The sequence below is a fragment of the Arthrobacter sp. MAHUQ-56 genome (genome assembly GCF_019710585.1).
GTDB lineage: Bacteria > Actinomycetota > Actinomycetes > Actinomycetales > Micrococcaceae > Arthrobacter.
In genome coordinates this window covers 1-57,671 of sequence record NZ_JAIFZQ010000025.1, presented here as the reverse complement: position 1 = coordinate 57,671, position 57,671 = coordinate 1, and the positions used below count along the sequence as shown (strand labels likewise).

The window sequence follows — 57,671 nt, the reverse complement described above, 5'->3', positions numbered from 1 at the left end:
GCCGGCGTGGGAACGCTGGGAACCCAGGTGCTGGTCTACGGCTTCCAGTCCAACTACTTCACCACCAATGCCCGGGCCGCCGGCGTCGCCTGGTGCGCCAGCGTGGGCCGCCTCGGCGGCGTGCTGGGTCCGATCATCGGCGGCTGGCTGGCAGCCGCCGGCATCGGCGGGGCCACAGCCTTCTACCTCTACGGGGCGGTGGCCCTGCTCGGCGCCGCCGTGACCATCCTGGTGCCGCGCCAGCACCGTCTGGAGAAGGCGGCGGACGCCGGCCTGGAACAACCCGATTACGTCGGAAAAGTATCTTAGTGCAGCCCTTTAGGGTTACTCTATGAATCAATGAGGCCGCGCTGCGCCTCATCCCTATCGGTTGGAGAGGCGGCATCGCAATGGAGATCCGGCAGCTGAACTACTTCATTGCGGTGGCGGAAGAGCGCCATTTCGGCAGGGCAGCCAAGCGCCTGCACATGGCGCAGCCGCCCCTCTCGCAGCAGATCCGCCAGCTGGAGGACCAGCTCGGCGTCCAGCTTCTCAACCGCACCACCCGCCGGGTGGATCTGACGGCGGCGGGGCAGCTCCTGCTGGACCGCGGCCGCCAGATCGTCAACGACGTCGAAACGCTCCGGGCAGATGTCTACCAGGTGGGCAAGGGCGCCACCGGCGTCCTCCGGGTGGGGTTCTCGGGGTCCGCGACCTACGGCGTCATGCCCCGGATTGCGCGCCTCAGCAAACAGCTCCTGCCGGGCTTGTCGCTGGCGCTGAACGGGGAAATGCTGACGCCATCCATGGAAGCGGGCCTTCGGAACGGGACCCTGGACGCGGCACTGCTGCGTCCCCCCGTTGCGTCCGAGGAGATCGACTACCGCGTCGTCACCCAGGAACCGCTCGTCGTCGCGCTTCCCTCCTTCAGTGCCCTTGCGGTGGACCGGCCCGTGGCCATGCACGAACTGCAGGACCAGGACTTCATCGCCTACTCGCCTGAGTCCGTGCTGAACCGTATTACCTCGGACCTCTGCCGCCAGGCGGGCTTCCAGCCGCGGATCACGCAGGTGGTGGGCGAGACCTCCACGATGCTGGCGTTCGTGGCCGCGGGCGGCGGCATCGCCGTCATGCCGTCCAGCGTGCGCGCTTTCCAGCTTGAAGGGGTCGCGTACCGGGAGATCGACAATGTTCCTCCGGTGGAACTCGCCGTCGCCTGGCTGCGCGGCCACCGCTCGGCCCTCCTCCAAAACTTCCTGGACATCGTGGCCACGGCAACGTCTGACGCGTCGGCTCCTGGCGCTACTCATACTCCTGTTGATGAAAGGCTTCTCCCATCATGAAGATCGCAGCCATCGAGGCGATCCCGTACTCGATCCCGTACCGCCACCCGCTCCATTTCGCTTCCGGGTCCGTTCACGAGGCCGACCATGTCCTGGTACGCGTCCATACCGATGACGGCCTGGCAGGCACTGCAGACACTCCACCCCGCCCCTACACCTACGGCGAAACGCAGAAGTCCATCGTCGCGGTGGTTGAGGACGTCTTCGCCCCGCAACTGGTAGGCACTGACATCTTTGACCGGGAGAAGATCCAGGCGGTCGTGGCCCGGACGGTACACAACCAGACTGCCAAGGGCGCGGTGGACATCGCCGTGTGGGACGTCATCGGCAAAACCCTGGGGCAGCCCGTCACCAAACTGCTGGGTGGCTACACAGACTCCCTGCGGGTATCCCACATGCTCGGATTCAAGCCCGCCCAGGAACTCCTTGAACTGGCCCTGGAGTTCCGGGAGACCTACGGCATCAACACCTTCAAGCTCAAGACCGGTCGCCGTCCGCTGCATCTCGACATCGAGGCCGCCAGGGTGCTGCGGCAGGGCCTGGGCGAAGACGCCGAGCTGTACATGGACGCCAACCGCGGCTGGACAGCCAACGAGGCCGCCGAGGTGCTGCGGCGCACCGCCGATCTTGGCCTGCAGTTCCTCGAAGAGCCCGACGACGCCCGTGAGGTCCTGGGCCGCCGCCGCCTGGTCACCAACTCCCCCATCCCCATTGCCGCGGACGAATCCGCCGCCAACCTCGGCGAGGCCGCCCGGGAAATCCTCACCGGCGGGGCGAACCTCCTGGCCGTCAAGACCGCCCGGTCCGGCTTCACCGAAGGCGCCAAGATCGTGGGGATGGCCGAGGGCATGGGCATCGATGTCTACATCGGCAACCAGATCGATACCCAGGTGGGCACCGTGGCCTCCGTGGTGTTCGGCGCAGCCTTCGCCCACACGGCCAAACGGGCTGCAGAGCTGTCCAACTTCCTGGACATGTCCGATGACCTGCTCGCCCAGCCGCTGGCCATCACGGGCGGCCGGATCCACGTCCCTGAAGGTCCCGGCGTGGGCACGGACGTGGACGACGACAAGCTCGCCCGCTACCGCACCAACTGACAACATCCCTTCCACCGAGAGGCCATCGATGAAGTACCTGGTTCACATGGACGTCAAACTGCCCGCCGGCATGCCTGCCGAAGAAGCCGCCGGAATCAAGGCCCGGGAGAAGGCCTACTCCCAGGAGCTGCAGCGTGCCGGCAAATGGCCCGAGATCTGGCGCGTGGTGGGCGAATACGCCAACTACTCCATTTTCGATGTCGAGTCGAATGACGAACTGCACGGGATCCTGCAGGACCTTCCGCTGTTCCCGTACATGGACATCACGGTGGTTCCGCTGGCCAAGCACCCTTCTGACGTCAAGTAGGCAGCAGTCCCTGCGGCGTTCCGGGTCACTCCTTGGCCCGGAACGCAGCAGCGAGTTCGCTGCGGGACCGGATTCCCATCTTCCGGTATAGCCGCGTTAGGTGGTACTGGACGGTCTTTTCGGCCAGGAACAGTGCCCGGGCGGCTTCCTTGTTCGTGGCGCCCGCAGCCACCAGTTCGGCGACAGCCTGTTCCTGCGCGGTGAGCTGGAGATGGTGGCTGCCCACCGAGGAGAGCACCGGATCGGCCGGGTCCGGCAGGTTCCCCACGTCCAGGCCCGTTGCCTTCAGCTCGCGGTCACACCGTTCCACGTACGTGGCCGCGCCGAGGGTGTCATACAGGTCGCGGGCCGCGCGCAGCACCGATGAGGCCACGCGCCGCTTGCCCGCCCGGCGCATGCTTTGCCCGAACGCGAAACTTATCCGTGCCCGCAGATAGGGGCGGTTGAGTCCCCGGAGGTGTCCCAGCGCCGCCTCGAAGTGTTCCCGTGCCGTGTCCGGATCCCCCTGCGCGGCCAACAGCCGGCCCTTCGCCCACGCCATGCGGGCCAGGTCGGAAGGGACTTCGCGTTCGCGGTGCACTCCTTCGAAAGCGGTGAGGAACGATTCGGCCTCATCGAGCTTGTCGGTCATGACCAGCGCATTGACGTAGGTGTCCTGCCACGGCCAGAAGGACACCCGCTGATCAGTCCAGGGATCCAGGTCCGCAAGGGGCTGCAGGGCGGCCAGCGCACTTTCGTAGTCCGCCCGGGCCTCGTGGAAACGGGCGCGGGCCAGGCTGGCCGGGACCTGCATGGCCCGGTAGGTGCCCGGCTGCACCGCGGCCTGGGAGACGTAGTACCGCGCACGGTCCCAGTCGCCCCGCATGGACCACAGCTCGGCCGCCGTCCAATACAGCAGCGGCCGGATCAGCGGCATCCGCGAGGTCTCCAGCCGCACGCTTGCCCGCGCGATAGTTGCGGCGGCGGCATCCCAGTTGCCCAGCACAAGGTGGGTGCGGGCCAGCCAGGCTTCGGCCCACAGGGAGATCCGCAGAGATCCGCCGCGGTACTCCGTAGGGGCCGCCGACTCAAAATTCACCAGCGCCGACTCCGCATTATCCAAGCGGAGGGCCAACCAACCGGCACCCATCTGCACCCGCTGCTTCTGGGCATTCTCGGCCGCCTGGGCGGAGGCCCGCTGGTAGGAGGCCTCGGCGTCCGCTATCCGTCCCTGGGCATAGAGGCCCAACCCGTAGATGGCCTCCGACTCGATGTGGGCCGGGGTTCCGGGCTCCGTGAGCGCCATGGCCCGCTCAGCCCAGCCGGTAATCATCGGGCCGTCCCAGCAGGCCACCCCGTGCAGCACGAACCGCTGCGCCACCTGTGCCGCCGCGGCGGGTTCGTGCTGTGGATTGCTGGTGCGCCAGGCCATCTCCAGCTGGCTTTGGGCGCTGTCATGTTGGCCGGACACGGTGGACAGGTACCCCAGGACCGAGGAGCGCAGGGGCGACGGCGGCAGGGCATCCACGGCCCCGGCCCACGCCTGCGCCTGCGCCACATTGCCGGAGCCAACCAGGGCGTCGACGGCCCTGAGGAGCCGGAGGTTGCGGTCGCGGATGTCGGGGGACAGCCCAGAGGCGGAGAACAGCGCAGTGGAGGCATCCTGCCACGCCCCAACCGTGGCCTGCCGCCGCGCGAACTCTTCCAACTCGGCGGCCAGGGTTTCGTCTGCGGCCGGGGTGGCGGCTACACGGTGGCCCAACTGTTCGCCCTCGGACTGGACGGCTTCGGCGGCTACCCGGTGCAGGGCAATGCGCCGGCTGGGGACGATCTGTTCGTAGACAGCCTCTGCCGCGCCGGGTTCCAGAAACACGACGGCGGAGCGGGACTGGTCCACGGACAGTCCCAGCAGCCCGGCCCGGTGCCCCTCGTCGAGTGCCGGCATGAGGGATTCCAGGCCAGCCACCCGGGCCACCTCGGCCAGGCCCGCGCCGGGGCCAAGCACCGATGCGGCCTCCGCAGCGGCCACCAAGGCAGGGGACGCGGCAGCCAGGACGCTGCGCACCCTGGCGCGCACCCTGGAGGTGGGCGGCAGGGAAGGGAACCACGACTGCCAGGTCTCCGGGGGAAGCTCACGAAGCAGCTCCACGATGGACTGCGCAATCCCGCCGGTGTGCGCCACCAGGCCGTGGGCCGCCGTCGCGCTGAGGTCCAGGCCGAACAGGCTCCGCGCCACGTCCTGGACCTGCTGAGGCGAGAGGGGCTCCAACGAAATGCGGGCCACCTGGTGGCCGGTGAGGAAGTCGAGCACCCCGGCGGGGACACGTGGGGCGTCCATGGGGTTGAGGGTCAGCAGGAACAGGACCCGTTTGTCGTGCAGCCTGCGCATGACGAAAGTGAGGATGCGCAGGCTTTCCACGTCGAGTTTGTGGACGTCGTCGACGGCCACCACCACGCTGCCGTGCGTCTGCAGTCCTTCGAGATGGGTGCTGAGGGTTGCGGCGTAGTTGATCACCTGGGCGGGTGTCAGGGAGGCGACCGGCCCCGCCTCCCTGGCCGGGCCGCCGTCGTAATCCTTCGCTGTGCGCAGCGGCAGGGTCCGCATGAGCTGGGAATAGCCCGCGAGGGCGAACTGTGCCTCCCAGTCGTCCCCCATGGCGGACAGCACGCGGACGCCGCGGGCTGACGTCCGGCAGTGGTCCAGGAAGAGCTCCAGGAGGGCGGTCTTGCCGGACCCGGAGGGCCCGGTGAGGACCACCGTTTCCACCGTGCCCTTGCGAACGGTCCGGAGGGTTTCCAGCAGCTGCTCGAAGACGCCGGCGCGGCCCGCCAGCGGGAAATCCTCAGCCGTGTCGCCCTGGGTGGAGCCCGCCGTCATGGCTGCAATCCTACCGGAGCGGCCTGGGCGCCCCCCATGGCGTGCATCCATCAGATGCACTAGCCCAGGTCGCCGCCGGCCACCGGAAGGATGCTCCCGGTCAGGTAGGACGCCTCGTCCGACGCCAGGAACACGATGGGCGCCGCCTGCTCATCCAGGGTGCCGTAGCGCTTCATGAACGAGGAGTCCACCGTCTGGTCGACAATGGCCTGATACCAGTCCTTCTCGATGGCGGATTCGGCTTCCGGCCCGCGCTTGACCTTGCGCGGCGGGGCCTCGGTGCCACCCGGGGCGGTGGCCACCACGCGGATGCCGTTCCCGGCAACCTCCATGGCCAGCGACTGGGTCAGCGCATTGACGCCGCCTTTCGCCGCTGCGTAGGGCACCCGGTGCATCCCCCGGGTGGCCACAGACGAGACGTTCACGATCGTGCCGGAGCCCTGCTCCATCATGACCGGCAGTACTGCCCGGCAGGTCCAGAGCGTGGGAAAGAGCGAGCGGCGGATTTCCTTCTCGATCTTGTCCTCGTCGTACTCATGGTAGGGGCGGGCCCAGATGGTGCCGCCCACGTTGTTGACCAGCACGTCCACGCGCCCGTGGGCCGTGAGCGCTGCCTTGACGGCCTGGGTGGCGCCGGCGAAGGTCTCCAGGTCCGCGGTGACGGACGTGGCCGCCCCGCCCGAACCCGACGCCTTGGCGGCCTCGTCGATACCGCGGGCAACATCGTGGACCAGGTCCGCGCGGTCCACCAGGACCACTGCGCCGCCTTCGGCGCCGATGCGCTGGGCCACCTTCTGCCCGATCCCCTGGGCAGCACCGGTAACGACGGCGACCTTGCCGCCAAACCTGCCGGGGGTCACGTATTGTCCGGCGTACGGTACAGCCATCAGAGGGCAGCCTTGGCGTCGATGGCACCTGCCATAGTTTCCTTTGCATCGTGGGCGTGCGCTGTGATGACGGCGCGAAGGTGGTCCTTGTCGCCGCGTTCGAAGGCGTTCACTATCTCAAGGTGGTCCTGGGTGACCCTGTCAAAGATCGGCGTGCCGGCTTCGAAGGCCGCGGCCATCTGGGCGTGGACGTCCAGTCGGCGGTAGGACTCCAGGAGCATCGGGTTGTCACAGACCATGAAGAGGTACTCGTGGAATTCCTCGTTGGTGCGCGCGAACTCGTCGGGGTCAGTGATATTCCCGTCCTGCACCGAGCCGGTGGTGGCTTCGGCCAGGCGGCGGAACTGGCGCAGCTGCTCCTCGCTGAGCCTTCCCAGCAGCAGTTCGCTGACGGCAAGCTCCAGTCCCATGCGGGCATCCAGCTGGGCGAAGCTGTCCTCCTTGCGGAAATCCAGCCGGCCGGTCTCCAGCGAGGACACCGCTTCCCCGCGGGTCATGGTGTCGCCGTCGGCCTGGATCTTTTCCACCGGAGCCGGGGCACCCGTTTCGGCGTCGCCTCCGGTGGTTTCCTTCGGTGCGAAGCGCTCGAAGTAGAAATTGGCGGGCTGGATGCCCTCGGTATCCAGCCACTTGGAGACGGCGTTGACCATGGGCGGCGGGCCGCAGAGATAGATGTCCACGTCTCCGTCGTTGAGGTGCTTCGGTTCGATGATCTGGGTGACGTAGCCGGTGTGTGGGGCGGAGGTGCCGGGCTCGGAGGCGATGTAGTCCCAGGTGAAGCCGGGCAGCTTCGCCTCGTACGCCCGGAGCCAGTCAAGGCCCACGATGTCCGCTTCCCGGGTGAGCCCATAGATCAGGTGGACCGGGCCGGCGGGCGGCTTTTCGGAGAGCTTCTCCAGGATCGACAGGAGTGGGGCCAGCCCGGTGCCGCCTGCCAGGAGCAGCAGGGGCCGCTTGGGCTCGCGGAGGAAGAATGATCCGTAGGGGCCGGTGAATTCGATGGAGTCGCCCACGGCGGCGCGGTCGCGCAAGTATTCGGACATGGCGCCCTGCGGGGTGACACGCACCATGAAAGACGCGTCCTGGACCTCGGGGCCGCTGCTGAAGGAGTAGGACCGCTCGGCGTCGGTGCCGGGGACCTTGAGGTTGACGTACTGTCCGGGGAGGAAGGCCAGCCCATCCCGGTTGTCCACCTCCAGGGTGAAGGACACGGTGGTGTCGGTGTGCCGGTTGAGTTCCTTGATGGTGGAGGTGAAGCTGGCCGCTGCCGTCTTCGCTGACTCCGACGTGGCCGGGATCTGGATGGCCAGGTCGGACTCCGGAACGGCCTGGCACGTCAGCAGGTAGCCCTTGTCCAGCTCCTCCTCCGTCATGGCGTCGTCGATGAAGTCACCGGGGTCGAAGGAACCGGAATCGCAGAACGCCTTACACGTGCCGCAGGCGCCGTCGCGGCAGTCCGACGGGATGTTGATGCGCGCCTTGTAGGCGGCGTCCATGACGGTCTCATAGTCACCGACCTTGATGACTTTGGTGACGCCGTCTTCGAAGCTGAGGGCTACGTTATGGCCCATGGGGATCCTCCTGGCTGGGTGGGCGCGTCGTCGCGTCCCGGGATAAGTTCTGGCGTGCCCGCGGGCACGGGAGTGGAACCTGCCGTGCGGCGCCCGAAACCCCGGGCACCGGTCCGGGCAGGTCAGATCATGTAGACGTCCACCACGTGGTGGATGTAGTCGTTCTTCAGGACCACCTTCTTCTTCAGGATCACCGGCTGCGCGCCGGAAAGGTCCACCGTGTAGTAGCTGGTGCCGAAGTAGGTGTCGGTCGTGTTGTAGCGGAAGTACAGGGTGAACCAGTTGAACCGCACGTCCACCTTGCCGCCGTCGTTCGCCAACACCTCGACGTCGGTGATGTTGTGGCCCGTGCGTGGCTCGGGGAGGGAGGTTGCCGAAGACCTGTCGGTCTTGATCCGGAACACCCGGTCCTCGATGCCGCCGCGGTTGTCGTAGTAGATCAGGGATATTTCGTTCTGGGGATCCTGCGTCAGCTGGTCGTCCACGTCCCAGGCCGGCATCCAGAATTCGGAGTCCGGGTGGTAGCACTCAAGCCATTCATCGAACTGGCGGTCGTCCAGGAGGCGGGCTTCCCGGTAGAGGAACGCCCTCACGGTTTCGAGGGTGGCAATCTCGTCGGCGGACTTCAGGACCGGGGCGGTGTGGGTCAGGTTGGTCATGGGTATGCGCTCTCTGTGGTTCGGGTGGGCTTTGTCAGGCGGTAACGGGAACGGCGTCCAGCGCGGACCGCTCCTCTTCCTCCGCCAGGGCCCGGTCCATGACTTCCTTCCAGTACCCGTGCTGGATGGGGTAGAGCCCTTCATCTTCCGTGCGCACGCCGGAGGCGATCACCCGGGTCATGCCCAGGGCCTGGGCCTGCTCGTCCGGGCCGGTGATCTCGTGGGCGGAGCCGCGGGTCATGTCGTTCCACGGGGCGCTGGTGGCCCAGTAGGTCTTGTTGCAGGAGCGGAATTCCTCCAGGTCGTCCGGCGTGGCCATGCCGGTGGCGTTGAAGAAGTCCTCGTACTGGCGGATCCGCTTGGACCGGTTCTCCTGCGATTCGCCCTTGGGCGCGATGCAGTAGATGGTCACCTCGGTCTGGTCAGCGGAAATCGGCCGGAAGTGGCGAATCTGCGAGGAGAACTGGTCCATGATGTAGACGTTCGGGTACAGGCACAGGTTGCGCGAGATGTTGATCATGAAGTTGGCCATCTCCTCGCCGTACTTGGCCACGAGCTCGTCGCGGCGGTCCCACAGGGGGCGGTCCTGGGGGTTGGTCCACTCCTGCCACAGCAGCAGGTGCCCGTGGTCGTAGGAGTAGAAGCCGCCCTTGACCTTGCCCCACTTGCCGGCGTCCATGGCCTTGGTCGTGTTGGCGGAGTCCCCGGCGCTGCGGCGGGCCGTGGTGGCAGCGTAGTTCCAGTGCACGGCGGTGACGTGGTAGCCGTCGGCGCCGTTCTCGGCCTGGACCTTCCAGTTGCCGTCATAGGTGTACGTAGAGGAACCGCGCAGCACTTCAAGGCCTTCGGGTGACTGGTCGACGATCGAGTCAATGACCTTGGTGGCATCACCCAGGTGCTCCTCAAGAGGGAGCACCTCAGCCTTCAGCGAACCGAACAGGAAGCCGCGGTAGGACTCGAAACGGGCCACCTTGGTGAGGTCGTGCGAGCCCTCCTTGTTGAAGGTCTCGGGGTAGCCGGCGTTGCGGGAGTCCTTGACCTTCAGCAGCTCGCCGGAGTTCTTGAAGGTCCAGCCGTGGAACGGGCAGGTGAAGGTGGTGCGGTTGTCCGTCTTGCGGCGGCACAGCATGGCGCCGCGGTGCGAACAGGCGTTGACGAGGCAGTTCAGCTTCCCGTCCTTGTCCCGGGTGATCATCACGGGGGTGCGTCCGATGTACGTGGTGAAGTAATCGCCCACGTGGGGAATCTGCGACTCGTGGGCGAGGTACACCCAGTTGCCCTCGAAGATGTGCTTCATCTCAAGCTCGAAGATCTCCTGGTCGGTGAAGATCTCGCGCTTGGCCCGGATAATGCCGTTTTCACGGTCGTCGATCACGGCGTCGGCAAGGACCTCGCGGGCATGGATCAGGTTCTCGGTCATGGCGTGCTCCCTCATTGGAGATTGCTGGACGGATGGTCGGGAGGTCCAGCCGGGGACGAAAACTCCCAACAGCGGACGTTGTCAAGCAATTCTTCACGCTCGTGATTGGTCTCACATCAGGTAAATACCTAGGTTCCACCAAGGGTGTCTTTATGTACAGATAAAGACAAAAAATACGCCTAGTTGATATTTGTAGCGTCCTTATCATCGTGTCTACGATTGAGACCGAAATCACGCGGTGCGGCGCCGGCAGAACACCAGCCCCCGCAGCCCGCGTCGGGTGCAGGAGCCCTTCCTGTCCCCATTCAATGAGGAAGGTGGACATCGTCATGACCCAAGCCCCAACGGACAGCCGCACGGAAAACGAGGGCACCGCCGTCGAAGCAGGCACCAAGGCAACCGAGCGGTTCGCAGCGTCCGGCAAGCTCGCCAGGGTGGATGTGCCCAAGGAACGAGTCAGCCTGCTGGCCGGCGCGCTGATCAAAGCCGCCAACGACATCGTCGTCGAACACCAGGTCACCTACGAGGAGTACAACGCACTCAAGGCCTGGCTCATCAAGGTGGGCACGGACGGGGAATGGCCGCTGTTCCTCGACGTGTGGCTTGAGCACACCGTGGAGGACGTCAACTCCCAGGACCGCCCCGGCACCGTAGGCACCATCGAGGGCCCGTACTACGTTCCCGGCTCCCCGGAGCTTCAGACCCCCGCCACGGTTGAAATGCGCGACGGCGAAGAGGGCACCCCGCTGCGCTTCAGCGGCCAGTTCACCGACACGGAGGGCAACCCCATCCAGGGCGCCCAGGTGGAGATCTGGCACGCCGACGCCGCAGGCTTCTACTCCCAATACGCCCCCGGCCTGCCCGAGTGGCTTTTCCGCGCCACCGTCAAAGCGTCCGATGACGGACGGTTTGAGATCAACACCATGCGGCCGGCGCCCTACCAGATCCCCACGGACGGCGCGTGCGGGCAGCTGATCAGCGCCGCGGGATGGCACGCCTGGCGTCCGGCGCACATCCACATCAAGGTGTCCGCGCCGGGCTACGAGCCGGTCACCCAGCAGCTGTACTTTCCCGGCGACCCCCACAACGCGGACGACATCGCTTCGGCGGTCAAGCCTGAACTGATGCTTGACCCCCGCCCCCGTACCGATGGAAAGGGCGAGGAAGTAGTTTATGACTACGTCCTCGCCAAGCAGGGCCAGAAGAAGTAGCACGCAAACTGGGAGACACCCCGCACGGAGGCGCCCCGGAGCTGATGCTTCGGAGCGCCTCCGGTTTCCCGTCCAGCCAGGAGCCCCGATGAGCCATCCCCGCCGCCACCCGACCGCCCCACTCGGCGGGGCAGCCGAGCCGACGCCGGAACCCTTGCTGGAACGCCCCGGCGTCCGCCCCGCCGGCCCGCGCCGGATTCTTCGCGACCTGGGACTGCCCTATGTCTCCAACGGGGCGATTGGACTCATCTTCGCGGCATCAGGACCCATCGCCGTCACCCTGGCCGTGGGGACGGCCGGCGGCCTGACCCAGGACCAGCTGTCGTCCTGGGTTTTTGGCATTCTTTTCTCGGGCGGCGCGGCGACCCTCCTGATGTCGCTCATTTACCGGCAGCCCCTGGGCTTCGCCTGGTCCATTCCCGGCACGGTGCTCCTGGGACCTTCCCTTCAGCACCTGGCTTTCGCGGAAGTTGTAGGGGCGTTCTTTACGTCCGGGGTACTGATCCTCGCCCTGGGTGCTACCGGGGTGGTGCGCAGGGCCATGTCGCTGGTGCCCATGCCGATTGTGATGGCCATGGTTGCTGCGGTGTTCCTGAAGTTCGGCACCGACATCGTCGCCGCCACCCAGGACAACCCGGCCGTAGCTGTACCGATGGTGGCCGCATTCCTGGTCCTCACCGCGGTCCCTGCAGCTGGAAGGTTCCTGCCGCCGGTCCTGGGCACCCTGGTGGCAGGCTGCGTTGCCGTGGCGGCCAGCGGCCAGTTCAACCTTTCGCACGGCGGAGCACTCATGGCCACCCCGGTTTTCACGATTCCCGAGTTCACCTGGGCCGCCCAGCTCGAGCTGGTGGTTCCCCTGGCCCTGACCGTACTGTTTGTTCAAAACGGCCAGGGCATTGCTGTCCTTCGTGCTGCCGGCCATCAGCCGCCGGTCAATGCCTTCGCCATTGCTTCCGGCGCGTTTTCGGTGCTGAACGCCGGATTCGGCGCCGTTTCGGCGTGCGTTACCGGCCCCACCAACGCCCTTTTGACATCGTCAGGGAGCCGGCAGCGCCAATACACGGCTGCCGTAGCGTACGGCCTCCTGGCCCTGGTGTTCGCAGCGTTTGCCCCCACGTTGACCCGGCTGATGCTGGCCGCGCCGAAGGAGTTTGTGCTGGCACTGGGCGGTATCGCGATGCTGCGGGCCCTCCAGCAAGCCTTCGTCACCGCCTTCGCAACCAACTTCACCCTGGGCTCGCTGGTGACCTTCGTGGTGACCATCTCCGGCATGAACCTCTTCAACATCCATGCGGCCTTCTGGGGCCTGGTCATCGGTTACGCCGTGTCCCGCCTGCTGGAGCCCACACACCACACCGGGCTGTAAGGCCGCCGGGCGTGTGCGCAATTACGTCCCCCCGGCGGGGATTCTTCTGCGTCAGCGCGGGTCCGGCTCAACCGCCCACGCCAGCCGGTGCAGGAACGTGGCGGTCCTGCTCCTGAAAGCCCGCCATGCAAGGCACGTCCGAGCCGGCTGTGTGACGATTTGCGGCGCGTCGGGCTGCGCGCTTCTGCTTCTGCCGATAGCGCCGGCAAATAAAAGGGCCATGAGGCTCGCGCTTTCCATCGTGCTCCAAGCTGTACAGACATCAGGGTGTGTGCACAGAACGTGCCCTGCGGAAGAACGCTTCAAACACTGCCGGCAGGCAGGGGTTCCGATTCCGAAAATGGGTTCCTGGCCGGTTAGGCAATAGTCTGGCCAGATGGGGACCAATACCGTGAACTCCGGCGAACAGCTCGACAGGCAGTCGCGCATTCTTGACGCAGCGATGGATCTGCTGTCCCGCCACGGTATTGCCGGCGTCAGCATGCGGGCCGTGGCGCGCGAGGCGGGCGTGGCACTGGGCCTGGTCAACTACTACTACGACGACAAAACCACGCTGATCCGGGCAGCCCTGGGCCGCGTGGACGAACACGACCTCCTGCTCGTCGCCCCCGACCCGTCATTGTCCCCCGAGGAGCAACTCCGCAAGGCGCTCCGGCGGGTGGCAGGCGCGGACCTGCTCACCACGCGCTACCTGTCCCTGCGCCTGCATCTTTGGGCGTTGGCCCAGGCCGATGAAGATTATGCGCAGATCAACGCTGCCGCCTTTGACCGGTACATCGACGGGCTCGCGGCCCTGGTCTCAAGCGCCAATCCGGATCTGCCCTGGAACGCCTGCAGGGAGCGGGCCTCGGACATCGTGGTCATCCAGAATGGCATGTGGCTGACGGCGCTGCTCGGGGTGGACAAGGCCTCCATTCAACGAAGTATTGCGCGGACGGAAGAGATTGCCTTCGCGCCGGCCGGGGATCCCCTCCCGGACAAAAGCGCCACGGACGGCGAACCGCACCAGCCCTGAACGCACGCCGGCAAGGCAACCTTAACGCCATAAAGATCTTTGAACAAGTGTTCAAGAAATCTATTGAACACTTGTTCAAAGTGCATTACTGTCCTCGGTATGACTTACGCCACACCAGCGCAGGACGTCACCCGAGGCGCTGAAACCAAAGCAGCAACCACCCTGTTCATCAACGGCTCGTGGGAACCCGCCGCATCCGGAGCCGTCCGCGAAATCCGGAACCCTGCCGATGGCGAACTGGTCGCCACAGTCTCCGAGGCCGGCCGGGAAGACGCAGAGCGCGCGATTGCCGCGGCGCGGAAAGCGTTCGACTCGGGCGCCTGGTCCAGCGTCCCGGCACCGGAGCGCGGCGCGTTCCTCCTGAAGGTCGCCGCCGGGCTGCGGGAACGCCGGGAGAAGTTCGCCCGCGCCGAATCGCTGGATACCGGCAAGCGGATGGTCGAAAGCCGGATCGACATGGACGACATCGCGGCCTGCTTCGAATACTTCGGCAGGCTTGCGGGCCAGCAGGCGGGCCGGATCGTCGACGCCGGGAACGCCGACGTCGTCAGCAGGGTCGTGTACGAGTCCGTCGGCGTCTGCGGCCTGATCACGCCCTGGAACTACCCCCTGCTCCAGGCTGCGTGGAAGATCGCCCCCGCGCTGGCCGCCGGCTGCACGTTCGTCCTCAAGCCCTCAGAACTGACCCCGTCCACCAGCATCCTGGCCATGCAGCTGCTGCAGGACCTCGGCCTGCCGGACGGCGTCGCCAACCTCGTCACCGGCGCCGGGGCCCAGGCGGGCGCACCGCTCTCGGAACACCCCGACGTCGACCTTGTCTCCTTCACCGGTGGGCTGGAAACCGGCAAGCGCATCGCCGCGGCGGCCGCCGGCACCGTCAAGAAGGTGGCGCTGGAGCTCGGTGGCAAGAACCCCAACGTGGTATTCGCCGACGCGGACTTCGACGCCGCCGTCGACAATGCCCTCAACGGCGCGTTCGTCCACTCCGGCCAGGTGTGCTCGGCCGGGGCACGGCTGGTGGTGGAGGAATCCATCGCCGATCGCTTCGTCGACGAGCTGGTCCGCCGGGCCAAAAACATCCGGCTGGGCGGCCCGTTCGACGACGCCGCCGAAACCGGTCCGCTGATCTCCGCGGCGCACCGCGACAAGGTGCACGCCTACGTGCAGCGCGGCATCCAGGAGGGCGCGCGGCTGCGTACCGGCGGCGCGGCACCTGAAGGAGAGAAGTACGACGCCGGCTTCTACTACCAGCCGACCGTCCTGGACCAGGTGCAGCGGGGGATGTCCGTGGTCACCGACGAGGCGTTCGGCCCGGTGGTCACCGTGGAGACCTTCCGCACGGAGGACGAGGCCGTGGCCACCGCCAACGACACCATCTACGGCCTGGCCGGCGCCGTCTGGACGCAGGACGCCGGCCGGGCGCAGCGCGTGGCCGGCCGGCTGCGGCACGGCACCATCTGGATCAATGACTACCATCCCTACCTCCCCCAGGCCGAGTGGGGCGGCTTCGGCCAGTCCGGCGTCGGCCGCGAGCTGGGCCCCACGGGCCTGGCCGAATACCAGGAAGCCAAGCACATCTACCAGAACACCAGCCCGCAGGTCACCGGCTGGTTCGCTGACAACGGCAAGGAGAGCTAGATGCACTACGACAACATTGACGACGTCACCGACCGCGGGTTCGACTACGTCGTCATCGGCGGCGGGTCCGCGGGGGCGGCAGTTGCAGCGCGGTTGAGCGAGGACCCGGAGGTGACCGTGGCCCTCGTCGAGGCGGGCCCGGACGACCGGAACCTGCCCGAGATCCTGCAGCTGGACCGCTGGATGGAGCTGCTGGAATCCGGCTACGACTGGGACTACCCGGTGGAGCCGCAGGAGAACGGCAACTCCTTCATGCGCCACGCCCGCGCCAAGGTCATGGGCGGCTGCTCCAGCCACAACTCCTGCATCGCCTTCTGGGCTCCCCGGGAGGACCTGGACGAATGGGAGGCCAAATACGGCGCCACCGGCTGGAACGCCGACGCCGCATGGCCCCTATACAAGAGGCTGGAAACCAACGAGGACGCCGGACCGGACGCACCCCACCATGGGGACTCAGGCCCCGTGCACCTGATGAACGTGCCCCCGGCGGACCCAGCCGGCGTCGCGCTTTTGGACGCCTGCGAACAGTCAGGCATCCCCCGCGCGAAGTTCAACTCCGGCACCACCGTCATCAACGGCGCCAACTTCTTCCAGATCAACCGCCGCGCGGACGGCACCCGCGCCTCCAGCTCGGTCTCCTACATCCACCCGATCATCGGCCGCCCCAACTTCACGCTGCTCACCGGCCTTCGCGCCCGGCAGCTGGTCTTTGATGCGGACAAGCGCTGCACCGGCGTGGACGTGGTGGACGGGGCGTTCGGCCGCACCCACCGTCTCACCGCATACCAGGAAGTCATCCTCTCCACCGGCGCCATCGACTCCCCCAAGCTGCTCATGCTCTCCGGCATCGGCCCGGCAGCGCACCTCGCCGCGCACGGCATCGAGGTGCTGGCGGACTCCCCCGGCGTGGGCGAGAACCTGCAGGACCATCCCGAAGGCGTGGTCCAGTTCGAGGCCAAGCAGCCCATGGTGCAGACGTCCACCCAGTGGTGGGAAATCGGCATCTTCACCCCCACCGAGGACGGCCTGGACCGCCCCGACCTGATGATGCACTACGGCTCGGTCCCCTTCGACATGAACACGCTGCGGCACGGCTACCCCACCACGGAGAACGGCTTCAGCCTTACCCCGAACGTGACGCACGCCCGCTCGCGCGGCACGGTCCGGCTGCGCAGCCGCGATTTCCGCGACAAGCCCATGGTTGACCCGCGCTACTTCACGGACCCCGAAGGCCACGACATGCGCGTCATGGTGGCCGGCATCCGCAAGGCCCGCGAAATCGCCGCCCAGCCCGCCATGGCCGAATGGACCGGCCGCGAACTCTCGCCCGGCGTCGGGGCGCAGACCGACGAGGAACTGCAGGACTACATCCGCAAGACCCACAACACCGTCTACCACCCCGTCGGCACCGTCCGGATGGGCGCGTACGACGACGACATGTCGCCGCTTGACCCCGAGCTGCGCGTGAAGGGAGTCACCGGACTCCGCGTCGCCGATGCGTCCGTCATGCCCGAACACGTCACCGTCAACCCCAACATCACCGTCATGATGATCGGCGAGCGCTGCGCCGATTTGATCCGCGCCGGCAGGACAGGAGAAACCACGACGGCGGAGCTCGAGCTCAGCGCATCGCCCGCCTAGGCACCAAACAGCAAGCCCCTTTCCGCAAGACGCCCGGCGTTCACCAGGCAACGCCGGGCCACCACCCCCTTTTTGACCTTCTCCGCACCCCAGGGCGGCCGGTCCCATCGTGCTTTTCTGATCTAGGAGTCCATATTGGAACCCAGCAAGAGTATTGATTCAAGCGGCATGGACGAATTTGGCTACACCCAGACGCTGGACCGAAGCATCGGCAAGTTTGCCAGCTTCGCCGCAGGCGTCAGCTACATCTCCATCCTCACCGGTGTTTTCCAGCTGTTCTACTTTGGCTTTTCCATGGCCGGCCCGGCGTACGCCTGGTCCTGGCCCATCGTGTTCGTCGGCCAGCTGATGGTGGCCCTCTGCTTTGCCGAACTTGCCGGCCGCTATCCCGTGGCCGGTTCCGTCTACAACTGGGCCAAACGCCTGGCATCCGGGACGTCGTCCTGGCTGGCCGGATGGCTGCTGCTGTTGTCCTCCATCATGGCCTTGGGCTCGGTGGCCCTGGCCCTGCAGATCACCCTCCCGCAGCTCTGGTCCGGCTTCCAGTTCATCGGTGACGGCACCGGCCCCTACGACTTCGCCATGAACGGCGTGGTCCTGGCAACGATCATGATCACCATCTCCACGCTCATCAACGCGTTCGGCGTGAAGCTGATGACCCGGATTAACAGCATCGGCGTCTTCGTGGAACTGATCGCGGCCGTGCTGCTGATCCTGGCCCTGGGCTGGCACGTGGTCCGCGGACCGGAGGTCTTCTTCGACACCGCCGGCTTCGGCGAGGGCCACGACCTCGGCTTCTTCGGCGTCTTCCTGATCGGCGCCATGGCCTCCGGCTATGTGATGTACGGCTTCGATACGGCCAGCTCCCTGGGCGAGGAAACCAAGGACCCCAAGCGCACCGCGCCCAAGGCCATCCTCCGCGCCGTCACGGCCTCGTTCATCCTGGGCGGCCTGATCCTGCTCTTCGGCATCCTGGCCGCACCGGACCTCACGGACCCGGCAGTGGGGGCTGCCGACGGCGGCCTGCAGCACATCGTGCTCTCCGTCCTGGGCGGTCCTTTCGGCAAGGCTTTCCTGGCCTGCATCGTCGTCGCCGTGGTGGTCTGCACCCTGGCCGTCCACGCCGCCGCCATCCGCATGATGTTCGCCATGGCCCGCGACAACAACCTGCCGTTCAGCCGCCAGCTCAGCAAGGTGGACCCTGTCCGCAGGACCCCCACCGTTGCCGCGATCGTCATTGGCGTCATGGCCGTCATCCCGCTGCTGGTCAACGTCATGCAGCCCGCCATCTTCACCATCCTGTCCAGCATCAGCATCGTCCTGATCTACCTGTCCTACCTGCTGGTCACGGTCCCCCTGCTGCGCAAGCGGCTCCAGAAGAAGTGGCCCCTGCTGGACCAGAATTCCGAGGCGGGATTCAGCACCGGTAAGTGGGGGCTGCCGGTGAACATCCTCGCCGTCCTCTGGGGCGGTGCCATGACGGTGAACCTGGTCTGGCCCCGGCCCGAGATCTACAACTCGGTGCCGCCGTTCGAGTGGTACCTGCAGTGGGGCGGCGTGATCTTCGTGGCCGCCGTGGTGATTGGCGGCGCGCTGCTCTACCGGCTGAAGATCCGGCACCAGACCGGCGTGCTCGCCGAGCACGCCGCCGCCGTTGCCGCCCACCCGTCGTCACGTTCTGCCAGGCCGGACGCTGCGGCTGGACCTGACGCTCCGGCGGAGCACCACATGGCGGACGTGAAGGTCCCATAAGGCTGCTGCTGCAGCAGGGTCCGCTGCAGCAGCTCATTTCAAGGGAAGGGTCGACGACGGCAGCCGCGCCGTCGCCGGCCCTTTCCCCTGCACACACGACTCCTTGGCGTCACACAAGGCGGCGGCATCCGGCCGTGGGGGCGCAACGGCCTACCCTTGACAAGTGACATTGACTAAGACCCGGACCGCCGCCGCGAGCACCTTCGCCGCCGCAGGTCTCCTGCTGACCCTCGCCGCCTGCTCCACGCCGGCCGCCACCCAGTCCACTTCCTCTGCAGCCGCCTCCACGGCGGCGGCTTCAACCAGCGCCGCCTCGTCCAGCACCTCCTCCGGCCCCTGCGCCGGCGTGAAGGTCATCGTCGATTCGGCTTCACTGAAGCAGTCAGCCGCCGACACGTCCGTCTGCGTGCCCGTGGACGCCACCACCCCGGCAGCCAAGGTCCTCGAAGAGGCGAAGGTGAAGATCGAGGGCACCGCTAAGTACCCCACGAGCTTTGCGTGCCGTGTCAACGGTGTGCCCGCTGCGGACTTCGACATCAAGCACAAGGGTGGCACTATCCGCGAAGCGTGCGATGACAAAAACACTGTTTCTTATTGGGCCCTCTGGGTGAAGCCCGCCGCCGGCACGTGGGCTTACGCCCAAGAAGGCCTGGACAGCCTCAAGCTCAACCCCGGCGAGAGCCTTGAACTGCTCTACACGGTGGACAACGAACCGGCCGCGCCCACGGCATGACCTTCCGACCCGCGCCGCTGCGCGCCGGCGCCGTTCTCGCCGTCGTGTTCATCGCGGCGCGGGTCGTCTACCGCGTCCTCTTCAACGGGGCAGGCATCGGCGCGCCGGTCCTGCTCAACCTGGCGCCAATCCGCCTGCCGGCCCCGTACGCCCATGTGGTCCTCCTCGGTCCGGTCACGGCACCGGGCCTGTGGGCTGCGGTCCTGTCCGCCCTGCCGATTGCGGCGACCATCCTCGCGTTCGGCCTGCTCAACGCCTGGGTGGACGTGGCCCGCGGCTTCACCCGCCTGGCCCGGGGCGGCCCCCTGCAGGGCATTGCGCGCATGCTCGTGGTGGCATGGGCGGCGCTCCCTGCACTGTCCGACGCCGTCACGTCCGTCCGCCTGGCCTTCCGGCTGCGGGGTGAGCACTTCGGGCCCCGGGCCCTTGTTCCCGTGCTCGAACGCACGCTTGAACACGCCAGCCGCGTTGCCGCCGCCCTGGAGCTGCGCGGATTCGGCAGCCGGGGTTCGGCGGTCCCCGACGGCAACGCGCCGCTCCTGGTCCGCGACGCCCAGTTCAGGATTGGGGACGCCTGGCTGCGCGTCGATGCCTTCAGCCCGCCGGCCGGGTCGGTTTCGGTCATCACCGGCGCCACCGGCTCCGGGAAGTCCACCATCCTGCGTGGCATCGCGGGGCTGCTTTCGCATGTGGATGGTGGCCAGATCGCGGGAACCGTCCGCGTCGGCGGCATGGACCGCGCCGGTGTGCCGCCGCGCGATACGGCAGGCCTGGTCGGCGTCGTCCTGCAGAATCCGCGCGCCGCGTTCGCCACCACCCGCGTCCGGGACGAGATCGCGCTGGCACTCGACTTGCGCGGGGTGCCATCCGTTGACTCCAGGGCCCGCGTTCAGGAAGTGGCGGAGAACATCGGGGTGTGCGCCCTGCTGGACCGGAACCTCAGCACCCTCTCGGCTGGTGAAGCAACCCTCGTGGCCATCGCAGCCGCCGTCGTGGACCAGCCGGCCTTGCTCCTGGTGGACGAACCCCTGGCCGACCTCGACACCGCAGCCCGAGGCCGCGTCACCGCGGTACTTGACGCCTTGGCCCGGGACGCCGGAGTGTGCGTCATCGTGGCCGAGCACCGGGCGCACGCCTTGGCGCCCGTGGCTGATTCCTGGTGGACCATCGAAGCGCACTCTTTGGTGCCGGGGGTTGCGCCCTCCGCCCCAGCCGCCGAGGTTGTGCGTGCCACGCCAGTTCCCGGCCCCGAACGGCCGGCCGTCCTGACGGCAACGAACCTTTCTGTCCACCGCGAGGGCAGTCCGCTCGTGCGGGACGCCTCCGTGACCCTGCACCGCGGTGAGGTGGTGGCCCTGGTGGGTCCGAACGGTGCCGGGAAGTCGTCCCTCCTGGTGGCGCTCGCCCTGGGCAAAGGGACGCGCAGGAACGGCAGGCGCAGAACAAGGGACGACGGCGGAACGATCGACGGCGGCCGGGTCGCCCTGGTGCCCGACGCCTCGGACGACCTCTTCACCCGCGACACGGTGGCAGGAGAACTGAAGGCGGCGGAACGGCGGCTGCAGCGCAGCAAAAACGGCGCTGCGATTGCGGCCGGTTCCGCAACTGCCCGCCTTGCCCGGTTGCGCGGAGCGTCGGGAATGCCCATCGGCCACGAGCACCCCCGGGACCTGTCCGCCGGGGAACGCAGGATCCTTGCCATCACGCTGCAGACCATGGAAGCTCCGGACGTTCTCCTGATCGATGAGCCCACCAGGGGACTGGATCCTGCGGCCCGGGACGCCGTCTCCTCGGCGCTGCGGACCGCAGCGGAGGACGGTGCGGCTGTCCTGATCGCCACGCACGACCTCGATTTCGCTCACAGCCTGGGCGCCCGGATCCTCCCGATGCGTGGCGGCGTAGCCCCTTCATCCGAGACGCCTCCTGCCCCGGAGCCGTTCGTCCCGTCTGCCCGGCCCGCGCCTGGGGACCCCACACCAATGGGCGAGCGCGAACCGGCAGAGGCTGCGGGTGCGCAGACCCAGCCCCGGCCCCGGATGCCCCGTTCCGTGGAGCTCACCCTGCTTGCCGCGGCCAACCTCGTGGCCCTCGCAGCATTCTGCTGGCCGCTGCTGGCCGCGGCACTCCCCCAGGACGCAGCCGCCGCAACCCCGTACGCAGCCCTCGCCATCGCACCCGTGGCAGCTGTCGCCGTCGTGCTTTCCCTGGACGGATCCGTCCGCTCGGCACACATGGTGGCGTTGCTCGGCGTGCTGGCTGCCGTCGGTTCCGCCGTTCGGGTGGCGAGCACCGGCGTCGGCGGCGTGGAGGCAGTCTTCATCCTGCTGATCCTGGCCGGCCGGGCGTTCGGTGCCCGGTTCGGCCTGCTGCTCGGCGCCGCCACCATCGCCGTGTCCAGCGCGCTGTGGGGCGGCATCGGGCCGTGGACGCCGTTCCAGATCTTCGCCTGCGCGTGGGTGGGCGCCGGAGCCGGACTGCTGCCCCGCCGGGTGCGCGGCAAAGCGGAGCTGTGGATGCTGGCGGGCTACGGCATCGTTGCGTCTTACGTGTTCGGGCTGCTGCTGAACCTCTGGTTCTGGCCCTTCGCGGTGGGCGCCGGCACAGGGATCTCCTATGTGCCGGGCGCGCCGCTCGGCACCAACCTCAGCAGCTTCGTGCTGTACTCGCTGCTGACGTCGACGGCGGGCTGGGACACACTGCGCGCCGTCACCACGGTGATCGGCATCGCCGTGGTGGGCCGGGCAATCCTTGCCGCGCTGCGGCGGGTGAAGCCGGTGTCCGCGGGGACGTTCAGTATCGGCGGGCGATCCCAGCACACCGCGCACGGCGAATCGGTGCCGGGAAAACCGGCCGATGCCCATCGGTGATGACGGGTTGCCATTAAGTACTGAATTTGTGACACTGATGTCCTCTGTTCCCCAGTGTTAGGCAATCTTGTGACGGGCATTTCAGGTTTCGCGACGCAGTCCGCGCGCTGACACTTTCCTGATGCCCTAAGGGCCCGGCAAGTCTCAGCGCTTCTTCCGCTGAAACCACCCGGAGCCTCATGCCTTTCCATGGCTTTCCTTTTCCTGCACTGAATTTCGGCCACCCTGCACAGCTTGGGGTTGCTGCCCGCGCGCCCTGGCACGCTTCCGCGGCAGCCCGTCCCCCGTAGGACTTCCCGCGCGTTCCACACCTGACCGTTTTGGCGAACCGCGGCCCGGCCGCAAGGCATTTTCCTTTGGGAGCACCATGCTTACATCACATACTCCATCCGTCGTCCTCACGAACCTCCATTTCCAGTGGCCGGACGGATCCCCGGCTCTGTCTGGGATCTCCGGCAGTCTCGGGCCGGGAAAGACCGGGGTGGTGGGAACCAACGGATCCGGCAAGTCCACCCTGCTGCGCCTGATAGCAGGGACGTTGATGCCCACCGCCGGCACCATCACCACGGGCGGAGAGGTTGGCTACCTGCCCCAGACGCTCACGCTGCGCCGCGATGCCACGCTGATGGAACTGCTGGGAATCAAGGCCAAGGTCTCGGCCCTGCGCGCCATCGAATCCGGCGACGCGGCGGTGGAGCACTTCGATGTCTTGGGTGACGACTGGGACATCGAAGCCCGCGCGGATGAATCGCTACGGGCGATAGGGCTGTCCGGCGCCGGCCTGGACCGGAGCGTGGGTGAGCTGTCCGGCGGGGAGGCGATGTTGGCAGCCATCAGCGGGCTGAGGATCCGGCGGACGCCCATCACGCTGTTGGATGAACCGACCAACAACTTGGACCGGGATGCCCGTTGGGCACTGGGCCGGATGCTGGGTGACTGGCCGGGAAGCGTGCTGGTGGTCAGCCATGACCTGGCACTGCTGGAGCTTATGGACGAAACGGCAGAGCTGTATGAGGGAGGGCTCACGGTGTTCGGCGGGCCCAACAGCGAGTGGCGGGCCTACATGGACGACCAGCAGGCCGCTGCGGCGCAGGCCACCCGGGCAGCCGAACAGCAGGTGAAAAAGGAAAAGCGCCAGAAGCAGGAGGCGGAGACCAAGCTGGCCAGCCGCGCCAGGGCAGGCCAGAAGAGCTATGAGAACAAGAAGGGGTCCAAGATACTGATGAACCAACGGGCCTCCGATGCCCAGGTGGCGGCAGGAAAAATGCGCTCCGGAATGGATTCCAGGGTCCAGGTGGCCCAGGATGCCCTGGAGGCCGCCGCTTCCCGGGTGCGCGAGGAGGAACGGATATCGGTGGATCTTCCCGACCCGCAGGTCCCGCGCAGCCGACGGATCGCGGAACTGTGGGGCACCAACCGGTCCTACGTTGTTCAGGGCCCCGAACGGGTGGCGATTATCGGCCCGAACGGAGTCGGCAAGACCACGCTCCTGGAGAAGCTGGTGGGTTGCCTGCCGTGCACCGACGGTGAAGCCGGCGGAAGCCTCCTGACGGACCGGGCCGGATACCTGCGCCAGCGGCTCGATGGGCTCAGGGAAGAGGCAACCACGCTCGAAAACGTCCAGGACGCCGCTCCGGCGGTGCCTCCCGGTGAAATCCGGAACCGGTTGGCGCGGTTCCTTCTGCGCGGGGACAACGTGAACCGGCCGGTGCGGACGCTCTCCGGCGGTGAGCGGTTCCGGGTCTCCCTGGCGCGGCTGCTGTTCTCGGACCCGCCGGCACAGGTGCTGATCCTGGATGAGCCAACCAACAACCTGGACCTTCGGAGCGTTGACCAGTTGGTGGAGTCACTCGCAGCGTATCGGGGCGCAGTAATTGTGGTCAGTCACGATGATGCGTTCCTGGACCGGCTGGACCTGGACCTCATCCTCAGCCTGGACCGCGATGGTTCGTTAACCCAGCTGGCCTCGCTGCCGGGCGGGGAATGACAGGGAGGCGGCCCCGGAGTGCAAGTTTGTGCCGCTCCGGGGCTTGCCCGAGTCACACCTTGAAGTACTTCGCCTCCGGGTGGTGGAACACGAACGCGTCGGTGGACTGTTCGGGGTGCAGCATCAGCTCGTCGCTGAGGATCACGCCCATGCGCTCGGGCTTCAGCAGCTCCGTTACCTTGCGGCGGTCCTCCATGTCCGGGCACGCGGGGTAGCCGAGCGAGAAGCGCGCACCGCGGTAGTCGAGCTTGAAGTACCCTGCCGTGTCCTTCGGCTCCTCGGCCCCGAAACCCAGCTCCTTGCGGATGCGGGCGTGCCAGAACTCTGCGAGCGCCTCAGTGAGCTGCATGACCAGGCCGTTGAGCTCGTAGTAATCGCGGTACTGGTTCGCGGCGAACATCTTGGACGTGAACTCTTCGATCTTCGAGCCGGCGGTGACCAGCTGGACCGGGAGCACGTCGATCTGGCCGGACTCGCGGGACTTCACGAAGTCGGCCAAGCACAGGTGCCGGTCGCGGCGCTGCCGCGGGAAATCGAAGCGCAACCGGTCGGTGCCGATCGGGCCGCCTGAACCACCGTCCGGGGCGAGCAGGCCGGGGACGCCCAGGACGCCGTCGGAATCCTCGCCGTGGTGCAGCACCACCACCTGTTCGCCTTCGGAGACCACCGGGAAGTAGCCGTAGGCGACGGACGCGTCGAGCATGCCCTCGCCCAGGATGCGGTCCAACCAGTAGCGCAGGCGCGGCCGGCCCTCGCGTTCCACCAGCTCCTCGTAGGAGGCGCCGTCCTCGCCGCGGCCGGGTTTGAGGCCCCACTGACCCATGAAGGTGGCGCGTTCGTCGAGGAACGCGGAGTAGTCGTGGAGCGAGACGCCCCGGACGATGCGCGTGCCCCAGAACGGCGGCACGGGTACGGGATTGTCGGTGGCGACGTCGGAGCGGCCGGGCATGGCCTCGGGCTCGGTCACCGTGAACTTGGCGCCGCCCTTATGGATGCGCTTCTTCAATGGCGGCAGGCCGACGTCGTCCGGGGACTCCCCTCGGGCCACGCGGACCAGCGGCTCCATGAGGGAGAGGCCCTCGAAGGCGTCCTTGGCATAGCGGACCACGCCGTCGAACTGCTCCGCCAGGTCCTGCTCCACGTAGGCGCGGGTCAGGGCTGCGCCGCCCAGGATGACCGGCCACTTCTTGGCCAGGCCGCGGGACTGCAGCTCGGCGAGGTTCTCCTTCATCACCACGGTGGACTTGACCAGCAGGCCGGACATGCCGATCACGTCGGCGTCGTGCTCCTCCGCCGCGGCGATGATCTCGGCAATGCCCTGCTTGATGCCGATGTTGACCACTTTGTAGCCGTTGTTGGTGAGGATGATGTCCACCAAGTTCTTGCCGATGTCATGAACGTCGCCGCGGACGGTGGCGATCACCATCGTGCCCTTGCCGGACGAATCCGACTTCTCCATGTGCGGCTCCAGCAGGGCGACGGCGTTCTTCATCACCTCGGCGGACTGCAGCACGAACGGCAGCTGCATCTCGCCCGCGCCGAAGCGTTCGCCCACCACCTTCATGCCCTCGAGCAGGTGGTCATTGATGATGCCGAGCGGGGTCATCCCCTCGCTGCGGGCCAGGTCCAGGTCCTCTTCCAGGCCCTTGCCTTCGCCGTCGATGATGCGCCGTTCCAGGCGGGCGCCCGTGGGCAGCGCAGCGAGCTCAGCGGCGCGCTGGTCCTTGAGGGCAGCCGTGTCGACGCCGGCAAAGAGGTCCAGCATGCTGGCGAGCGGATCGTAGGTGGTGTTGCTGTCCGCGTCGTATTCGCGGCGGTCCCAGACCAGGTCAAGGGCCACCTTGCGCTGCTCCTCCGGGATCGAGGCGAGCGGGACGATCTTGGCGGCGTCGATGATGCCGCTGGTCAGGCCCGCCTGCACGGCCTCGTGCAGGAACACGGAGTTCAGGACGATGCGCGCGGCCGGATTCAGGCCGAAGGACACGTTGGAGACGCCGAGCGTGGTGTTGATGCCGGGGTATTTCGCGGTGATCTGGCGGATGGCCTCGATGGTTTCAATGCCGTCCCGGCGGGTTTCCTCCTGGCCGGTGGCGACCGGGAAGGTGAGGCAGTCGACGATGATGTCCTCGACGCGCATTCCCCACTCGCCCACCAGGGAGTCGACGAGGCGGGAGGCGATGGCCACCTTGCCCTCGGTGGTGCGGGCCTGGCCCTCTTCGTTGATGGTCAGGGCGATGACGGCGGTGCCGTGTTCCTTCACGAGCGGCATGATGCGGGCGAAGCGGCTGTTGGGGCCGTCGCCGTCCTCGTAGTTGACGGAGTTGACCACGGGGCGGCCGCCGATGAGTTCCAGGCCGGCCTGGAGCACGGGCGGTTCGGTGGAGTCGATGACGAGCGGGAGGGTGGAGGCGGACGCGAACCGGGAGACAATCTCCTTGATGTCTGCCACGCCGTCGCGGCCCACGTAGTCCACGCAGACGTCCAGCAGGTGGGCGCCGACCCGGATCTGTTCGCGGGCGATGTCCACGCAGTCATCCCAGCGCTCTTCCAGCATCGCCTGGCGGAAGGCCTTGGAACCGTTGGCGTTGGTGCGCTCACCGATGGCGAGGTAGGCGGACTCCTGGTCGAAGTTCACGTGCTGGTAGAGGGAGGCGACGCCGGCTTCGCGTTCGGTAGGGACGCGGGCGGGGCCGCTGCTCGCTTTCGTCTCGCGGCTGCGGAAGGGCGCAAGGCGTTCGACGACGGCGGCCATGTGTTCCGGCGTCGTACCGCAGCAGCCGCCCACCAGGCCCAGGCCGAATTCGCGCACGAACTGCTCGTGTGCGGTGGCGAGTTCGGTGGGGGTGAGCGGGTAGTGCGCGCCGTTGGCGCCGAGGATGGGCAGGCCGGCGTTGGGCATGCAGGCGATGGCCACGGAGGACTGCTTGGAGAGGTGGCGGAGGTGCTCGCTCATCTCGTCCGGGCCGGTGGCGCAGTTCAGGCCGATGGCGTCGACGCCGAGCGGTTCCAGGGCGGTAAGGGCGGCGCCGATTTCGGAGCCCATGAGCATGGTTCCGGTGGTCTCGACCGTCACCTCCACGAAGATGGGGAGGCGGATGCCGCGGGAGACGATGGCCTGCTTGCAGCCGTTGACGGCGGCCTTGGTCTGCAGGAGGTCCTGGCTGGTTTCGATGAGGAAGGCGTCCGCGCCGCCGTCGATGAGGCCCTCGGCCTGCAGGGCGAAGGTCTGCTTGAGGTAGTCGTAGCTGGTGTGGCCGAGGCTGGGGAGCTTGGTGCCGGGGCCCATGGAGCCGAGGACCCAGCGCATGCGGCCGTCTGTTTCTTCCGCAGCCTCTGCCCGCTCGCGGGCGATCTTCGCGCCTTTCAGGGCGAGCTCGGCGATGCGATCGTCGATGCCGTAGTCGGAGAGGTTGGACCAGTTGGCGCCGAAGGTGTTGGTTTCGACGGCGTCGATGCCGGTGGCGAAGTAGGCGTCGTGGATGTCCGCGATGACGTCCGGGCGGGTGTCGTTGAGGATCTCGTTGCAGCCTTCCAGGTTCTGGAAGTCTGTTTCGAGCGAGAGTTCCCGGCCCTGCAGCATGGTGCCCATCGCTCCGTCGGCAATGACAACCCGGTGGTTTACTGCGTCCAGGAGCTCCTGGGAACGGGCGGGACGGGGGACGGACTCAATGTCCAGTGCGAAACGAGGCATTTAAACAGGTTACGGGCGGGACCCTGAAACATTGCTTCGTATTTCCATGTACTACGCCTTTTGGGATAGTACGACGGCGGGTGGTGGCGTTGGGTGCGCGGCCTATGCCGGTGCCCAGCCCAGGGCCGGGCCCAACTTACCGGCCATGTCGGTGAGGATCTGCACGTAGTCTTCGTGGGCGAAGCTGAAAGGCAGGGCGAAGGCCACCTCCTCCACCTCCCGGAATCCCGCGTGGGCATAGAGCTGCTCTGCGATCTCCTCGCTGCTGCCGATGATGTCCGGGGCGAACAGCATGCCCTTGGGGCCCTGGGGCGCCTTGGTTCGTGGCGTGCGTTCGTCGACGTAGCGCTGGTACTTCTCCCGCTGGCTTTGTGACGCGGAATCGGTGGGGATCACCACCAAGCCCTGCGATACCCGGGCCTGGGCATGTCCTGACGCTGCCGCCGCGGCTTTGAAGGCGTGGATCTGCGACTGCTGGATGGCGGCGAAGTCAGATTCCTCATCTTTTTCGGGGAAGACCACGCTGCTGGAGAGCAGGTTGAAGCCGTTGGCCCCGGCCCATTCGGCGGACTTCCTACTGGCCGCTCCGTACCAGAGACGGCCGCGCAGCCCGCTCGAGTGCGGCTCGACGCGGTTGGAGAATTCCTCCACCACGCCCTGCCTGCCCGAGAATTCCCTGACGGGTTCCCCGGCGATCATACGGGCCAGCCGTTCCACGCGGGCGTAGCTGAAGTCCTCCAGGTCGGCGGAATCCGGGTACAGCTCATGTTTCACCGTGTCATAGTGCATGGGTTCACCCACGCTCACCCCAGGGTTGATGCGCCCGCCGGACAGCACATCCACGGTGGCCAGGTCCTCAGCCAGGCGCAGCGGGTTTTCCCAGCCGAGCGGGGTGACGGCGGTCCCCAGCTCGATCCGGGAGGTCCGCTGGCTCGCGGCAGCCATCACGGCAACCGGAGACGAGATGCCGAACTGCAGGTGGCGGTGGCGCAGCCAGGCGCTGTCGAAGCCAAGCTGCTCGCCCAGTTCGATGATCCGCAGGGTCGATTCGTGGCCTTCGGCCGGGTTGGCGGGATCGAACAGGCCGATGGTGAGGAAGCCGAGCTTGCGCAGGCGGCGTACGGTCTCAGGCATCTGGGATTCCTCCGGATCTTGGAGTTCGGCTGGTACCCAGAATATGTGCACCGATGGTCAGTGCGTGGAGCGTGTGTCGAACGTAGCGGCCGATTCCCGCAGGAGGCGCGCGACGGTGTCGACGGGAAGGCTGGTGGGCCGCCGTCGGTCATACCGGCGCAGGACGATGCGCCGTGTTCCCAGGCCGGGAACGTCGAGGACTTCCACCCCGTCCTGGACGACGCCGGCAAGGGCGAGGGTGGGGACGATGGCCACACCCTCCCCGGCGGCGACGAGCGCCAGCGCGGTCAGGGTGTCCGCGTACTGGTGCACGGTCTCCACCTGACTGCCCGTGGACCTGCTCAGCCGTCCAAGCACTGCAACGTTGGCGGCGGAGGGCTCGACGCCCAGCCACGGGAGCGGCAGGCGGCCAAGGTCGATGTTTTCGGTGGAGAGCAGGGCGCCGGAGGGGACCACCAGTTTCCAGGGCTCGTCCAGGAGCGGCTCCTCAATCAGGCCCGGGGCGAGCGCACGCTGCTCGGCCGTCGTCGAATCCAGCTCGACCACGACGGCGTCGAGCTGGCGCTGGCGCAGGAGCCGCATCAGGACGGGGAAATCGTCTTCGACGACATGGATCCGCAACTGCGGGTACTGCTTGCGCCACCCGGGAAGGCGCGGAATCACCACCGTGCGCACGAAGCTGGTGAACCCGCCGATGCGCACGACGCCCTCAACCTGGGCCCCACTTTCCATCCGGGCCAGGGCGACGCTGAGGGCGCGTTCGATCTCTTCACCGGCTTCCGCCATGGCGAGTCCGGCAGGCGTCAGGAGCGAGCCCTTGGGGGTGCGGACCACCAGGGCGTGGCCCGTTTCGTCTTCCAGCTTGTTGAGCTGCTGGGACACCGCCGAAGCCGTAACGCCCAATTCATCGGCAGCCGCGAGAACCCCGCCTGCACGGGCAACTGCAAGGAGAACATTCAGTCGACGGGGATCGATGCTCATGTTAAGCAGTTCTAAACCACACCTGCAGCAAAATTCAATTGAACTTAAGCAGGGCCCGGCCTCACCATGGCACTTGGGACGCGGGAATCGATATTGGAAGGACGGACATGGAACTGCTGTGGGAAGTTGCCGGCTGGGGCGGTGCGGTTGCTATTTTGAGCGCCTTCCTGGCTGTCTCCATGGGGTGGATCAAGGCCGGCAAGGGCTTCCAGGCCGCGAACCTCGTGGGCGCCTGCGCCTTCATCGTCAATGGCGCCTTTCACGGGGCATGGCCGTCCGTGGTCACGAATGTCGCATGGTTCCTCATCTCCGCTGTTGCGCTCTTCCGTATGCGCGCAGGCAGGAAATCGACGGTTGGCGAGGCCGCCCCGGCGCAGCTTCCCGGCGTTCCGGACACTACGGGCCAGTTGGCCGTCGTCGAACGGACCCCAGCAGCTGGCTGCGCCTAGATACTCCCTCGGGATCTGCGCTAGTCTTCCTTGGCTTCTTCCAGGACCGCCCGCGCGGCTGCCACGTCGCGAAGGTCGGGCAGGTACTTCTCCTTCTCTTCGATCCTGCGGCGGTAGAAGTCATGGGCAGCTTGTTTCGTAGTGCCCAGCGCTTCGCCGATCTGGGCCCACGTGGCTCCGGCCTCACGCGCGGACTTGATGACGTACCAGCGCCTGGCCGTCAGCAGTTCGACGGCCTGTGCGTTCGCGCGCAGCGCCTCCAGCGCCGCGACTTCCCGCACTTCCGTCAGGAACTGCGCCGCCGAGACCCGGGCCTGGTCACTGCCGATCGCAGACGTTTCCCGCCAGGTCTCGCCGCGGTTGAAGTCCTCCCACACCCTGAGCAACTCGTGGATGTCACCGCTGTTCAACGCCTGTTCCACCGACCCTGCATCATCAGTCATGAGGTCAAGCTAGATTGACCTCCGCGCCGGGTCAAGGACAGGCGTGCGGGTCAGGCGGGCGTCAGGTTGGTGGATCCACGGAAAGGGCGCAGGCCGCAAGGAGGAGCACCGAGCTTCGGTGCCGGGGTAAGCGGCTGCCGGAAGTTTCGCCCGTGGGGCTGCAAACGCCGCCGGCGCCAGGCACATGTCGGCTATGTGGCCCATTCCGGCGTATTCACGGACGTCCCGGATCCCCGCAACGGCCGACTGCTTATCAGGGAACGGGCGTGACGTTGCCATCACCGTCCCGTCCGGAGCCGTAATTCTGAACCTGAAGTTCGAGTCTTCGTCGTTGAAGAGTTCGAACATTCCTGCCATGAGGTCCCCTCCCGCTGGGCCGCCGTCGGCCTTGTACTTGCCGCCGGAACAGGAGCACTGCGTCGGGCTGCCATCCGGACGGTCTGGTGAAAAGCGCGTTCGCTAAACCTACGCCGCGGCCGGGTTACCTGTCAGTAGAACTTTTCGCCGGCATACGCAAACAGACAGGTTGGCGGGCGGCGTCACTATGGACCAAGGAACACTGTGACTGGTCAACCCGAATGGTGGGGTTCGCCCCATCTGCGGGACCCCTGGCTGATGCAGATCCAGAGTTCACTTCCCATGCGTAATCCTTCAAAGTCTTCTGAGGCGGTCCCGCAGACCGCGTGAGTGCGGCTCCACGCTGTTAGGCGGCGGGCCAACGGTTGAACCAACGTTTCTCCGGCCGGGGACCCCGCGCCCGAAACGCATGAGACAAAAACCTTGACGGCGTTGTCCGCACTCGGGTTAGGCTCACCAAGAGCCAGCGACGGCGCCGGCACGGGAGGAAGATATGTCACTGCAGGAAATCGAGTTCACCTCCGCCAACGGCCGCGACACCATCCAGGCGTGGGTCTACGAACCCATCGGACAGCCCAAGGCCATCGTGCAGCTGATCCACGGGCTCGGCGAACACTCCCGCCGCTACCTCCACCTCATCTCCACCCTGGTGGACGCCGGCGTCATCGTGGTGGCGGGCGACCACTCCGGTCACGGGCGCACGGCGATGCAGCAGGGCACCTGGGGCGACGCCGGCGAGGACGCGGCCAGCGTGGTGGTCGCCGACGAGGTCACCCTTCAAGCCAAGGCAAGAGAAGCACTCCCCCACCTTCCGTACATCGTGTTCGGGCACAGCTGGGGATCCATGATCGCGCGCGGCCTGGCCACGGACCCCCTGGCGCAGCTGTCCGGCCTGATCCTTTGCGGAATCGCTGCCCAGATGCGGGGCATCGAAAAGATGGTCGACCGCCCGGAACTGGCCCGGCTTGCCTCCGGCGAGCGCGGCGCGGAGCCGGCGCCCCAGGAGCTGGTGGCCCAGCTGTTCGACGGCTTCCTGGGACGCTTCGGGGAAGACGCCGGTCCCACCGCCTGGGTGGCACTCGACGCGGACGTCGTCACCGACCACGGGAGGGACCCCTTCAACAACTTCGGCGCGCCGCTCAGCGCCCGCTTCCTGCAGGGCTTCGTGGACCTCTACGACCAGGTCAACTCCGACGACTGGTACAAACTGCTCCCCGCGGAACTCCCCGTCCTGATCCTCGCCGGCGACCAGGACCCCGTCACCAACTACGGCGAAGGGGCCTACCACGTGGCCAACCGCCTGGCAGATTCGGGCCACGCGGACGTCCGCACCCGCGTCTTCCCCGGCGTCCGCCACGAGGTGCACAACGAACCCACCACCCGCGCCGAAACCGAACGCGAGACGGTCGAGTTCATCCAGCGCGTAGCCGGCAGCTGACGGTCCCCGAAGCACCTTCCAGCAAAAGGTACGACGGCGGCACTCACCGCGCCGCCGTCGTCGTACCTTCCAGCAAAGCTGGTCCCGACCTGGTCGCCGGCGCGTGGTAACTTCTTGCCCCATGGAATGTGTCGTGCTGTACACCGTGCGTGAGGGCGTCGATCGCTCCCGGATCATGGAGGCCTACCCGCGCCACAAGGCCTATTTCGAGGCATTCCACGCCGACGGCGGCGGCCTCTTGGCTCTCGGCCCATTCCAGGATCCCGACCCTGCCGCCAGCTCCATGGGGATTTTCACGTCCCGGCAGGAAGCGGAACGGTTCGTCGCCGCAGACCCCTTCGTGACCGAAGGGCTGGCCGAGCCGCGGCTCCTGGAGTGGAACGCCGTGCACCTCGGGTAGCAAAAGCTACCTGCGGTCCGCTGTCTCCCCCGGCCGGCGGCGGGAGCGCCGTGCAAACGTGGGCCCAGCGGGCGGCGGGATTCTGGCAAGGTCGGCGCCCGGCCGCCGCCGGCGCAATTCCAGCGCCAGCGCCTCCTGCCCGCGCGCCATCGCCCACCGGTGGTTCGCGGCAAAGGCCGGCCTGAGCAGCCAACCCAGCCGCCGCAGCAGCGGTTTCGCGGCGCTGACCCGCCAGTCATAGGTGACCACTGTTTCGGGCCCGTGCTGTTCGAACGTCCAGCGCCCGGTGCCGTTGAGGTCGCCGCGGGCCGAGAGCGCAAAACCCTGCTCGGTGACGGGCTCGGTGAGGGTGAGCTGCCACTTGAGCGTGTAGGGAAGCCAGCCTTTGGTGTGGAGGAAGAACGCCGTTCCGGTGCCGTCCGGATTTCCTGGTTTCCGGGGCTCGACAGCCAGGTACACGGATGGCCACCAGCGGGGAAGCGCGCCGGCGTCGCCCAGGACGTCCACCACCTCGCGCGGCGTCCCGGCCACGCGCCACACGGTCAGGAATTCGTACTCGGTGCCGCCTTTCGAGTCGCCGCCCATGGCTGCCTCCGGGGCAGGGTTGAATCAGTGGACCCACAGTACTCACGCCGGTTCCCCTGGTCAACGGCAGAATTGCGCCGGCGGCACCCCCGCGCAGCGCCGCATCAGATGGTCACATTGAGCCCCGCCGTGTAGCCGGCAGCAGCGGAACCGGTCATCGTTGCCAGCTGGTAGATGCCGCCGTCGTTCCCGAACACGTTGTCCGACTTGAGCGTGGTGCGGGTCATGTTCGTGACACTGCGTTCGTACCCGGGGGTGGCGTAGACGTCGTCGCAGGCCGCCTGCGGCAGGGCGATCTGGGAGACGGCCAATACCTGCCCTGCAGCAGTTGCATTGTTCATCGACTCGAACACCTCGAAGTGGATGTGCGGCCAGCGCCCGGAGTAGGCGGCCGGGAAGATCGACATGAAGGTGACCTGCCCGTTGGCATCCGCCTCCTGCACGCCGCGGAGGTAGTTTTCGTTCTTCAGGCTCGAGTCGTACATCGAGTACTTCCCGTCCCGGTCGCAGTGCCACGCGTAGACAGCCGCTCCGGCCATCGGGGTGCAGCCGTTGGCATTATCCAGGAGGGTCAGCGTGAACGTCAGCGGAACACCCTCCGCCTTGGCGGACGCGGCCCCGAAGCTCGAGGTGATGTCCCGGCGCACCACTCCGGACGCTTCCAGGACGTTAGGGCCGTTGGAGCCGTCGCCGGGGTAGGGGCCCGCGGTTTCCTGCGGGATTTCCACGCCGCACTCGGCGATGGCCCGGGTCAGGGTCGGAGCGGCTGTGGCGGCGGCCGTGGCAGAGACAGCCGACGACGACGCTGCGGCTGTTGTCGAGGTTGTTGCCGGCGAGGTGGAGCCCGAATTTCCGGCTGGCGTGCAGGCGGCGAGCGCGGCAACAGCGCCGCCAGCGCCAAGGAACAGTCCTAGGGACCTGCGGCTTAGCAGGGTGTTCAGGTCGAACTCCAGCCCCCGGTCGTGGTTGGGATGCGGCTGGTCGGCGTCGGGCTGGCGGGGTGTGCGTGAAGTAGTCATGGACCCATGAGACCGCATGGCCCTATGCCTGCGGTTGGTGCGCTCTGTGCGGCGGCTGTGGAAGAGCAAGGTGGGGCAGACTCATTGGAACCTGCCCCACCTCTTGCGCCAGCTAATGTCCCTGCGCCCGACTTTCGGGTTTCCTGTTGCGATGGAGTATGCAGGAACATCGGCCGGCGGGCTTGGTGAGGGATGCTGCCAGGCCGCTCGTGCGGCCTAGAGCGTCCTGGGGTCTTCGGCGTACATCTTCAACCTGATGGCCAAGGCCTCCGACATGTGGCGGGCGGCGATGTCCCCCGCGCGCCCGGGATCGGCGCCCTCGATGGCGGCAAGCAGTTCGGCGTAGTCCGCCAGCACCACCGGCCACCTGCCGGGGTAGGTCAGCGTGGTGAGGGTGTACCGGCGCACCTGCTGGTCCAGGCGTTCCAGCAGTCCAATGAGCGACGGACTGTGCGTGGCGCGCCACAGCTGCGCGTGGAAGGCGCGGTTGGTTTCGGCGAGCGCCCGGCCGTCGCTGGGGTCCAACTGCTGCATCTGCGCCAGCAGCCCCGTGAGCAATTGGCGGTCCAGGGCGGTCGCCTTGACGGCGGCCTTGGCAGCTGCGGCCTGCTCCAGGATGATCCTCGACTCATAGATGTCGATGATCTCCTCAGCCGAATGCGTACGGACAACCACCGCTTTTCCGCGCCTTTCGACCAGCCCGTCCTGTTCCAGCCGCTGCAGCGCCTCCCGTACGGGCGTCCTCGAGGCACCATAGCGTTCGGTGAGCTTGGCCTCCGTGAGCGGCTCGTCAGGAGCAAAGACACTGGCGAGAACATCCTCGCGAAGCCGCTGGTGGATGGGACTGGCCACTTTTTCCTCTTTTCCGTTACTGGTTGGGACTACTGTCCGGGTGGGTGCCTTACGCGATGGAGCCGGCCCGGCGCCCGAAGACTGCCCCTGCCGCAAGACCGGAGCCGCCGGGGTAGTTGCCGCTGAACAGTCCGCCCAGCGCTTCCCCACAGGCATAGAGCCCTTCAAGCGGCTGCGCCTCTGCGGTCAGTACTCGGCCCCAGGTATCAGTTTTGAGGCCTCCGAAGGTGAAGGTGATGCCGCAGGTAACGGGGAAGGCGTAGAACGGTCCAGTGGAGATGCTGCGGGCCCAGTTGCTTTTCGGCGGCTGGGTATCGGCCCGGCGCCCGTCCTTGACGTTGGGGTCGAACGGTGCGCTCTCAGCGATCGAATTGTTGAAGCTCCGCACCGTCTCCTCCAGGCCCCCGGGGTTGATCCCGGCTTTCTGGGCCAGCTCTGCCAGGGTCGGTGCGGTGACCACCGAAACCCCCGGCATGTCGTACTCCTCGGCCCGCAGCATAGGGCGGGAAGAAGCGTCAAAGATCTGGAAAGCGGCCGATCCCGGCTGAGCCAGGATGTCGCGGCCGTACTTCGCGTAGGTGTAGTTGCGGTAGTCGGCGCCTTCGTCCACGAACCGCTTGCCCTCGCTGTTCACCACGATGCCCAGCGGGTACCCGCCGCGGGTGAGCTGGTTGGTGAGCTCCAGGTTGCTCTGGTTGTCCGGGTGCCAGGCATCCCAGGCCACGCTGTGGCAGGTGGACCAGTCGCCACCCCTGGCCGCGCCGGCGTCCAATGCGGCGAGGATCATCTCCCCCGTGTTGCCCGGCGTGCCGCGGACTTTCGCGTTCTGCCAGCCCTCCCCCAGATGCCGGCGGCGCAGTTCCGGGGAGGCTTCAAAACCTCCCGAGGCAAGGATGACCGACTCGGCCCGGAACTCGCCCTCTCCCGATGACGTCCGGCAGCTGACCCCGCACACCCGGCCGTCTTCCCGGATGAGCCCCGTGGCCGCGCAGTCATAGACCACCTCAACACCCATGCGCTCCGCCGCTGCCCGGTGGTCGGCCATGAGCCCCTTTCCGCCGCCCACGTTGCCCACGTGCAGTCCGCCCCAGAACAGGTAGCCGCCGTCCTCGGTCCGGTAGGCCTGCCGTTCGTACATCAGGCGGTACTTGAGTCCCATGCCCTGGAGCCAGCGCAGCGTCGGGTTGCTTTCGGTGACCAGGACCTCGGAGAGCTCGGGGTCGTTGCGCCCTTCAGAAACCTTGGACAGATCGGCAAGGTATTCAGCTGCGGTATAGGCGGGGACCTCGCTGGCGGCGTGCCGCTCATCAGGTTCCACAAATTCGATGAGTTCCTGAAGCCCGTCATGGGAGATGCGCGTGGCCCCGGCGGTGTAGAAGCTGTTGCCTCCCGAGGCGGCCTCCTGCGCCTTCTCCAGCAGGACAACTTTGCGGCCGCGCTCAGCGGCTGCAAGTGCTGCCGCAAATCCGGCGTTGCCGCCGCCCACTACCAAAACGTCGCTCTTGATCATCATCAATCTCCTCAGCTCCATCGCTGTACACGATTGTATACATAAGTATGCCGTCGCATGCAATAGCGTGTTTTGGGGGCGTTGAGCCGGGGTGGTACCGGAATCCGGCCGCTACCCCAGGCGGGGGCTGCTGATTTCCTGGGCGTCGATGTACATCTGGATGCGGATGTTCTTTGCCTCGTCCATATGGGCGCTGGCGATGCGGCCGGCCTCCTCGGCGTTCCGTGCGCGGATGGCCACCAGCAACTCCTCGTGCTCCTTCAGCACGCGGTCCCAGCGCTCCTTGGTGGAGAGCGTGGTGCCGGGGTAGCGGATGAAGTGGACCAGGATCCGGTCCAGCAGGTCAAGGAGGGCGGCACTGTGGCTGGCCGCCCAGATGCGCTCATGGAACGTGCGGTTGGCGGCGGCCAGTTCAGCCGGAGTGGCAGCATCAAAATCAAGGGTGACCATGGCCTGGTGCGCGCGGTCGATCAGCATCAGGTCCATGTCCGTGTGCCGGAGAGCCGCAGTTTTTGCGGCCGCCTCCTCCAGGAAGGTCCGCACCTCATAGAGGTCCAGCATCTCCTCCGGACGGTACTCCCGCACCTGCATGCGTGAACCGTAGCGCTCCACGAGCCCCTCGGTTTCAAGGCGCCGCAAGGCTTCCCTGATGGGCGTCCGGGAGACGTTGTACTTCTTGGCCAGGGCGCTTTCGACGAGCTGGGCACGGGGAGGCAGCTCCTGCGAGATGATGGCGTTCCTGATCATCAGGTAGGGGCTTGTCTCTGGTTGCGACGCCACGGGCGGCCTCCGGTCTTCATGGAAACAAGCGGCAGGACGCGCCGGCGCCATACCTTTAGCCGCAATTCTAACGCACTGCATACCGTTTGGGCGCGCTGTGAACACCGTGTCCGATTTTCCGCACACCGTCTCATTCAGCAAGGCACCCAGACCGCCGCGTCGGTATTCATATTCAAATGACTGTTGCTTAACTCACATCAACGGTATACCGTTTGTGACCAACGCCATACAGCAGAGCAATTACCGGATTCCGGTTTGCTCAGCTTTGAACATTTACCCGGTAGCTGCACACGCCGGCTGGGGTACTTCAGGAGAACCAATGACGCTTCTACTCAGGGAAGAGCCGCAGGCCGGCACCCTCCCGGTCACCCCGGTCCCGGCCACCCTGGTCCGTGGCGGAACCAGCAAGTGCTGGATCTTCCGGGACGAGGACCTTCCGGCTGATGCCCTGGAGACGGACCGTCTCCTCATCCGCACCTTCGGGTCGCCGGACCTCCGCCAGATCGATGGCGTAGGCGGCGCCTCGTCAACCACCAGCAAGGCGATCACCGTGGCCGGTACCGGCCCGGACGGAACGGTGCGCTACCGGTTCGCGCAGGTGGCCATCGATAAGCCGGCGGTTGAATGGGCCAGCAACTGCGGCAACTGCGCGACCGCACTCGGCCTGTACGCATTGCATGCCGGGCTCGTCGCTCCCACCGGAGAGGTCACCCGGGTCCCCATTCTGAACACGATGACCGGTCTGCGCCTCGTTTGCGAGATCCCCACACCGGGGGCACAGGTACCGGCCTACGGCGGGCGGCGCCTGGATGGCCAGCACTACCCAGGGGTCCCCATCGACGTCATCTTCCAGAAGGCCTCCTGGTCCAGCTACGGAGCACAGTTCCCTACAGGCAACACCGTCGATGACATCGAGGTCGACGGGAAGCGGTACCGGGCGACACTGATCGACGCCGGCGCCCCGGCTGCGCTCTTCGACGCACAGGACCTGGGACTGGACGCAACCGGCAGCGAGGAAGCCCTGGAGGCACTGGTCCGGATCGCCCCGCAGCTGCGCGCAGCGGCCGCCCGCAGGATGGGCCTGCCGGAGAATCTCACATCCATTCCGAAGGTGGGCATCGTGGGGCCTCCGCCCGTAGGCGCAACCGGCGTCTCGGCCCGGATGATCTCGATGACCGCGCTGCACCCCGCCATCGGCCTCACCAGCGCCGTCGCGGTCGCTGCCGCTTCGGGCACAACGGGCAGCGTGGTGCAGCGCAGCGTAGTTCCGGCGGCGGAGCCCGGACTCCTTATCCACTTACTGAAAGGCAAGACGGCGCTGGCATTGGATGCAGCCGATCCCGCTGAAGTCTCCTTTCAACGCTCGGCCCGCGTGATCAGCGAAAGCACCATCCTGGTGCCCAGTGACTGAAGAAACCCCTACCGGAAAAACCCAGCCAAGGAATCAGCCATGAAAATCAGCATTCAGAACCTGCAGCTGAAGTACGGAAGCTTCACTGCCATCGAAAACCTCAACCTCGACATTGAAGACGGGGAGGCCCTGGTCCTCCTGGGCCAGTCCGGCTGCGGCAAGACCAGCACGATGCGGTGCATCGCCGGCCTGGAGGAGCCCACCTCGGGGCGGATCATCATCGACGACGTTGTGGTCTTCGACTCCGAAAAGGGCATCAACCTGCCCCCGAACAAGCGCAACGTCGGCATGGTCTTCCAGTCCTATGCGGTGTGGCCGCACATGACGGTGGCCCAGAACGTTGCCTATTCGCTGAAACAGAAAAAGCTCTCCAAGAGCGAAATCGATGAGCGCGTCATGGAAGCCCTTACGCTGGTGGGTCTGGAGCCGTACGCCGACCGCGGTGCCAGCCTGCTCAGCGGCGGCCAGATGCAGCGCGTCGCCCTGGCGCGCAGCCTGGTCATGCGGCCCAGCGTGCTCATGCTCGACGAACCGCTCTCCAACCTCGACGCCCGCCTGCGCGACCGGCTCCGGGTTGAGCTGCGTGAGATCCAGCTCCAGCTGGGGCTCACCTGCGTGTACGTCACCCACGACCAGCACGAAGCCTTTGCCTTGGCAGACCGCATCGCCCTGCTCCAGGGTGGCCGGATCGTGCAGATGGGCGCCCCGCAGCACATGTACGAAGCACCCGCCAGCGCCTCGATCGCCCACTTCCTGGGCGTCTCCAACATCATGGACTGCACGCCGGAGAGCACCGCGGCGGGAACCACCACCGCACGCCTTGCCGACAGCGGGCTCACTGTCCAGTCGGCGCAGCAGACCGGCGAGACAGGGACATCCCCCAAGGTCTGCATCCGGGCCGAGGACCTGCAGATCACCGCAGCACCGGCAGAGCACCCCAACTCGTGGCCGGGAACGGTCCGGGTAGCGGGATTCCAGGGCAACGACATCCGGTACGCAATCCAACTGGAATCCGGGCCCGAGCTGGACGCGCTGGGCGGACTCAAGCGCGGCGAACAGCACAAGGTCGGGGACCGCGTGTGGGTGACCGTCAACCCCCGTGAGGTCCAGATCCTGCCGGCCGAGGTCCTCGCATGAGCCTCAAGACCGTAGCGACCAGCCGTGCCGAGACGCGCCCGGCACCGAAGCCCACGCCCAAAGACTACCGCTCTGCCCGTACCGTTGCGGGCCTGCGCAAGAACACGCCCGGCCTGATCGTCCTGCTCATCCTCGGCATCCTCATCGTCCTTCCGCTTGCGCTGGTCCTGCTGGCTGCCTTCTCCGACAGCGTTCCGCGGCCGGGCAGCATCTCCCTGGGCGGCCTGACGCTGTCCAACCTGGCCCTGCTGGCCACCCCGGAAGCACTTGGCGCCCTGGCCAACTCGCTCATGGTGGGAGCAGGCTCAGCCATCATCGCCCTGCTGATCGGGGCGTTCCTGGCCTTTGTCTGCGCCCGCTCCGACGCGCCGTGGCGGAAGTTCATCTTCTTCATCGGCATGGCGCCGATGTTCATCCCGGCCCTGGTGGGTGCACTGGCCTGGTCCCTGCTGTGCTCGCCCAGCGCCGGCTACATCAACATCTTCCTCCGGGACCTGGGCATTGATGCCGCAATCAATATTTACAGCCTTCCGGGCCTGGTGTTCGTGCTGGGGATTTTCTACGCCCCGTACGCCTTCCTGCTGCTGCACAGCTCGCTGTCGATGATGAACGCCGACCTCGAAGAAGCAGCAACCGTCCACGGCGCTCCGCTGCGCACCATGCTGCGGACCGTCACCCTCCCCCTGGCCCTGCCGGCCATCCTGGGTTCCGCGGTGCTGGTCTTCGCGCTGACCATGGAAAACTTCCCGGTGGCCCAGGTCATCGGCAATCCCGCCGGCGTGGACACGCTGCCCACCTATATCTACCGCCTCATGAGCGCCACACCGGCCAAGAGCAACCAGGCTGCCAGTGTTGCGGTCATCCTGACCGTTGCGCTGATGGCCGTGACCCTCATCCAGCAGCGCATCATCAACAAGCGCAAATTCACCACCATGACCGGCAAGGGCAACCGTCCCCGCCAGGTCCCGCTGCGCAAGATGCGCTGGCCCTTCACCATCCTGGCCCTGGCCTACTTCGCGGTCTCGGTGGTGCTGCCCATGCTCGCGCTGCTGGCCGCGTCGATGCAGGCCACCCCGTTCGTGTCCTCGATGTCGCAGCTGCTTGAAGCGAATGCCCTCAGCTTCGCCAAGCTGGGCGAGGTCCTGGGATCCAACGACTTCCAGCTCGCCCTGAAGAACAGCGTCCTGGTGGCCCTGATCGCAGCCTTCGCCGGCACCACCCTCAGCTTCATCGCCTCCTACATCCGCTACCGCACCAAGTCCAAGGTGGGACGCCTGATCGAACTGGTGGCCATGACCCCCCTCGCCGTCCCCGCCATCGTCATGGGCATCGGACTGCTCTGGACCTGGCTGCTGCTGCCGCTGCCCATCTATGGCACCCTGGCGATCCTCGCCGTCGCCTGCGTTGCAGTGTTCATGCCCCAGGGCTACCGCGGCGTCTCCGCGTCCATGCTCCAGATGGACCAGGACCTCGAGGACAGCGCGGTCATGCTCGGCGCCGGACGGACCAGGTCCGTCCTGGACGTCACCCTGCCCCTGATGCGCGTGGGCATCATGTCCTCGTTCCTGCTGTTCCTCATGCTGTCCATGCGTGAGCTCAGCGCCTCCATCTTCCTCTTCACCTCCAACACCCGGATCCTGTCCATCCTCGTCTTCGACAACTTCGACAACGGCCAGAGCCAGGCAGCTGCCGCCGTCAGCGTCCTGTACTGCCTCGTCATCGGAATCCTCGCCGTCATCGCCCAAAAAGTCGGCGGCGAACGCAAGACCAAGCACTGAACCTCACACCACCTTTGAAAGGGACACCCACAATGAAGTTAGCGTCCAAGCTCCCCGCCCTCACCGCCGCCGGAGTGCTGCTCGCCCTCAGCCTGACCGGCTGTGGAAGCGCCGCCCAGAGCGCCGGCGTGGTCACAGCCAGCGCGGCCGTGAACACCGACAACGGATTGGTGATCAACGGCGAGTCCATCGCTGACAAGGCCACCTATGAGAAGGCCAAGACCCAGACCCTGTCCCTCTACTCCGGCTACACCGACTCGTCCGAAAGCGCCCTGGTGGATGCCTTCACCAAGGACACCGGCGTCAAGGTCAACGTCGTCCGCCTCACCCCGAACAAGCTCTCCGAACGCGTGTTGTCCGAACAGGGCGCCGGCAAGCTCAGCGCCGACGTCATCCGCACGTCCGACTACCGGATTGCCAAGTCCATGGAGGATGCCAAGGTCTGGAAGGCCTATGACGTCCCCGGCGCCTCGGCACTCAAGGACGTTTCCGTGGACGGCGGCCAGTTCACCCGCATGTTCAACTCCGTCTACACCCTGGGCTACAACACCCAGCTGGTAAAGGAAGCCGATGCCCCCAAGTCCTGGGCGGATGCCGTCGGCGGCAAGTGGCAGGGCAAGCTGGGCATCGTCCAAGGCGGTTCGGGCGGCAGCACCGCTGCGCTGAACCGGTTCATGGAAACCAAGATGGGCGGCGACTACTTCGCCAAGTACGCGGCACAGAAGCCCAAGATCTACGACTCCCTGGGCGCTGAAGCCACCGCCCTGGCCCGCGGCGAAGTAGCCGTCGGCACGGTCACCATCAGCGGCACCAACATCTCGGCCGTCCAGGACAAGGCCCCGGTCAAGTTCATCGTCCCGGAGGAAGGACTGGTTTCCTACGACTACTACCTGGGCATGACCGGCACCGCCACGAACGTGGAAGCCGCGAAGGTCTTCATGAACTACAACCTGTCCAAGCAGGGCCAGCAGGTCTTCGCGCAGATCGGTGAATACCCGGTCCGCACCGACGTGGCACCGCCCACCATCATGGGAGTGACCCTCCCCGCCGTCGATTCCGGGAAGGTCTACCGGATGCAGAACACCGATGCCGTGACCTACGGCAAGGACGACCTGGCCAAATGGAACCAGGTGTTCGGCTACACCAAGTAAATCCACCTTCCCGTGTCCGGGGACCCGGCCGCCGCCGGGTCCCCAGACACGGTTTTTTCATCCCCAAGGAGCCCCGTGACCGCCTCGCACGCACCCGCACTTCCGGTGCCCCGGAACACCTCCTCCCTGCTGGTCCTCCGGAACGGGGCAACCGTCGTCGAACTCGGCGACACCACCCGTGCCAGCTACGTCGCGTCAATGCGCAAGAGCCTGCTCTCGATCCTGTTCGGGATCCAGGTGGCGGCGGGCCGGGGCAGCCTTGACGCCACGCTCGGCGACCTTGCCATAGATGATGTTGGGGGCCTGCTGCCGATCGAACGGACGGCGCGGCTCCGTGACCTCCTGACGTCGCGTTCGGGCGTCTACCATCCGCCCTCCAGCCCGGGGAGCGATGAGCATGCGTTCCCCGCCCGCGGAACGCGGACGCCGGGGCAGTACTTCCTGTATAACAACTGGGATTTCAACGCCGCGGGCGGCATCTTCGAGAAGATCAGCGGCCTGACCGTCTTCGAAGCGTTCGAAAAGCACCTGGCCGGCCCGCTGGGGTTTGAAGACTTCGAGTCCACACGCCAACTCATGCTCGGCGACGCCGCCAAGTCCGCTTTTCCGGCCTACCACCTGTTTCTCTCCGCCCGGGACCTGGCCAGAATAGGGCTGCTGATGGCTGCTGAAGGATGGTGGGAGGGCCGGCAGCTCGTCCCCCGGGAGTGGATCAGGAAGAGCGTGTCCACCCATGTCAGGCGCGCGGACATGGCACCAGCCACCGGTTTTGGCAACTGCGATTACGGCTATCTATGGTGGCTGCCCCGGGAAGCGGACCCGAAGTGGGACGGGGCGTTCCTGGCGGCGGGCAATTACGGCCAGTTCCTGCTGGTGCTGCCGGCAATCCGCGGCGTCATTGTCCACCGGCGCTTTGTCAGCGACAGCTTTGCCATCGCCCGGAACACCCGCATGCCCGCGGCCGCAACCACTTGCCCGGGCCCGGTGACCCATACCGAGTTCATGGACCTTGCCCGCGCGCTGGTTGACGGACCCCTGGCCGGGTAGGCGGCGGGAAGGACAGAGCACGACGGCGGCACTTCCTTTGTCAGGACGGGGCGCCTTTGGCAATGGACCGGAACACCTTCGTTGCCTGCTGCGCGGCGGGGCTCAGCCTCCGGTTTTCCAGGTGGGCAAGGAGGATGCGCCGCTTCGGGGCCCCGGCGAGCGGGACCGCCACCACGTCAGGGCGGAGGGCGGTCAGCGCGAGCCTGGGTGCCAGGGCGATGCCGATACCAGCAGCCACCATGCCTTGGGTCTCCTGGTAATCGTTGGCTGCGAAGGCGATCCGCGGCTCGAACCCGGCGTCACGGCAAACCCGGCGGAGGACGTCGGCCACGGGGTGTTCGTCCCGCACCACCCATTCCTGGTCGCTCAACGAACCGATGCGGACAGAACCCAGTTTCGCAAGGGGATGGTTCCGCTGTACCAGCAAAACTGTGGGGTCGTTCGTCAGCCTGACCAGGGTCAGGTCAGGGTCCTCGATCTGCTGCCAGGGATAGTCCCACAGAAGTGTCAGTTCGATTTCCCGCCGCCGCAACCGTTCCAGCAGGCCGTCGCGGCGGGCGCTGACCACGGTCACTGCCACCTCCGGGTAGCGGGCGCGGAACGCCAGCACCACGTCCGGCATCAAAGAGGCTCCGCCAGTGGGGAAGGTTCCCAGCCGCAGCTGGCCGCGCCGGAGACCCGCGAACTCCCCCATCTCGGCACGGGCAGCCTCAACGGTCCTGTCGATGTCATCGGCGTAGTGCAGAAGGGCGTGTCCCGCTTCGGTGAGGACCACGCCGCGGGGGTGGCGCTCGATGAGGACCACCCCCATCTCCTGCTCAAGCTTGGCTATCTGCTGTGAGACCGCTGATGTGGTGAACGAAAGGACCGCAGCAGCCGATGTAAGGGAACCTGACCGGCCCACCTCGCGGAGCACGTGGAGCCGGTGGAGATCGAGGAGTGCCATGGCCTGAGTTTAGCAAAAGTAGATAGTTGTCCATTTATTTGTGATTGTGCTGAAGCCTCACATCCCGGATCGTAGAAGTACAAGGTGCTGTGAAGTAGGGCACCTGCGAGTTATGAGGGAGAAATACAGTGGGACTCCGAGGACATTGGTACCGGGGCGGCACGAGCAAGTGCTGGCTCTTCGATGCCAAAGACGTGGCCCTCCACGCACCCACCCGCGAGGAGATCCCCGCACTGCTGTCAGCCGCCTTCGGCGCAGCGGACGCGCGGCAGCTGGACGGCGTCGGAGGCGGAACCTCCACCACCTCAAAGGCTGCCGTCATTTGGGCCACCCCTGGTGCCGAGGCAGACCTTGACTACCTTTTCGCCCAGGTGGGTATCGGTGACCCTACCGTTGAGCTGGGTTCCAACTGCGGCAACTGCGCCACCGCCATTGCCTTGTTCGCAGTACAGTCCGGCATCGTTGCGGCCCGGGACGGAATGACCAAGGTCCGCATGCGCCACGTGAGTTCCGGCGCGGTCCTCAGCGGAACTGTTCCCACCCCCGGCGGCCACGTTCCCAGGTCAGGCCTGGCCAGGGTCCCGGGCAGCAGCGCTGCCGGTGTTCCCGTCAGCCTCTCTTTCCACGGCCCCTGGGGCCAGAACACGGGCGCTCTCCTCCCTACCGGCAACACCGTGGACCAGCTCCAGGTGGACGGCAGGACGCTCACCGCCACAATGGTGGACGCCGGCGCCCCCGCCGTGCTCCTCCCGGCCGACCAGGCCGGCGTCGATCTCTCCTCCATGGCGGACGGCCTCACCGGGCAGCTGCCCGTCCTTATCGCGGCCCGGGCGTCGGCAGGCCTGGTCATGGGGCTGCGGAAGCCTGAAGATCCGCCGCAGAACGCCGTCCCGAAAGTCGGCGTCGTGGCTCCTGCCGGTGACTACATCGCGGCGGACGGAACAACCGTCACCGCCGACAGCCACGACGTGCGGGTGCGGATGCTGTCCATGCTCGCGCCCCACCCTGCAATCGGCCTCACCTCCGCCGTGGCAGTTGCCCTCGCAGCCTCGCTGCCATCATCGGTGGTGGCCAACGCTGCAGGCCAACCCTCCACCGGCGCCGGAAGCCCCCGGGTACTTCGGATAGGAACGCCCGCGGGCGTGATCACCGCCGACATCATCTCCGACGACACCGGCGCCGTCAGCGAAGTGGCCCTCCACCGGGCGGCCCGCCACATCGCCACTGCGGACATCGACGTGGCCCCGGCCGCAGAGCTGTCCGCCTAAACCCCCCTATCTCTTTGCCCCATCATTAAGGGGCCGCACCAACCAGGAAGTTGTTCAATGAAGATCAAATCCATCCTCGGACACCTGTATGTCCAGGTACTCATCGGAGTCGCCCTCGGCGTCGTTGTGGGCGCACTGTGGCCGGACCTCGGCTCGTCCCTCAAGCCCATCGGCGACGGCTTCGTGAAGCTCGTGAAGTTCATGATCGCTCCGATCGTGTTCTGCACCATCGTCGGCGGGATCACGTCCCTGCGCGACACCAAGAAGGTCGGCCCCACCCTGGTCCGTTCACTCGGCTTGTTCTACACCCTGACGGCACTGGCCCTGGCCCTGGGCCTGGCCGCGGTGATGCTGTTCCAGCCCGGGGCCGGGATGCACATCGACCCTGCCCACCTCGACTCCTCGGTCGCCGAGAAGTACACCACGAAGCTGCCCAGCAGCAACCCTGTGGACTTCATCCTGAGCATCATCCCCACCACGTTCGTCGGCGCCTTCGCCGACGGTGAAGTCCTGCCCGTGCTGGTCATTGCAATGCTGTGCGGATTCGCCTTCAGCAGGCTCGGCGCGCCGGGCCAGCACGCACTGAACGTCGTCAACAGCTTCAACAAGCTGCTCTTCATCATGTTCGGCTACATCATGAAGGTTGCCCCGCTGGGAGCCTTCGGGGCCATGGCATTCACCGTTGGCAAGTACGGCGCCCACTCCATCGGAAACCTCGGAATGCTGATCCTTTCCTTCTACGCCGCATGCATCGTCTTCGTGGTGGTCGGCCTCGGCATCCTGGCGAAGGTGACAGGGTTCAGCCTCTGGCAGATCCTCCGTTACTTCAAGGACGAATTCCTCATTGTCCTCGCCACATCCTCCAGCGAACCTGTGCTGCCGCGCCTGCTGGCCAAGCTCGAACGCGTCGGCTGCGCCCGCAGCGTCGTGGGCCTCGTGGTCCCCACCGGCTACTCCTTCAACCTCACCGGCACGGCCATCTACCTCACGCTCGCCTCCATGTTCATCGCGCAGGCCTGCGACATCCACCTCAGCTGGGGCCAGATCCTGCTGATGCTGGGCATGATGCTGCTGACTTCCAAGGGCGCGGCCGGCGTCACCGGCAGCGGTTTCGTGGCCCTGGTGGCCACCCTGACGGTCATGCCCACCCTTCCCGTCGCCGGCGTCGCCCTCATCGTTGGCATCGACCGCTTCATGAGCGAGGCCCGCGCCCTCACCAGCACGGTCTGCAACATCGTCTCCTGCGTGGCCATCGCCAAATGGCAGGGTGAGCTGGACATGGGCAAGCTCCGCTCCGAGCTCCAGGCGGGCTTCGTGCCCACCGAAGCGGAAAAGGTGCAGCTCGCCGAACCGGCCCTGGCCCACTAGCCGGCCGCCAGGCCACCAACCCCAGTGTTTGCCCGGGAACCCGCAGGGTCCCGGGCAAACACTTGCAAGGGGCACGACTCACCACCCCCACCGAAAGGACCCGAAAAATGAGTAACCGTCAAACGGAGCAGGAAACAGAAGACTGCGAAGCGGGCACCTGCTTCTACTGCCAAGGTCCTGAAACCGACTAGTGGCAACCTGACGGCGAACTAACCGGCCCGGGTCCGGCGCAGACCGGGGTGCCGCCGCTAAGCTGGCGCCATGGCCACCAAAACCACAGCAGAGAAGCTTGCCACCATCCAGAAGGGCTATGCGCTGGAAGGCGCCACCATCGAGCTGGGAGCCGCCATCATCGACGGCGAGCTCCACAAGGACGCGCCGGTGCGGCTGCCGCTGGCCATGATGAACCGGCACGGACTGGTGGCTGGTGCGACCGGTACCGGCAAGACCGTAACGCTGCACATGATGGCCGAACAGCTGTCCACCGCCGGCGTCCCCGTATTCCTGGCCGACATCAAGGGTGACCTCTCCGGCCTGGCGACGGCCGCCGTCGGAAGTGAGAAGCTCAAGGCCCGCACGGACAGCATCGGCCAGCCGTGGGAAGGCAAGGCGTTTCCGGTGGAGTTCCTGGCGCTGGGCGGTGATGGCAACGGAGTCCCGGTCCGCGCCACGGTGACCTCGTTCGGTCCCATCCTGCTCTCGCGCATCATGGAACTGAACGACACGCAGGAATCCAGCCTGCAGCTGGTGTTCTACTTCGCGGACAAGAACGGCCTGGAGCTGATCGACCTCAAGGACCTCCGCGCCGTCATCCAGTTCCTCACGTCGGACGAAGGCAAGGACCAGCTCGAGGAACTCGGCGGCCTGTCCAAGGCAACCGCGGGCGTGATCCTCCGGGAGCTCGTGAACCTGGAAGCGCAGGGACTGGAGAAGTTTTTCGGGGAACCGGAGTTCGATACCGCCGAGCTGCTGCGCACCGCCCCGGATGGCCGCGGCGTGGTCACCTGCCTGGAACTGCCCACCCTGCAGACCAAGCCGATGCTGTTCTCCACCTTCCTGATGTGGCTGCTGGCCGACCTGTTCGAGGACCTCCCCGAGGCCGGCGACCTGGACAAGCCCAAGCTGGTGTTCTTCCTGGACGAGGCGCACCTGCTGTTCAACGGCGCTACCGAGGCCTTCCTGGATGCGATCACCACCACCGTCCGGCTGATCCGGTCCAAGGGCGTGGGCATCTTCTTTGTCACCCAGACACCCAAGGATGTTCCCGCCGACGTGCTGGGCCAGCTGGCCAACCGGGTACAGCACGCCCTGCGCGCCTTCACCCCGGAGGACGCCAAGGCGCTCAAGGCCACGGTGTCCACGTTCCCGCTCAGCGACTACGACCTTGAGGAAACACTGACGTCCGCGGGCATCGGCGAAGCCGTCATCACCGTCATGAACGAGAAGGGTGCACCCACTCCCGTGGCCCTCACCCGGCTCCGCGCGCCGGAATCGGTGATGGGCCCGAGTGAGGGGGGACTGGTCCGCAGCACCGTTGCCGGCTCTGCGCTGCTCGGGAAGTACGGGACCTCCGTGGACAACGTCTCGGCGTACGAGAAGCTCACCGGCAAGGCCGCGGCACCCACCGGTCCGGCAGCACCTGAACCCGCGGATGCCGGCGCGCCGGCCACTCCGGGCACGTACGACGTCGACGCCGAAGCCCGGCGGATCGAAGAGGAGATCCTGGGCCGGCCCAGCAGCAGGCCGGCAAGCGTTCCTGTACCCATGCCCCAGGAACCCGAACCGCAATACACCGAACCGCGTGGCCCGGCTGCCCGGGACTCCGCTCCCCGGGCCAAGGCGCCGAAGGCTCCCCGGGCGCCGCGCACCCGGCAGCCGCAGTCGGCACCGGACGGGATGATGGGCGATCTCGGGGCTGTGCTTGGCGGTGCACTCGGCGGCGGGCTGAAGAGCATGGCGCGTTCCATGGGCACCCAGCTCGGACGGGAACTGCTCCGCGGAGTGTTCGGAACGTCATCCCGGCGCCGCCGCCGCTGACCTGAAGCAGTACTTGGCGGCGCCCGCGAAAGGGGACGCTGAAGGCCCTTCCTGCTCCCGCCGTCGTGCATTAGGGGCGTGGTAACCGCGGAACCAGGGGAGACGCCAACTTCAGTGTGCCGTCGCAGTGACGTTACTGTAAGAAACGTGCAGATGAGTCAAGCGTTGGTGAGGATTGCAGCCGGATGGCTGCTGGGCCTCATGCTTGCCATCGCCGGAGCCGTCGTAGCCATCAACGTGGTGAACCGGACAGTGGCCAGTCCCCAGCAGCCGGTGCGGGAGTACCTGGACGCCTTGCGGGCCGGCGACGGCGGGCGTGCACTGGGGCTGCTGCGGGCCGCCGTGCCGCCCAGCAACGCCGCCATGCTCGACGGCCCAGGGTTGCAGACTGCCGCTTCCCGCCTCTCGAACGTGAACGTCGGAGACCCGGAGGAACGCCCCGGCAACCAGGTGATGGTGCCGCTGGAGTACACGATCGACGGCAGCCGGCTCCGCACCGAGTTCCTGCTGCAGAAGACCGGCACCGAATGGATCTTCTTCAACACCTGGGCATTCGTCCCGTCCAGGCTGCCCACAGTGGACATGACCGTGGTCAACGGAAACGAAGCCACCGTCAACGGCGTTCCGGTGAACATGCCCAGCGGCCGCAACTCCTTTGCCGTGTTCTACCCGGGCGAATACGAAGCAGCCCTTGACGGCGAGTACTTTTCCGCTGCCGCCACCCGGGCAACGGTGACCTCGAAGGACACCCCGGTGGCCCCGCTCAACCTGCTGACCCAGGCCACGGACCGGCTGAAGAACGACGTGTCGGCCAAGGTACGGGAATTCCTGGACGGCTGCGCGGCCGAGGCCGTCAAGGAACAGAAGCTCCAGCCCGACTGCCCCTTCTATTACGCCAGCAACAACAGGGTCCAGGACGGCACCATCAAATGGACCGTGACCGAGTATCCGGGCGTCTCGGTGGAGCCGTTCGACGGCCGCTGGGTGGTGGCGCCGCTGGACGGGAAGGCCAGGGTGGAAGCGCTCCAGCAGAACGCGTTCACCGGGGCGTGGTACCCGCTGGACGAAGAGGTGGATTTCAGCTTCACCACGCGCCTCGACGTCTCGGGGGACACCATCAAGGTCACGCCGGTCCTGAGCTTCTAGGGCTGGCCTTCCGGACTGGCCCCAGCGCGGCGTCACGCGCAGCACGTTTTCAACCGTGGCGATGGCCGGGGCCCTTGATTTCGCAGGGTTAACCCGGCGCGGGGGATCCAAAAGCCTGCTCCGCGTGACGCGTCCGCCGGCTACCGCCTTCGTCGCAAAACGGCAAGCACCTGTTCCATCATTTTCTGCGGCTGGTACACCACGTCAGCGTAGTAGTACCGGAGGGCCGTGTAGCCCTGAAGAACGGACTCATTGTTCCGCCGATGATCCTTTTGAACCTGCTTCCACTCTGCATGGTGCCGTCCATCAAGTTCCACCACAAGCCAGCCGTCCAGGAGCAGGTCAACGTACCCCACCCGTTCCAGGTAAACCTGTGACTGCACCGTAATTCCGGCCTGGCGGAAGTACGTTCGCGCAAGCGTCTCAAGAAGGGAGTCTGAACCTCCCTCCACCCAATCCAGGACCGCCCGGGCCTTCCCGTTGCGATTCCCAGGGAACCGCTGGCGCAGGAAATCGACAGTCATGTCGCCCCTGCCCACCGCACACTCAACCATCACCAGCGACTCCGCGAAGGACAAGCAACGCACTGCGTGGATCAGCACATCTGCCAGTGCCGCCACCGGCTGAAGCCGTGAGCGCGGCAGGACAAGTCCGGCGTGATGAACCGCCTCGCCGTGGACAGCTTCGCGGCGACGGTGGTACACGTGGCGCGGCCCGACGTAGGGTAGGGACCAAAGGCTGTAGGCGGACGCGGCGCTTGTACAGGTCAGCAACTCCCGGTTCCGCAGCACGGCAACCAGCCCCGGAGCCGCCGTCGGAAGCGCGTAGAGCCCGCGGTCCGGTTGCAGTATTCCTGCCCGTACCGCCCGGCGAAGCGCGGCATCATCCACGCCCAGGGCGGCCAGTGCAGGCCGGCGTGCAGCACCGCCGCACAGTTCAAGAGCTTTGAGGACATCCATGCCGCCATGGTGGGCCGGACCTGGACCGCCCCGACAGCCCGCTCCGGCGCTATGTGGACAGAGGGGACGGTCCCGGCGTCACGCAGGGCACGCTTTCCGGGCGCTGCGTGCCGGATAAGGCCAGGATTGCGCGGCCGATGACCACCAGGAGACGCGAAAGGCTGCTGCCCGTGACGCGGGGGTCACCAGCAGCAGCCTCTCAGGGACACTAAGCCGCTCAGTCCATCCCGCGGAGGTCCAGGACCAGTTCGGTGTCACCGTCGGCCTGCAGGACCACGGGGATGCCCCAGTCCTGCTGGTAGAGGTGGCAGGCGGCGTGGTCCGGGATCTCGCCGTCCTCGGTTTCGGGTCCGTCGCAGGCGGCAGCGCGGGCGGTGATGTGCAGGACGCCCTCGGGAACGTCCGGGGACAGCTCCAGGGTGCGCAGCAGCCCCACCGAGGTTCCGCCGCCGGCCGCCAGGAGCTCAGGCGGGGTGGACGAGATCTTCAACTGGGTGGGATCGCCCCACCGGTCATCGAGCTTCTGGCCGGTGGGTGCCGTGAAGCGCACCGTCAGTTCCAACGCGCCGGGTGCCACGGGGCTCTTGGGCCGGTGGGTCTGGGATGCGCCTTCGTCCACCTGCTGCGCTTCCTTGGGGATGGGCACGTACACCAGCTGGTGCTGGTTCGCCTCCACCACCACCAGCAGCGGCTCCGACCCGGCGGAGTGGGTGTGGTCCACGATCACGTCGGACGGCTCGGCGAGCCCGCGGGCGAGCGTGGACACGGTCCGGGACGTGGGGTCGTAGCGTCGCACGGCGCCGTTGTAGGTGTCGGCGATCGCCACGGACCCATCGGGGAGCACGGTCACCCCGAGCGGGTGCTGCAGCCGGGCCTCGGCGGCCGGTCCGTCCCGGAAACCGAAGTCGAACAGCCCCTTGCCCACGGCCGACTCGACCGTGACAGTGCCGTCGTCGCCAACGGCCAGCTTGCGAAGCGCGGACGTCTCGGAGTCCGCCACCCAGATGTTGCCGTCGGCGTCCTCGGCCAGGCCGGAGGGCTGGGCGAACCAGGACTCATGGGCCGCACCGTCGAGCAGGCCCTCGAGGCCGTTGCCTGCCACGATGGCCACGTCACCGGAGACGGGGTCGAAGCTGAAGATCTGGTGCGTGCCGGCCATGGCCACCACCACGGCACCCAGCTTGCGGGACCACACCAGGTCCCACGGCGAGCTGAGGGAAACCTCAAGGGGGTGTCCGCCCAGGCGGCCGGTGAAGCCCGCCGCGTCCTCGTCCACGCGTGCCGGGCCGGTCTCGAGCAGGCGCTGGATCCCGTTGCCTGCCAGGGTGGAGGCCTTGCCGTCGCTGAGGGACAGCCCGCGGAGGCGGTGGTTCACGGAGTCGGCTATGACGACGTCGTAGCCCACCTTCGCTGCCACTTCTTCCGGCAGCAGCACCAGGCCTTGGGGCTCGTTGAACTGTGCGGTGGCGGCGTCGCCGGCGGCCGGGCCATCGGCGTAGCCTTTGGTACCCGAGCCGAAGGTTCCCAGGACAGTGTGGAAGTCCGTACCGAGCTCCACGAGGCGGTGGTGGCCGGTGTCGGTGACCAGCCAGGAACCCTTGTCCGCAGGGTCCGCCACCGCGGCACCTGCCGCTGGGCCGCCGTCGGACGCTCCCTCTGTTGCGGTGGAGCCGCGTCCCGGGGGCAGGAAGAGCGCCTTGCCGGGGAAGCGCAGGGTGCCGGACGTGGCCTCCGGCGCCACGTAGGGCCCGGTTCCGCGGTGAAGCGTGCCCTTGGCCTCGTGTTCGGCGATGAGTTCGGGGATCAGCACCGCCAGGCCGTCAGCGTGGCCTTCACCGGACAGGTGCGCAACGATGTAGCCCTCAGGGTCGATGACCACCAGTGTGGGCCACGCACGGGCGGTGTACGCCTTCCAGGTGTCCAGCTCGGGGTCGTCCAGCACCGGGTGGTGGATTTCGTAGCGTTCAACCGCAGCCGCCAGGGCCACCGGGTCCGCCTCATGCTCGAACTTGGGTGAGTGGACGCCAACGGTCACCAGGACGTCCGAGTACTGCTCCTCCAGCGGCCGCAGCTCATCCAGGACATGGAGGCAGTTGATGCAGCAGAAGGTCCAGAAGTCCAGCAGCACGATCTTGCCGCGCAGGGCTTCCAGGTCCAGCGACTTGCCGCCGGTGTTCAACCAGTTGCGGCCCACCAGTTCGGAGGCCCGGACCCGGGCATGGTTGCGTACGGTTTCGCTCATTAGCGTCCTTCCAGCTTGTTGCGTTCAGCCAGCCTGGCGTCGCGTTCGGCCAATTTGGCAAACATATCGTTGTAAGCGGCAAGATCGGCGTCGTTATTCCTGTCCGCCGCCCGGTCCACGCGTTTGGTTTCCCGCTGGTCCGACCTCGACCACATGATGGCGACGCCGATCGCCACCAGCAGCGTGGGCACTTCACCGATGCCCCAGGCCACCGCGCCGCCCATTTGCTGGTCGACGAGGGCGGACGGCCCCCACGCCCGGCCGAGGTTGCCGAAGTAGTCCGCGGCCAGCAGCCCGGTCCCGCCCATGATGGAGACGCCGAAGAAGGCGTGGAAGCCCATGGTGGCAAGGAGCAGGAGCAGCCGCATGGGGTAGGGCGCCCGGCGCGGCAGCGGGTCGGTGCCGATCATGCTGAGCACGAAGATGTACCCGGTGAGCAGGAAGTGCAGGTTCATCAGTTCGTGGCCCACGTGCTCGCGCATCGCAAAGCCGAACAGGTCCGAGTAGTAGAACAGGACAATCGAGCCGGCAAAGTTGGCGGCCGCAAACAGCGGATGGGTGACCAGCTGGGAGAACTTCGAGTGCACGAACACAAGCAGCCATTCCCGCGCTCCCCGCGATCCGTCGCGGCGGGCCGGCAGGGCGCGCAGGGCAAGGGTCACCGGAGCACCCAGCACCAGGAAGATCGGGGCCACCATGGTCAGCGCCATGTGGTCCACCATGTGCGCGGAAAACAGGATGCGGCCATAGACCGACGGCGGACCGGACGTGATGTAGGTCAGCACCACCAGGCCAATGACCCAGTTAAGGGACCGGAACCACTGCCAGGTATCGCCGCGGCGGCGGACCTTGGCCACGCCCAGGAAGTAGGCAACCAGGCCGAAGAGCGCCACCGCCACCCAGAGCCAGTCCAGCCGCCACTCGGTGAGCCAGCGCTGTGGAGTAAGTTCCGGCGGAAGGTCGTAGCCGCTGAGGATGAAGGCGGGCGATGCGTCCGGCGCCGGTTCCGTTGGCTGCGGCGGGGCCGAGCGGCCCAGCGCGACGGCGATGCCGGAGGTGGCGCCCATGATGAGGAGCTCGGCCGCGATCAGCTGCCACAGGACCCGCCGGGCCGACATGGTGGAGCCCTTGAGTCCCAGCTGCGGGATGACCCACTGCCGGTGCATGAACCCGATGCCGCCCAGGACTACGGCGGCCGCGGTCTTGGCCAGGATCAGCTGGCCGTAGGCCGAGCCGAAAAGGTCCGACCAGCTGGTGACGCGGATGCTGGCGTTGATGATGCCGGACGCAAAGACCAGCACGAACGCGAAGCCCGCCAAGGTGGAGAAGCGCCGCAGGGTGGGTTCGGTGATGTCCGTTGCCGCGCCTGCCTTCGGGCCGGCCAGGATCCCGGACAGCAGGGCCAGGATGACGATGCCGCCCACCCAGGTGCTGACGCCCACCAGGTGCAAGCCCAGGGAGTTGATGGCGCCTTCGTGGTCCGAGGAGCTTGAGGAGTGGCCTATGAGCGCTGTGGGGACCAGGCCGATGAGTGCCAGGACCAGTGTCAGGGCGAGGCCGCCGAGTGATCTGACGCCGAACAGCGCGGTGGTGACGACGGCGGCGACGATGGTGACGGTGAGCCAGGCCCGGCCCGTCTCGATGTCCGTCATGAAGTACACCAGGGCCTGGGTAAACGCGGGGTCCCCGGAGAGGCTCTGCCCCGCCACGTCCGCGTAGGTGAAGACCAGGACGGCGATCGCGGACAGGGTCCAGACTGCGCCGGCGGCTGCCGCCACGGCCAGCACCCGGGTGAAGGCAGGATGCTCCGGGGCTTCACTGCCGTCCGCTGCTGCCCTGTCCCGGCTGCGGGCAGCCAGGTTCTTAGGGAGGATTCCGACGGCGAAGATCAGTCCGCCAATGACCGTGGCCAGGGAAACGTTATGGATGGCCTTGCTGATGGGCAGGCCCCAGCGGACCAGCGCTCCCGGATCAGAGACACCGCGGGCCGCCGCGGCACCGGAGAAGAGCAGCGCAGCAGCGAGGGCCACGAAGACTGCTGCCAGGCCGGCAACCTGCCAGGGGGTCCGGATTCCGAGGGGGCCGCCGTCCCGGGCCGTAGATCCCTTGCCCGGACCGGACTGGGGCTGGGGGGAACGTGGTTTTGCGGCAGAAGACACCATTCCATTGTCCGCCACCGCCGCCCGGGCGGCGAATCGGGCTTAAAGACAAAAGGAGCGGCAACCCGTGGGTTGCCGCTCCTTGTTCCGCCTGCTGTCTGCGGGCGGAAGGAAGTCCTACTTCTTGGAAACTGCAGCCTTCAGCTTGGAACCGGCGGTCAGCTTGACGCTGTGGCCCGCTGCGATCTGGATGGTTTCGCCGGTCTGCGGGTTGCGGCCGGTGCGGGCAGCGCGGTCGGTGCGCTCGACGGCGAGCCAGCCCGGGATGGTGATCTTTTCGCCGGCGGCGACAGAAGTCTCGAAAACCTCGAACAGTGCGTCGAGGACGGAGTTGACGGCTGCCTGGCTGGTGCCGGCCTTGCCAGCTACCTCTGCAACAAGTTCACTACGGTTCTTAGCCATTGATGTCCTCCTGGACGGTTATGTTTCTGGAGCCTGCACGCGGCATGCGCGCAAGCCACTGTTCGAAAACTTACCAGCTTGGACCCTTCCGGTCCGCAAATTCCGCGTGTTTCCGCGACTTTTTGAGGTTAATCACGAGATTTTGGGAGATATCTCCCTCCCGGAGGACAGCCGGATGCGTGATCGCTTCCTACGGGTTGCCGGGCTTGTTTTAAATGTGGGAGGCCCCAACCGTGTGGTTGGGGCCTCGACCATTGGTGTGTGTCCGGCGGTGTCCTACTCTCCCACACCCTCCCGGGTGCAGTACCATCGGCGCTGTGGGTCTTAGCTTCCGGGTTCGGAATGGGACCGGGCGTTTCCCCCACGCTATGACCGCCGTAACCCTTGTACCCGTCCCCCCTTGTTGGGGGGGTGGGAAGACTGTGGTTACAACATCCCTGCCCGTTGAGGGGGCAGGTAGTGGTGTTATTCAATTGTTTAGTTCCGCCAACGGGTTGTTGGTTGGGAACCACATAGTGGACGCAAGCAGAATGTGTTTCTGTGTGGTGTAAGTTGTTGGCCTATTAGTACCGGTCAGCTTCACGAGTCGTTAGTCCTCGCTTCCACATCCGGCCTATCAACCCAGTGGTCTGGCTGGGGGCCTCTCACACA

General features: G+C 66.7%; 45 protein-coding genes and 1 rRNA gene (1 of these 46 running past the window's edge). 25 read left to right on the top strand and 21 right to left on the bottom strand.

The window, feature by feature from the left end:
• The 4 genes from K4G53_RS19670 to catC form a co-directional block, all read left to right on the top strand.
• Positions 1–309, top strand: partial view of an MFS transporter gene (locus K4G53_RS19670; RefSeq protein WP_260323880.1) — the 3' portion only. Its footprint begins 780 nt before the window's first position; only the last 309 of its 1,089 coding nucleotides appear in the window; its start codon lies off the left edge, out of view; the stop codon is at positions 307–309.
• Positions 310–389: 80 nt separating this feature from the next.
• Positions 390–1,322, top strand: coding sequence for a LysR substrate-binding domain-containing protein (locus K4G53_RS19665; protein ID WP_221387375.1), 933 nt, complete (start codon positions 390–392; stop codon positions 1,320–1,322).
• The gene (locus K4G53_RS19660; RefSeq protein ID WP_221387374.1) at positions 1,319–2,419 is read left to right on the top strand and encodes a mandelate racemase/muconate lactonizing enzyme family protein; all 1,101 of its coding nucleotides are present in this window, start codon (positions 1,319–1,321) and stop codon (positions 2,417–2,419) included. Before K4G53_RS19665 ends, K4G53_RS19660 begins: the two co-directional genes overlap by 4 nt.
• Before the next feature lie 28 nt (positions 2,420–2,447).
• On the top strand, positions 2,448–2,726 hold the full coding sequence (gene catC / locus K4G53_RS19655) for a muconolactone Delta-isomerase (protein ID WP_221387373.1): 279 nt from the start codon (positions 2,448–2,450) through the stop codon (positions 2,724–2,726).
• A gap of 25 nt (positions 2,727–2,751) precedes the next feature.
• Here catC and K4G53_RS19650 read toward each other — a convergent pair whose 3' ends face one another.
• The 5 genes from K4G53_RS19650 to benA all read right to left on the bottom strand — a co-directional run bounded on the left by K4G53_RS19650 (position 2,752) and on the right by benA (position 10,120).
• Positions 2,752–5,583, bottom strand: coding sequence for an AAA family ATPase (locus tag K4G53_RS19650; protein WP_221387372.1), 2,832 nt, complete (start codon positions 5,581–5,583; stop codon positions 2,752–2,754).
• Between the two features lie 59 nt (positions 5,584–5,642).
• Positions 5,643–6,470, bottom strand: coding sequence for a 1,6-dihydroxycyclohexa-2,4-diene-1-carboxylate dehydrogenase (locus K4G53_RS19645; protein WP_221387371.1), 828 nt, complete (start codon positions 6,468–6,470; stop codon positions 5,643–5,645).
• Positions 6,470–8,041 carry a benzoate 1,2-dioxygenase electron transfer component BenC gene (gene benC / locus K4G53_RS19640; protein ID WP_221387370.1) on the bottom strand — a complete coding sequence of 524 codons (1,572 nt, stop codon included), beginning with the start codon at positions 8,039–8,041 and terminating at the stop codon, positions 6,470–6,472. The genes K4G53_RS19645 and benC overlap by 1 nt, the downstream gene beginning before the upstream one ends.
• Before the next feature lie 122 nt (positions 8,042–8,163).
• The gene (benB, locus tag K4G53_RS19635; protein ID WP_221387369.1) at positions 8,164–8,700 is read right to left on the bottom strand and encodes a benzoate 1,2-dioxygenase small subunit; all 537 of its coding nucleotides are present in this window, start codon (positions 8,698–8,700) and stop codon (positions 8,164–8,166) included.
• Positions 8,701–8,734: 34 nt separating this feature from the next.
• Entirely contained in the window at positions 8,735–10,120 is a 1,386-nt protein-coding gene (benA, locus tag K4G53_RS19630; RefSeq protein ID WP_221387368.1) for a benzoate 1,2-dioxygenase large subunit, read from the bottom strand.
• A gap of 329 nt (positions 10,121–10,449) precedes the next feature.
• Here benA and catA point away from each other — a divergent pair, with 329 nt between their 5' ends.
• The 9 genes from catA to K4G53_RS19585 all read left to right on the top strand — a co-directional run bounded on the left by catA (position 10,450) and on the right by K4G53_RS19585 (position 24,330).
• Positions 10,450–11,331 (top strand): catechol 1,2-dioxygenase, encoded by an 882-nt coding sequence (gene catA / locus K4G53_RS19625; protein WP_221387367.1) that lies wholly within the window; start codon positions 10,450–10,452, stop codon positions 11,329–11,331.
• A gap of 88 nt (positions 11,332–11,419) precedes the next feature.
• A complete protein-coding gene (locus K4G53_RS19620) occupies positions 11,420–12,697 on the top strand; it encodes a benzoate/H(+) symporter BenE family transporter (protein WP_221387366.1) in 1,278 nt (425 codons plus the stop codon).
• Between the two features lie 376 nt (positions 12,698–13,073).
• Positions 13,074–13,712, top strand: a complete 639-nt coding sequence (locus tag K4G53_RS19615; RefSeq protein WP_221387365.1) for a TetR/AcrR family transcriptional regulator — start codon at positions 13,074–13,076, stop codon at positions 13,710–13,712.
• Between the two features lie 99 nt (positions 13,713–13,811).
• Positions 13,812–15,350 carry an aldehyde dehydrogenase family protein gene (locus tag K4G53_RS19610; RefSeq protein WP_221387364.1) on the top strand — a complete coding sequence of 513 codons (1,539 nt, stop codon included), beginning with the start codon at positions 13,812–13,814 and terminating at the stop codon, positions 15,348–15,350.
• Positions 15,351–16,991 carry a GMC family oxidoreductase gene (locus K4G53_RS19605; RefSeq protein ID WP_221387363.1) on the top strand — a complete coding sequence of 547 codons (1,641 nt, stop codon included), beginning with the start codon at positions 15,351–15,353 and terminating at the stop codon, positions 16,989–16,991.
• A gap of 168 nt (positions 16,992–17,159) precedes the next feature.
• Positions 17,160–18,743: an APC family permease gene (locus K4G53_RS19600; RefSeq protein ID WP_221387362.1), complete on the top strand. Its 1,584-nt coding sequence runs from the start codon at positions 17,160–17,162 to the stop codon at positions 18,741–18,743.
• Positions 18,744–18,906: 163 nt separating this feature from the next.
• Positions 18,907–19,476 (top strand): hypothetical protein, encoded by a 570-nt coding sequence (locus tag K4G53_RS19595; RefSeq protein ID WP_221387361.1) that lies wholly within the window; start codon positions 18,907–18,909, stop codon positions 19,474–19,476.
• Complete coding sequence (locus tag K4G53_RS19590; protein ID WP_221387360.1) at positions 19,473–22,343, top strand: ATP-binding cassette domain-containing protein; 2,871 nt, start codon at positions 19,473–19,475, stop codon at positions 22,341–22,343. The genes K4G53_RS19595 and K4G53_RS19590 overlap by 4 nt, the downstream gene beginning before the upstream one ends.
• 367 nt (positions 22,344–22,710) lie before the next feature.
• Positions 22,711–24,330, top strand: a complete 1,620-nt coding sequence (locus K4G53_RS19585; protein WP_221387359.1) for an ABC-F family ATP-binding cassette domain-containing protein — start codon at positions 22,711–22,713, stop codon at positions 24,328–24,330.
• Between the two features lie 52 nt (positions 24,331–24,382).
• On the opposite strand, the gene metH is transcribed toward K4G53_RS19585, so the two are convergent.
• The 3 genes from metH to K4G53_RS19570 all read right to left on the bottom strand — a co-directional run bounded on the left by metH (position 24,383) and on the right by K4G53_RS19570 (position 30,136).
• On the bottom strand, positions 24,383–28,021 hold the full coding sequence (gene metH / locus K4G53_RS19580; RefSeq protein WP_221387358.1) for a methionine synthase: 3,639 nt from the start codon (positions 28,019–28,021) through the stop codon (positions 24,383–24,385).
• A gap of 102 nt (positions 28,022–28,123) precedes the next feature.
• Entirely contained in the window at positions 28,124–29,155 is a 1,032-nt protein-coding gene (locus K4G53_RS19575; RefSeq protein ID WP_221387357.1) for an LLM class flavin-dependent oxidoreductase, read from the bottom strand.
• Positions 29,156–29,212: 57 nt separating this feature from the next.
• A complete protein-coding gene (locus tag K4G53_RS19570; protein WP_221387356.1) occupies positions 29,213–30,136 on the bottom strand; it encodes a LysR family transcriptional regulator in 924 nt (307 codons plus the stop codon).
• Positions 30,137–30,243: 107 nt separating this feature from the next.
• Here K4G53_RS19570 and K4G53_RS19565 point away from each other — a divergent pair, with 107 nt between their 5' ends.
• Positions 30,244–30,585, top strand: coding sequence for a hypothetical protein (locus tag K4G53_RS19565; RefSeq protein ID WP_221387355.1), 342 nt, complete (start codon positions 30,244–30,246; stop codon positions 30,583–30,585).
• Positions 30,586–30,605: 20 nt separating this feature from the next.
• On the opposite strand, the gene K4G53_RS19560 is transcribed toward K4G53_RS19565, so the two are convergent.
• Together K4G53_RS19560 and K4G53_RS19555 are read right to left on the bottom strand one after the other, a co-directional pair.
• A complete protein-coding gene (locus tag K4G53_RS19560; RefSeq protein ID WP_221387354.1) occupies positions 30,606–31,028 on the bottom strand; it encodes a hypothetical protein in 423 nt (140 codons plus the stop codon).
• A 9-nt stretch (positions 31,029–31,037) separates the two neighbouring features.
• The gene (locus K4G53_RS19555) at positions 31,038–31,376 is read right to left on the bottom strand and encodes a YegP family protein (protein WP_260323887.1); all 339 of its coding nucleotides are present in this window, start codon (positions 31,374–31,376) and stop codon (positions 31,038–31,040) included.
• Between the two features lie 502 nt (positions 31,377–31,878).
• Between K4G53_RS19555 and K4G53_RS19550 the strand changes: the two genes are divergently transcribed.
• Positions 31,879–32,823 (top strand): alpha/beta fold hydrolase, encoded by a 945-nt coding sequence (locus tag K4G53_RS19550; RefSeq protein ID WP_221387352.1) that lies wholly within the window; start codon positions 31,879–31,881, stop codon positions 32,821–32,823.
• A 133-nt stretch (positions 32,824–32,956) separates the two neighbouring features.
• A complete protein-coding gene (locus K4G53_RS19545; protein WP_308287936.1) occupies positions 32,957–33,223 on the top strand; it encodes a YciI family protein in 267 nt (88 codons plus the stop codon).
• 6 nt (positions 33,224–33,229) lie between these two features.
• Here K4G53_RS19545 and K4G53_RS19540 read toward each other — a convergent pair whose 3' ends face one another.
• The 5 genes from K4G53_RS19540 to K4G53_RS19520 all read right to left on the bottom strand — a co-directional run bounded on the left by K4G53_RS19540 (position 33,230) and on the right by K4G53_RS19520 (position 37,969).
• Entirely contained in the window at positions 33,230–33,808 is a 579-nt protein-coding gene (locus K4G53_RS19540) for an SRPBCC family protein (protein WP_221387350.1), read from the bottom strand.
• A 104-nt stretch (positions 33,809–33,912) separates the two neighbouring features.
• Positions 33,913–34,827, bottom strand: coding sequence for an intradiol ring-cleavage dioxygenase (locus K4G53_RS19535; RefSeq protein ID WP_221387349.1), 915 nt, complete (start codon positions 34,825–34,827; stop codon positions 33,913–33,915).
• Between the two features lie 216 nt (positions 34,828–35,043).
• A complete protein-coding gene (locus K4G53_RS19530) occupies positions 35,044–35,679 on the bottom strand; it encodes a GntR family transcriptional regulator (protein WP_221387348.1) in 636 nt (211 codons plus the stop codon).
• 49 nt (positions 35,680–35,728) lie between these two features.
• Positions 35,729–37,192 carry an FAD-dependent tricarballylate dehydrogenase TcuA gene (gene tcuA, locus K4G53_RS19525; protein WP_221387347.1) on the bottom strand — a complete coding sequence of 488 codons (1,464 nt, stop codon included), beginning with the start codon at positions 37,190–37,192 and terminating at the stop codon, positions 35,729–35,731.
• Positions 37,193–37,300: 108 nt separating this feature from the next.
• Complete coding sequence (locus tag K4G53_RS19520; RefSeq protein ID WP_224023586.1) at positions 37,301–37,969, bottom strand: GntR family transcriptional regulator; 669 nt, start codon at positions 37,967–37,969, stop codon at positions 37,301–37,303.
• Between the two features lie 319 nt (positions 37,970–38,288).
• On the opposite strand from K4G53_RS19520, the gene K4G53_RS19515 reads away from it, so the two are divergent.
• The 5 genes from K4G53_RS19515 to K4G53_RS19495 all read left to right on the top strand — a co-directional run bounded on the left by K4G53_RS19515 (position 38,289) and on the right by K4G53_RS19495 (position 44,493).
• On the top strand, positions 38,289–39,380 hold the full coding sequence (locus tag K4G53_RS19515) for a PrpF domain-containing protein (RefSeq protein WP_221387346.1): 1,092 nt from the start codon (positions 38,289–38,291) through the stop codon (positions 39,378–39,380).
• A gap of 39 nt (positions 39,381–39,419) precedes the next feature.
• The gene (locus K4G53_RS19510; protein ID WP_221387345.1) at positions 39,420–40,517 is read left to right on the top strand and encodes an ABC transporter ATP-binding protein; all 1,098 of its coding nucleotides are present in this window, start codon (positions 39,420–39,422) and stop codon (positions 40,515–40,517) included.
• Positions 40,514–42,295, top strand: a complete 1,782-nt coding sequence (locus K4G53_RS19505) for an iron ABC transporter permease (protein WP_221387344.1) — start codon at positions 40,514–40,516, stop codon at positions 42,293–42,295. The genes K4G53_RS19510 and K4G53_RS19505 overlap by 4 nt, the downstream gene beginning before the upstream one ends.
• 32 nt (positions 42,296–42,327) lie before the next feature.
• The gene (locus tag K4G53_RS19500; protein WP_221387343.1) at positions 42,328–43,446 is read left to right on the top strand and encodes an ABC transporter substrate-binding protein; all 1,119 of its coding nucleotides are present in this window, start codon (positions 42,328–42,330) and stop codon (positions 43,444–43,446) included.
• Positions 43,447–43,521: 75 nt separating this feature from the next.
• Complete coding sequence (locus K4G53_RS19495) at positions 43,522–44,493, top strand: serine hydrolase (protein WP_221387342.1); 972 nt, start codon at positions 43,522–43,524, stop codon at positions 44,491–44,493.
• Between the two features lie 40 nt (positions 44,494–44,533).
• Here the strand turns inward: K4G53_RS19495 and K4G53_RS19490 are convergent, their stop codons facing one another.
• A complete protein-coding gene (locus tag K4G53_RS19490) occupies positions 44,534–45,439 on the bottom strand; it encodes a LysR family transcriptional regulator (protein WP_221387341.1) in 906 nt (301 codons plus the stop codon).
• 128 nt (positions 45,440–45,567) lie between these two features.
• On the opposite strand from K4G53_RS19490, the gene K4G53_RS19485 reads away from it, so the two are divergent.
• The 4 genes from K4G53_RS19485 (at position 45,568) to K4G53_RS19470 (ending at position 51,258) form a co-directional block, all read left to right on the top strand.
• Positions 45,568–46,707, top strand: a complete 1,140-nt coding sequence (locus K4G53_RS19485; RefSeq protein WP_221387340.1) for a PrpF domain-containing protein — start codon at positions 45,568–45,570, stop codon at positions 46,705–46,707.
• 57 nt (positions 46,708–46,764) lie between these two features.
• On the top strand, positions 46,765–48,075 hold the full coding sequence (gene dctA, locus K4G53_RS19480; RefSeq protein WP_221387339.1) for a C4-dicarboxylate transporter DctA: 1,311 nt from the start codon (positions 46,765–46,767) through the stop codon (positions 48,073–48,075).
• Between the two features lie 261 nt (positions 48,076–48,336).
• On the top strand, positions 48,337–50,112 hold the full coding sequence (locus K4G53_RS19475; RefSeq protein ID WP_221387338.1) for a helicase HerA-like domain-containing protein: 1,776 nt from the start codon (positions 48,337–48,339) through the stop codon (positions 50,110–50,112).
• A 153-nt stretch (positions 50,113–50,265) separates the two neighbouring features.
• Positions 50,266–51,258, top strand: coding sequence for a hypothetical protein (locus tag K4G53_RS19470; protein WP_221387337.1), 993 nt, complete (start codon positions 50,266–50,268; stop codon positions 51,256–51,258).
• A 140-nt stretch (positions 51,259–51,398) separates the two neighbouring features.
• Here K4G53_RS19470 and K4G53_RS19465 read toward each other — a convergent pair whose 3' ends face one another.
• The 5 genes from K4G53_RS19465 to rrf form a co-directional block, all read right to left on the bottom strand.
• Positions 51,399–52,217 carry an endonuclease domain-containing protein gene (locus tag K4G53_RS19465; RefSeq protein ID WP_221387336.1) on the bottom strand — a complete coding sequence of 273 codons (819 nt, stop codon included), beginning with the start codon at positions 52,215–52,217 and terminating at the stop codon, positions 51,399–51,401.
• 217 nt (positions 52,218–52,434) lie between these two features.
• Complete coding sequence (locus tag K4G53_RS19460; protein ID WP_221387335.1) at positions 52,435–54,459, bottom strand: NHL domain-containing thioredoxin family protein; 2,025 nt, start codon at positions 54,457–54,459, stop codon at positions 52,435–52,437.
• On the bottom strand, positions 54,459–56,621 hold the full coding sequence (locus K4G53_RS19455) for a cytochrome c oxidase assembly protein (protein WP_221387334.1): 2,163 nt from the start codon (positions 56,619–56,621) through the stop codon (positions 54,459–54,461). The genes K4G53_RS19460 and K4G53_RS19455 overlap by 1 nt, the downstream gene beginning before the upstream one ends.
• A gap of 114 nt (positions 56,622–56,735) precedes the next feature.
• The gene (locus K4G53_RS19450; protein ID WP_011693739.1) at positions 56,736–57,020 is read right to left on the bottom strand and encodes an HU family DNA-binding protein; all 285 of its coding nucleotides are present in this window, start codon (positions 57,018–57,020) and stop codon (positions 56,736–56,738) included.
• A gap of 263 nt (positions 57,021–57,283) precedes the next feature.
• A 5S ribosomal RNA gene (rrf, locus tag K4G53_RS19445) occupies positions 57,284–57,400 on the bottom strand.
• Between the last annotated feature and the right edge of the window lie 271 nt (positions 57,401–57,671).

Bases quoted from the DNA above. Each gene is read 5' to 3' on its own strand.
- K4G53_RS19665 (WP_221387375.1), top strand. From the start codon at position 390: ATGGAGATCCGGCAGCTGAACTACTTCATTGCGGTGGCGGAAGAGCGC.
- K4G53_RS19660 (WP_221387374.1), top strand. From the start codon at position 1,319: ATGAAGATCGCAGCCATCGAGGCGATCCCGTACTCGATCCCGTACCGC.
- catC (WP_221387373.1), top strand. From the start codon at position 2,448: ATGAAGTACCTGGTTCACATGGACGTCAAACTGCCCGCCGGCATGCCT.
- K4G53_RS19650 (WP_221387372.1), bottom strand. From the start codon at position 5,583: ATGACGGCGGGCTCCACCCAGGGCGACACGGCTGAGGATTTCCCGCTG.
- K4G53_RS19645 (WP_221387371.1), bottom strand. From the start codon at position 6,470: ATGGCTGTACCGTACGCCGGACAATACGTGACCCCCGGCAGGTTTGGC.
- benC (WP_221387370.1), bottom strand. From the start codon at position 8,041: ATGGGCCATAACGTAGCCCTCAGCTTCGAAGACGGCGTCACCAAAGTC.
- benB (WP_221387369.1), bottom strand. From the start codon at position 8,700: ATGACCAACCTGACCCACACCGCCCCGGTCCTGAAGTCCGCCGACGAG.
- benA (WP_221387368.1), bottom strand. From the start codon at position 10,120: ATGACCGAGAACCTGATCCATGCCCGCGAGGTCCTTGCCGACGCCGTG.
- catA (WP_221387367.1), top strand. From the start codon at position 10,450: ATGACCCAAGCCCCAACGGACAGCCGCACGGAAAACGAGGGCACCGCC.
- K4G53_RS19620 (WP_221387366.1), top strand. From the start codon at position 11,420: ATGAGCCATCCCCGCCGCCACCCGACCGCCCCACTCGGCGGGGCAGCC.
- K4G53_RS19615 (WP_221387365.1), top strand. From the start codon at position 13,074: ATGGGGACCAATACCGTGAACTCCGGCGAACAGCTCGACAGGCAGTCG.
- K4G53_RS19610 (WP_221387364.1), top strand. From the start codon at position 13,812: ATGACTTACGCCACACCAGCGCAGGACGTCACCCGAGGCGCTGAAACC.
- K4G53_RS19605 (WP_221387363.1), top strand. From the start codon at position 15,351: ATGCACTACGACAACATTGACGACGTCACCGACCGCGGGTTCGACTAC.
- K4G53_RS19600 (WP_221387362.1), top strand. From the start codon at position 17,160: ATGGACGAATTTGGCTACACCCAGACGCTGGACCGAAGCATCGGCAAG.
- K4G53_RS19590 (WP_221387360.1), top strand. From the start codon at position 19,473: ATGACCTTCCGACCCGCGCCGCTGCGCGCCGGCGCCGTTCTCGCCGTC.
- K4G53_RS19585 (WP_221387359.1), top strand. From the start codon at position 22,711: ATGCTTACATCACATACTCCATCCGTCGTCCTCACGAACCTCCATTTC.
- metH (WP_221387358.1), bottom strand. From the start codon at position 28,021: ATGCCTCGTTTCGCACTGGACATTGAGTCCGTCCCCCGTCCCGCCCGT.
- K4G53_RS19575 (WP_221387357.1), bottom strand. From the start codon at position 29,155: ATGCCTGAGACCGTACGCCGCCTGCGCAAGCTCGGCTTCCTCACCATC.
- K4G53_RS19570 (WP_221387356.1), bottom strand. From the start codon at position 30,136: ATGAGCATCGATCCCCGTCGACTGAATGTTCTCCTTGCAGTTGCCCGT.
- K4G53_RS19565 (WP_221387355.1), top strand. From the start codon at position 30,244: ATGGAACTGCTGTGGGAAGTTGCCGGCTGGGGCGGTGCGGTTGCTATT.
- K4G53_RS19560 (WP_221387354.1), bottom strand. From the start codon at position 31,028: ATGACTGATGATGCAGGGTCGGTGGAACAGGCGTTGAACAGCGGTGAC.
- K4G53_RS19555 (WP_260323887.1), bottom strand. From the start codon at position 31,376: ATGTTCGAACTCTTCAACGACGAAGACTCGAACTTCAGGTTCAGAATT.
- K4G53_RS19550 (WP_221387352.1), top strand. From the start codon at position 31,879: ATGTCACTGCAGGAAATCGAGTTCACCTCCGCCAACGGCCGCGACACC.
- K4G53_RS19540 (WP_221387350.1), bottom strand. From the start codon at position 33,808: ATGGGCGGCGACTCGAAAGGCGGCACCGAGTACGAATTCCTGACCGTG.
- K4G53_RS19535 (WP_221387349.1), bottom strand. From the start codon at position 34,827: ATGACTACTTCACGCACACCCCGCCAGCCCGACGCCGACCAGCCGCAT.
- tcuA (WP_221387347.1), bottom strand. From the start codon at position 37,192: ATGATGATCAAGAGCGACGTTTTGGTAGTGGGCGGCGGCAACGCCGGA.
- K4G53_RS19515 (WP_221387346.1), top strand. From the start codon at position 38,289: ATGACGCTTCTACTCAGGGAAGAGCCGCAGGCCGGCACCCTCCCGGTC.
- K4G53_RS19510 (WP_221387345.1), top strand. From the start codon at position 39,420: ATGAAAATCAGCATTCAGAACCTGCAGCTGAAGTACGGAAGCTTCACT.
- K4G53_RS19505 (WP_221387344.1), top strand. From the start codon at position 40,514: ATGAGCCTCAAGACCGTAGCGACCAGCCGTGCCGAGACGCGCCCGGCA.
- K4G53_RS19500 (WP_221387343.1), top strand. From the start codon at position 42,328: ATGAAGTTAGCGTCCAAGCTCCCCGCCCTCACCGCCGCCGGAGTGCTG.
- K4G53_RS19490 (WP_221387341.1), bottom strand. From the start codon at position 45,439: ATGGCACTCCTCGATCTCCACCGGCTCCACGTGCTCCGCGAGGTGGGC.
- dctA (WP_221387339.1), top strand. From the start codon at position 46,765: ATGAAGATCAAATCCATCCTCGGACACCTGTATGTCCAGGTACTCATC.
- K4G53_RS19475 (WP_221387338.1), top strand. From the start codon at position 48,337: ATGGCCACCAAAACCACAGCAGAGAAGCTTGCCACCATCCAGAAGGGC.
- K4G53_RS19470 (WP_221387337.1), top strand. From the start codon at position 50,266: ATGAGTCAAGCGTTGGTGAGGATTGCAGCCGGATGGCTGCTGGGCCTC.
- K4G53_RS19465 (WP_221387336.1), bottom strand. From the start codon at position 52,217: ATGGATGTCCTCAAAGCTCTTGAACTGTGCGGCGGTGCTGCACGCCGG.
- K4G53_RS19460 (WP_221387335.1), bottom strand. From the start codon at position 54,459: ATGAGCGAAACCGTACGCAACCATGCCCGGGTCCGGGCCTCCGAACTG.
- K4G53_RS19455 (WP_221387334.1), bottom strand. From the start codon at position 56,621: ATGGTGTCTTCTGCCGCAAAACCACGTTCCCCCCAGCCCCAGTCCGGT.
- K4G53_RS19450 (WP_011693739.1), bottom strand. From the start codon at position 57,020: ATGGCTAAGAACCGTAGTGAACTTGTTGCAGAGGTAGCTGGCAAGGCC.